The 50,241-nt window shown below is 31.6% G+C and carries 48 protein-coding genes, 1 tRNA gene, 5 pseudogenes and 1 CRISPR repeat array; of the genes and pseudogenes, 21 read left to right on the top strand and 33 right to left on the bottom strand.

Translation table 11 applies throughout. The features are described from left to right. The 7 genes and pseudogenes from HDR40_RS08645 to HDR40_RS08615 form a co-directional block, all read left to right on the top strand. Positions 1-403, top strand: a pseudogene (locus HDR40_RS08645) (alpha/beta hydrolase); the annotation flags it as partial. A 732-nt stretch (positions 404-1,135) separates the two neighbouring features. Then, positions 1,136-1,912: a GHKL domain-containing protein gene (locus tag HDR40_RS08640; RefSeq protein WP_290625349.1), complete on the top strand. Its 777-nt coding sequence runs from the start codon at positions 1,136-1,138 to the stop codon at positions 1,910-1,912. A 12-nt stretch (positions 1,913-1,924) separates the two neighbouring features. Further along, a complete protein-coding gene (locus tag HDR40_RS08635; protein ID WP_290625347.1) occupies positions 1,925-2,674 on the top strand; it encodes a response regulator transcription factor in 750 nt (249 codons plus the stop codon). A 237-nt stretch (positions 2,675-2,911) separates the two neighbouring features. Further along, positions 2,912-3,763: a hypothetical protein gene (locus HDR40_RS08630; RefSeq protein ID WP_290625345.1), complete on the top strand. Its 852-nt coding sequence runs from the start codon at positions 2,912-2,914 to the stop codon at positions 3,761-3,763. Beyond that, positions 3,750-4,319 (top strand): hypothetical protein, encoded by a 570-nt coding sequence (locus HDR40_RS08625; protein ID WP_290625343.1) that lies wholly within the window; start codon positions 3,750-3,752, stop codon positions 4,317-4,319. Before HDR40_RS08630 ends, HDR40_RS08625 begins: the two co-directional genes overlap by 14 nt. A 14-nt stretch (positions 4,320-4,333) precedes the next feature. Further along, the gene (locus HDR40_RS08620) at positions 4,334-4,933 is read left to right on the top strand and encodes an ATP-binding cassette domain-containing protein (RefSeq protein WP_290625341.1); all 600 of its coding nucleotides are present in this window, start codon (positions 4,334-4,336) and stop codon (positions 4,931-4,933) included. Next, the gene (locus HDR40_RS08615) at positions 4,923-5,408 is read left to right on the top strand and encodes a hypothetical protein (RefSeq protein ID WP_290625339.1); all 486 of its coding nucleotides are present in this window, start codon (positions 4,923-4,925) and stop codon (positions 5,406-5,408) included. Before HDR40_RS08620 ends, HDR40_RS08615 begins: the two co-directional genes overlap by 11 nt. Before the next feature lie 92 nt (positions 5,409-5,500). Here HDR40_RS08615 and HDR40_RS08610 read toward each other — a convergent pair whose 3' ends face one another. Further along, the gene (locus tag HDR40_RS08610) at positions 5,501-6,145 is read right to left on the bottom strand and encodes a DsbA family oxidoreductase (RefSeq protein WP_290625337.1); all 645 of its coding nucleotides are present in this window, start codon (positions 6,143-6,145) and stop codon (positions 5,501-5,503) included. A 102-nt stretch (positions 6,146-6,247) separates the two neighbouring features. Continuing rightward, complete coding sequence (locus HDR40_RS08605; RefSeq protein WP_290625335.1) at positions 6,248-6,892, bottom strand: DUF4767 domain-containing protein; 645 nt, start codon at positions 6,890-6,892, stop codon at positions 6,248-6,250. Positions 6,893-7,087: 195 nt separating this feature from the next. Here HDR40_RS08605 and HDR40_RS08600 point away from each other — a divergent pair, with 195 nt between their 5' ends. Next, on the top strand, positions 7,088-7,981 hold the full coding sequence (locus tag HDR40_RS08600; RefSeq protein WP_290625333.1) for a zinc ABC transporter substrate-binding protein: 894 nt from the start codon (positions 7,088-7,090) through the stop codon (positions 7,979-7,981). Between the two features lie 86 nt (positions 7,982-8,067). Here HDR40_RS08600 and pyrR read toward each other — a convergent pair whose 3' ends face one another. Both pyrR and HDR40_RS08590 read right to left on the bottom strand, forming a co-directional pair. After that, positions 8,068-8,607, bottom strand: a complete 540-nt coding sequence (gene pyrR, locus HDR40_RS08595) for a bifunctional pyr operon transcriptional regulator/uracil phosphoribosyltransferase PyrR (RefSeq protein ID WP_290625331.1) — start codon at positions 8,605-8,607, stop codon at positions 8,068-8,070. A 16-nt stretch (positions 8,608-8,623) separates the two neighbouring features. Continuing rightward, positions 8,624-9,235 (bottom strand): DUF4767 domain-containing protein, encoded by a 612-nt coding sequence (locus HDR40_RS08590; protein ID WP_290625329.1) that lies wholly within the window; start codon positions 9,233-9,235, stop codon positions 8,624-8,626. A 191-nt stretch (positions 9,236-9,426) separates the two neighbouring features. On the opposite strand from HDR40_RS08590, the gene HDR40_RS08585 reads away from it, so the two are divergent. From HDR40_RS08585 to HDR40_RS08575, 3 genes are read left to right on the top strand one after another with little or no spacing between them, the layout of a single operon-like run. Continuing rightward, complete coding sequence (locus HDR40_RS08585; protein WP_290625327.1) at positions 9,427-9,993, top strand: ECF-type riboflavin transporter substrate-binding protein; 567 nt, start codon at positions 9,427-9,429, stop codon at positions 9,991-9,993. 1 nt (position 9,994) lies between these two features. Then, complete coding sequence (locus HDR40_RS08580; protein WP_290625325.1) at positions 9,995-11,689, top strand: ABC transporter ATP-binding protein; 1,695 nt, start codon at positions 9,995-9,997, stop codon at positions 11,687-11,689. Between the two features lie 19 nt (positions 11,690-11,708). Further along, a complete protein-coding gene (locus HDR40_RS08575) occupies positions 11,709-12,539 on the top strand; it encodes an energy-coupling factor transporter transmembrane component T (protein WP_290625323.1) in 831 nt (276 codons plus the stop codon). Between the two features lie 428 nt (positions 12,540-12,967). Here the strand turns inward: HDR40_RS08575 and HDR40_RS08570 are convergent, their stop codons facing one another. Beyond that, positions 12,968-14,881, bottom strand: a complete 1,914-nt coding sequence (locus HDR40_RS08570; protein WP_290625321.1) for a YSIRK-type signal peptide-containing protein — start codon at positions 14,879-14,881, stop codon at positions 12,968-12,970. 324 nt (positions 14,882-15,205) lie between these two features. Between HDR40_RS08570 and HDR40_RS08565 the strand changes: the two genes are divergently transcribed. Continuing rightward, positions 15,206-16,801, top strand: a complete 1,596-nt coding sequence (locus tag HDR40_RS08565) for an Mbeg1-like protein (protein ID WP_290625319.1) — start codon at positions 15,206-15,208, stop codon at positions 16,799-16,801. 160 nt (positions 16,802-16,961) lie between these two features. Beyond that, entirely contained in the window at positions 16,962-17,690 is a 729-nt protein-coding gene (locus HDR40_RS08560) for a DUF975 family protein (RefSeq protein WP_290625317.1), read from the top strand. Positions 17,691-17,770: 80 nt separating this feature from the next. On the opposite strand, the gene HDR40_RS08555 is transcribed toward HDR40_RS08560, so the two are convergent. Together HDR40_RS08555 and HDR40_RS08550 are read right to left on the bottom strand one after the other, a co-directional pair. Further along, positions 17,771-17,858 (bottom strand) — tRNA-Ser (locus tag HDR40_RS08555). A gap of 224 nt (positions 17,859-18,082) precedes the next feature. After that, positions 18,083-18,400 (bottom strand): annotated as a pseudogene (locus HDR40_RS08550) (restriction endonuclease); the annotation flags it as partial. Between HDR40_RS08550 and HDR40_RS09955 the strand changes: the two are divergent. The 4 genes and pseudogenes from HDR40_RS09955 (at position 18,386) to HDR40_RS08540 (ending at position 20,224) form a co-directional block, all read left to right on the top strand. After that, a complete protein-coding gene (locus HDR40_RS09955) occupies positions 18,386-18,730 on the top strand; it encodes a restriction endonuclease subunit S (RefSeq protein ID WP_365936799.1) in 345 nt (114 codons plus the stop codon). The pseudogene HDR40_RS08550 and the gene HDR40_RS09955 sit on opposite strands and share 15 nt — an antisense overlap. Before the next feature lie 132 nt (positions 18,731-18,862). Next, a pseudogene (locus HDR40_RS09950) lies at positions 18,863-18,916 on the top strand (hypothetical protein); the annotation flags it as partial. A 580-nt stretch (positions 18,917-19,496) separates the two neighbouring features. Next, a pseudogene (locus tag HDR40_RS08545) lies at positions 19,497-19,893 on the top strand (type II toxin-antitoxin system HicB family antitoxin). A gap of 106 nt (positions 19,894-19,999) precedes the next feature. Next, a complete protein-coding gene (locus tag HDR40_RS08540) occupies positions 20,000-20,224 on the top strand; it encodes a hypothetical protein (RefSeq protein ID WP_290625315.1) in 225 nt (74 codons plus the stop codon). Positions 20,225-20,456: 232 nt separating this feature from the next. Here HDR40_RS08540 and HDR40_RS08535 read toward each other — a convergent pair whose 3' ends face one another. The 11 genes from HDR40_RS08535 to cas3 all read right to left on the bottom strand — a co-directional run bounded on the left by HDR40_RS08535 (position 20,457) and on the right by cas3 (position 32,030). After that, positions 20,457-20,693, bottom strand: coding sequence for a helix-turn-helix domain-containing protein (locus HDR40_RS08535; RefSeq protein WP_290628081.1), 237 nt, complete (start codon positions 20,691-20,693; stop codon positions 20,457-20,459). Positions 20,694-20,878: 185 nt separating this feature from the next. After that, positions 20,879-21,040 (bottom strand): hypothetical protein, encoded by a 162-nt coding sequence (locus tag HDR40_RS08530; RefSeq protein ID WP_290628079.1) that lies wholly within the window; start codon positions 21,038-21,040, stop codon positions 20,879-20,881. Positions 21,041-21,184: 144 nt separating this feature from the next. After that, the gene (locus HDR40_RS08525) at positions 21,185-21,385 is read right to left on the bottom strand and encodes a hypothetical protein (protein WP_290628225.1); all 201 of its coding nucleotides are present in this window, start codon (positions 21,383-21,385) and stop codon (positions 21,185-21,187) included. A gap of 593 nt (positions 21,386-21,978) precedes the next feature. After that, positions 21,979-22,305: direct repeats of the CRISPR family, unit length 22 nt; unit sequence CCCCACATTCGTGGGGAATACT. 28 nt (positions 22,306-22,333) lie between these two features. Further along, entirely contained in the window at positions 22,334-23,218 is an 885-nt protein-coding gene (gene cas2e / locus HDR40_RS08520; protein ID WP_290627509.1) for a type I-E CRISPR-associated endoribonuclease Cas2e, read from the bottom strand. Then, positions 23,215-24,162 carry a type I-E CRISPR-associated endonuclease Cas1e gene (gene cas1e, locus HDR40_RS08515; protein WP_290627508.1) on the bottom strand — a complete coding sequence of 316 codons (948 nt, stop codon included), beginning with the start codon at positions 24,160-24,162 and terminating at the stop codon, positions 23,215-23,217. Before cas1e ends, cas2e begins: the two co-directional genes overlap by 4 nt. Before the next feature lies 1 nt (position 24,163). Beyond that, the gene (cas6e, locus tag HDR40_RS08510) at positions 24,164-24,871 is read right to left on the bottom strand and encodes a type I-E CRISPR-associated protein Cas6/Cse3/CasE (RefSeq protein WP_290627506.1); all 708 of its coding nucleotides are present in this window, start codon (positions 24,869-24,871) and stop codon (positions 24,164-24,166) included. A 10-nt stretch (positions 24,872-24,881) separates the two neighbouring features. Then, entirely contained in the window at positions 24,882-25,604 is a 723-nt protein-coding gene (cas5e, locus tag HDR40_RS08505; RefSeq protein ID WP_290627504.1) for a type I-E CRISPR-associated protein Cas5/CasD, read from the bottom strand. After that, on the bottom strand, positions 25,585-26,694 hold the full coding sequence (cas7e, locus tag HDR40_RS08500; protein WP_290627502.1) for a type I-E CRISPR-associated protein Cas7/Cse4/CasC: 1,110 nt from the start codon (positions 26,692-26,694) through the stop codon (positions 25,585-25,587). Before cas7e ends, cas5e begins: the two co-directional genes overlap by 20 nt. 25 nt (positions 26,695-26,719) lie before the next feature. Continuing rightward, complete coding sequence (casB, locus tag HDR40_RS08495) at positions 26,720-27,373, bottom strand: type I-E CRISPR-associated protein Cse2/CasB (protein ID WP_290627500.1); 654 nt, start codon at positions 27,371-27,373, stop codon at positions 26,720-26,722. Positions 27,374-27,382: 9 nt separating this feature from the next. Further along, positions 27,383-29,074, bottom strand: a complete 1,692-nt coding sequence (locus tag HDR40_RS08490; protein WP_290627498.1) for a type I-E CRISPR-associated protein Cse1/CasA — start codon at positions 29,072-29,074, stop codon at positions 27,383-27,385. 202 nt (positions 29,075-29,276) lie between these two features. Next, positions 29,277-32,030 carry a CRISPR-associated helicase Cas3' gene (cas3, locus tag HDR40_RS08485; RefSeq protein ID WP_290627496.1) on the bottom strand — a complete coding sequence of 918 codons (2,754 nt, stop codon included), beginning with the start codon at positions 32,028-32,030 and terminating at the stop codon, positions 29,277-29,279. Between the two features lie 328 nt (positions 32,031-32,358). Between cas3 and HDR40_RS08480 the strand changes: the two genes are divergently transcribed. Further along, positions 32,359-33,237 (top strand): LysR family transcriptional regulator, encoded by an 879-nt coding sequence (locus HDR40_RS08480; RefSeq protein ID WP_290627494.1) that lies wholly within the window; start codon positions 32,359-32,361, stop codon positions 33,235-33,237. Positions 33,238-33,390: 153 nt separating this feature from the next. Further along, positions 33,391-33,873: a hypothetical protein gene (locus HDR40_RS08475; RefSeq protein ID WP_290627492.1), complete on the top strand. Its 483-nt coding sequence runs from the start codon at positions 33,391-33,393 to the stop codon at positions 33,871-33,873. 31 nt (positions 33,874-33,904) lie between these two features. Here HDR40_RS08475 and HDR40_RS08470 read toward each other — a convergent pair whose 3' ends face one another. Beyond that, complete coding sequence (locus HDR40_RS08470) at positions 33,905-34,906, bottom strand: asparaginase (protein WP_290627490.1); 1,002 nt, start codon at positions 34,904-34,906, stop codon at positions 33,905-33,907. A gap of 59 nt (positions 34,907-34,965) precedes the next feature. Here HDR40_RS08470 and HDR40_RS08465 point away from each other — a divergent pair, with 59 nt between their 5' ends. After that, on the top strand, positions 34,966-35,676 hold the full coding sequence (locus tag HDR40_RS08465; protein ID WP_290627488.1) for a C39 family peptidase: 711 nt from the start codon (positions 34,966-34,968) through the stop codon (positions 35,674-35,676). Between the two features lie 43 nt (positions 35,677-35,719). Here the strand turns inward: HDR40_RS08465 and HDR40_RS08460 are convergent, their stop codons facing one another. The 10 genes from HDR40_RS08460 to rpsO form a co-directional block, all read right to left on the bottom strand. Beyond that, a complete protein-coding gene (locus HDR40_RS08460; RefSeq protein ID WP_290627486.1) occupies positions 35,720-36,178 on the bottom strand; it encodes a low molecular weight protein-tyrosine-phosphatase in 459 nt (152 codons plus the stop codon). A 38-nt stretch (positions 36,179-36,216) separates the two neighbouring features. Next, complete coding sequence (locus HDR40_RS08455; RefSeq protein ID WP_290627485.1) at positions 36,217-36,975, bottom strand: hypothetical protein; 759 nt, start codon at positions 36,973-36,975, stop codon at positions 36,217-36,219. 15 nt (positions 36,976-36,990) lie between these two features. Beyond that, positions 36,991-37,509, bottom strand: coding sequence for a hypothetical protein (locus HDR40_RS08450; protein WP_290627483.1), 519 nt, complete (start codon positions 37,507-37,509; stop codon positions 36,991-36,993). A gap of 121 nt (positions 37,510-37,630) precedes the next feature. Then, a complete protein-coding gene (yihA, locus tag HDR40_RS08445) occupies positions 37,631-38,221 on the bottom strand; it encodes a ribosome biogenesis GTP-binding protein YihA/YsxC (protein WP_290627481.1) in 591 nt (196 codons plus the stop codon). Beyond that, positions 38,221-39,474: an ATP-dependent Clp protease ATP-binding subunit ClpX gene (clpX, locus tag HDR40_RS08440; protein WP_290627479.1), complete on the bottom strand. Its 1,254-nt coding sequence runs from the start codon at positions 39,472-39,474 to the stop codon at positions 38,221-38,223. Before clpX ends, yihA begins: the two co-directional genes overlap by 1 nt. Before the next feature lie 155 nt (positions 39,475-39,629). Then, positions 39,630-40,964: a trigger factor gene (gene tig / locus HDR40_RS08435; RefSeq protein WP_290627477.1), complete on the bottom strand. Its 1,335-nt coding sequence runs from the start codon at positions 40,962-40,964 to the stop codon at positions 39,630-39,632. Positions 40,965-41,132: 168 nt separating this feature from the next. Beyond that, a complete protein-coding gene (gene tuf, locus HDR40_RS08430; RefSeq protein WP_290627475.1) occupies positions 41,133-42,323 on the bottom strand; it encodes an elongation factor Tu in 1,191 nt (396 codons plus the stop codon). A gap of 188 nt (positions 42,324-42,511) precedes the next feature. After that, the gene (locus tag HDR40_RS08425) at positions 42,512-43,360 is read right to left on the bottom strand and encodes a hypothetical protein (RefSeq protein WP_290627472.1); all 849 of its coding nucleotides are present in this window, start codon (positions 43,358-43,360) and stop codon (positions 42,512-42,514) included. Continuing rightward, the gene (locus HDR40_RS08420; RefSeq protein WP_290627470.1) at positions 43,360-45,156 is read right to left on the bottom strand and encodes a ribonuclease J; all 1,797 of its coding nucleotides are present in this window, start codon (positions 45,154-45,156) and stop codon (positions 43,360-43,362) included. Before HDR40_RS08420 ends, HDR40_RS08425 begins: the two co-directional genes overlap by 1 nt. A 161-nt stretch (positions 45,157-45,317) precedes the next feature. Then, positions 45,318-45,587 carry a 30S ribosomal protein S15 gene (gene rpsO, locus HDR40_RS08415; protein ID WP_209686512.1) on the bottom strand — a complete coding sequence of 90 codons (270 nt, stop codon included), beginning with the start codon at positions 45,585-45,587 and terminating at the stop codon, positions 45,318-45,320. Positions 45,588-45,783: 196 nt separating this feature from the next. Between rpsO and rpsT the strand changes: the two genes are divergently transcribed. Beyond that, complete coding sequence (rpsT, locus tag HDR40_RS08410; protein WP_290627466.1) at positions 45,784-46,047, top strand: 30S ribosomal protein S20; 264 nt, start codon at positions 45,784-45,786, stop codon at positions 46,045-46,047. A gap of 61 nt (positions 46,048-46,108) precedes the next feature. Here rpsT and holA read toward each other — a convergent pair whose 3' ends face one another. The 4 genes and pseudogenes from holA to HDR40_RS08390 all read right to left on the bottom strand — a co-directional run. Next, positions 46,109-47,098, bottom strand: coding sequence for a DNA polymerase III subunit delta (holA, locus tag HDR40_RS08405; RefSeq protein ID WP_290627464.1), 990 nt, complete (start codon positions 47,096-47,098; stop codon positions 46,109-46,111). Beyond that, positions 47,098-49,104, bottom strand: coding sequence for a DNA internalization-related competence protein ComEC/Rec2 (locus tag HDR40_RS08400; RefSeq protein WP_290627462.1), 2,007 nt, complete (start codon positions 49,102-49,104; stop codon positions 47,098-47,100). The genes holA and HDR40_RS08400 overlap by 1 nt, the downstream gene beginning before the upstream one ends. A 238-nt stretch (positions 49,105-49,342) precedes the next feature. Then, complete coding sequence (locus HDR40_RS08395; protein ID WP_290627460.1) at positions 49,343-50,038, bottom strand: helix-hairpin-helix domain-containing protein; 696 nt, start codon at positions 50,036-50,038, stop codon at positions 49,343-49,345. Between the two features lie 65 nt (positions 50,039-50,103). Further along, positions 50,104-50,241, bottom strand: a pseudogene (locus HDR40_RS08390) (PDZ domain-containing protein); the annotation flags it as partial.

Genomic DNA, 50,241 nt, shown 5'->3' with positions numbered 1-50,241 from the left:
TGAAAGAAATCATAACTTTTCTAGTGAAGCCTATCAAAAAGCAAACAAACATTTTATGAGTCAGCATGTAATTAAAATGACCTCAAATCTGCCCGAACCCGTCTTACGAAAGAAAAAAGGTGGTACTATTGCTTATACTACTGCTTGGGGTCCCAACGAATATACTCCCGAAGGAAATTTATCCAACTATGAATATACCGATAAATTAAAAAATATTACACTCCCTACTTTGATTACTAATGGAACAGATGATTTATGTACCCCCTTAGTCGCAAAAACCATGAATGACCATCTAGCAAATAGTTCTTGGGAGTTATTTGCAGGTTGTGGTCATATGCCTTTTGTACAAGAACGTGATCATTATATTAGGCTACTAATTAAATGGTTAAATGAATACGACTAGCCAATTCACCATAGATTATAGTCTGTAGATTACAGTTCATAACTTTTTTCAAGTCAGGAGTACAAACTTGTTATAACTTGCACTTAATATTGAATATTAATCGTCTTTTTTGGTATTTCTATCTATGTTACACTAAAAAATATATTTTTTGGAGGTTTCAAGTAACAATGAATATTTTTGAATTATTATTTTTTAATCCGTTTGTTTCTTTTGTAGTTAAAAGGGGTAAAGGAAATCGGAGACATTTTATTAAATGGTAGATTTATCAACTAACGGACTAGAAGTGGGAGCCTATGAATTATGCGGTTTATTATTTGATTACATCATCTTCTATGCCTTAAACAATAAAAGAAAATTTTATCTTTCAGATATTATTTTCTTTTTTATTACTTTTCCCATTTTATTTATCTTACAAGATTTCGGGATGCCTATCACTCTGATTGTAACAATCCTTGAAATTTTTAGTTTCTGGATTTTTTACAAAAAAAATTTGGTCCTTTACAAACTCTAACAACAGTTGTATTAACCAATTTTCTTTCGCTAGCAGTCGACTCAACTTTAGGCGAACTAGAAGATTATAAAATCTTTTCCTTCCTCTACTTTTCAGTACTTTTTTATCTTCTAGTAATTTTTATACTAGCTTGGGTAACATACCACTTTAATTTCACCAAATTTCTCACTAAAAATAATGACTATTATTTACTTTCTTTAATTATTTTTTCTTTTGTTACTTTGCTTCTAGTAGAAAATTTTTCTAAATCTACTGTTTTAATTTTTATTCTTTTTCAATTTATCTTTTTAATCTTTTTACTGCGCTACTATCAAAAAAAGGAGGCAACTCAACAATTAGAAAGAGAAAACAAAAACTTAGATATTTACTTACAAACACTTAAAATCGAGCAAGATAAATTACGAGCTTTTAAACATGATTATCAAGATTTGCTTAAAGGGCTAGCACATGATATAGATTCTAATAACTTCAAAAATATTCTAAGTAAATTTGAAGTATACTCAGCTAACCAACTTTCGACAAATAGTTTAAATATTTCCGAGTTGAACAATGTTTCAAATCCTTATCTTAAAAGTTTAATCTTAGAAAAGTTCAATCAAATTTATAAGATGAAAATTCCATATACTTTTGAATGTGTTATTCCTATTAACTTTCCTAGTACTATTAATACATTTGATTTACTGAGAATAGTAGGAATTGGCTATAACAATGCAATTGAAGAAAGTCTAAACCTTAAAAGATTAGGTAAAAATTTTGAAATTAAAACAATGATTTATCAAGGTAATTCTGATGAAATTGAAATTACTATTAAAAATAGGGCTACTATGCAAAAAGATGTTTCTAAGCTTACTAAGCAGGGTATTACAACTAAAACAGGGCATACGGGCTTAGGATTAGCCAATGTGGTAGATATTGTCAAAAATAGCAATCATCTTTCTTTCCATTACAGCCTAAAAAATGGTTGGTTTACTTTTACACTTACAATTTTTAGCAGTTAGGAGGTTCCCTCAATGCAACAATTTAATATTTTTGTTTGCGATGATAATCCTGCTTATCTCAACGAAGTAACTGATGCTGTTAAACAATCTACAATTATCCTATCTGATGACCAACAAAACTTTAACATTTTTAATACTAAGACCAATTATTCTGAGTTGCTGAATTATATTTCTACACACAAAATTCAAAATAATATTTACTTTCTTGATATTGAACTTCAACAAGAAAAAAATGGTCTAGATTTAGCTGAGCAAATTCACTCGATTGACCAAAATGGGCAAATAATTTTTGTAACTTCTCATCAACATTTTGCATTTTTAACCTATCAACGCAGAATTAATGCTTTAGATTATATATTAAAGAATCTGCCTGCAACGAAATTTCAAGAGCGTATTACTGAAACTTTAACACAAGCTAAAGACAATCTCCTTCAATTTTCTCAAGTAGAAAAAGAAACTTTTACATATAACATTGGGAGCCACGTCTATAAAATTCCTCTTGATAATATTTATTATATTTCTACTATTCAAAACTCCCACAATTTAGCCTTAATTACTAAAAATGGTTCTTCTTATTTTAGAGAAAGTATTAAAAATATTGCGAGAATTTATCCTTCTCTGACAAAAGTTTCTCAATCTTATCTCATCAATTCTAAAAATATCTCCGATATAAATTTAAAACATAGAACAATTACCTTTCCTAATAAGAATATTGTTCCTTATTCCTTTCGCTATCAAAAAATTGTTAAAAACCTAATTTAAAAAATTAACGAATATGCCAAAAATATGGCAACTTGCGCCAATTTCTTTTTTAAAGATAAATTTGAGGTATCCTTGTTAGGTAAATAATTTTACTATTTTTGAAAGGAATTAAATGACAATGAAAATAAAAAATCATTTATATAACCAAACCTCACCCATGTAAAACTCCATTTTAGTGCAGATAATAAATAAAAGAAGGAATTTATTTCCTTCTTTATTACTTTAAAGGACAAAACTATGCTCAAAAATACTAAAAGAATTTTAGCCCTTCTTTTTTCTATTTATTTTATTACCCTTAATTTTTACCTATTCAGTTACTGGCAAGAAGAACATTCTTTATTAGTTCAAATTAGAAAACTAAATAGAACCAATCCTTTCCAAGGATTGAATTCATTTGTACACATCCAACTTTCACAAGATCCTCCTTTTACTACACCAGGCCTTATCTATACTATTGTAAGTTTCATAATTATCCCACTTTTTGGCTCACTCTTTTATATTTATCAAAAAGACAACGCCACATTTAATTTTTTACCCCAAAGAATATCCTATTCAAAATACTTAAAGAAAGGGCTTCTTTCTTCATTTCTAGGTGGATTTTTACTTTCCCTTTTTACCAGTATTTATGAAATTATTTTTGTTAACTTAACTCTTTCAGGAATTAACTATTCTGTTAATGGTTATTTTAAAGAAGTTGGTGCCCCTTCTTTTTCAAATAATACATTAATCGAAGTAGTTTCTCTTATCGCTTTAAACGCGTTAGGTTGGAGAATTTATTCAATGTTTATTTTTGCTCTGAACTTATATATTCCAAAGATAATTTTTTCTATTCCTAGTGGATTTCTCTTTTTCTTAATTATTACCTTATTAATTTCAGTTTTTGGAAATCGGAACTCTCTAGTTATGGTTATTAGTGGCACTCTCTTTCCAGAAGCATTAGTATCTCCCGGTTTTACCACCTTTTATGGTCTAGCATACCCAATAAATTATTATCTTCAATTCATCCTTTCGGCTGTATTTTATATTTGTTTAGCTCTTGTTCTAGCTGTTATCTGGAAAAAACGGAGACTTAAATATGGCAAAAATTAAAAGAACATTTATAACCTTTGCAGTATTTTCATTAATATTAGGAATTATTTTTGGACTTTTTATTTTTCTGACCAGAGCAAGTAATGATTTACCCTATCTATTTATTCATCAACATGGACTTTCAACTTATTATCAGACGTTCTTCCTACTTTTAGTTGCTTGGGAAATATTTTATTTCAAAAAAATTCGTTCCCTAATTATTGTTCGCAAAATGCAATCCTTATTCATCTATCAACTTTGCTTATCTGTAGGTACCAATTTAATTTTATTTATTCTCGGACTATTTTTACCGTTTATTCTTACTAATTCTCTTGCCTTTAAATATGGAAATCCAATTTATGGCAGCTTGATTATTATTCTTCATTTTATTATCTTGGCTATTTTAACTTGGGGGCTAATTTTAATTTATAATTCAAAATATCCAGTTATTTGGCTATTATTAATTCTCTTTATTAATATTTTCTATCATCAAACTCTTGAAACTAATTACTTAATTATTCACTATAGTAAGTATTTTGATCCTCTTTGGCGTGCTATGCACCATATTTATATTTAATAGAAAGGCTCTTTATGCAAATTTCAAATCTTCAAAAATCATTTAAAAATAAACAGGTTCTTAAAGATATTAATCTAACCACTAAGCCAGGACAGTTAATCCATATCGCCGGTCGTAATGGCTCGGGAAAATCTACCATTTTTAAAATTATTACAGGCTTGCTTAAAGCAGATAGTGGCAGTATAACGTTTGATAATAACACCTATATTGGGGCTTTAATTGAAAATCCTGGTTTTTTAGAATATGAAACAGGATTATCCAATCTTCAATTTTTAGCTAATCTACGACACAACTATAATGACAGTACAGTTCGACAACTTTTAGAATTTTTTTATTTAGATCCAGATGATCGACAAGCTATTCGAAAATATTCTATTGGTATGCGGCAAAAAATTGGTATTATCCAAGCCGTTATGGAAGATCAAAACCTTATTTTATTTGACGAACCTACTCGTGGACTAGATCCTGATAGCATTCATCAATTTGCTTCTCTACTTAAAAAATTAAAAAAAGAAAATAAAACTATTATTGTTGCTAGTCACGATGAAATTCATGAAATACCTTATACTCACTTTTATAAGTTAAGTGACGGAGTACTTGTAAATGAAAATTAATAAAGTTTATTTTTCTTTTACTCTTTTTTTGGCTATCTTTTTGATCGAAGTAAAAATAACTCAATCTCTTTCAAATAGAACTTTATTTTTAATAACTTATGGTTGGTATAACAAAACTCTTCTGTTAAGGTCTCTTAACGGCTTAATATTTATCTTTGACTGGTTAAGTATTTTGTTAGCAAGTACTACTTTCTCATCAGTAAACAATTTTATTATTTTTCGCACTCTAGCGTTTAAAAGCAAAATAACTAAACTTTCTCCTTACTTAGCCCAATATTTCCTTGGAATTCTCTTAATTCATTTAATAACTTTTACCTTAGCATTCGGAACCATTTCAACCTTTTTAATTCTTTTACTACTCTTCTCTACTTTTTGTCTGAGCTACTTTTCTTATAATCATCAAATTGCAAAAGGTATTTGCATTCCGATTCTTTTAGTAATTATTCGAAATCTTATGCCTATTTTAATAAGTTGATGTTCAATATTTATACTAAATAATTAAATAAATGCAACTAATAAAGAGCTACTGGTATTGTATCCATATACCATAGCTCTTTTAAATTTATATTATGCTTGTTTATAATAAGCACTATTAATAATTCTCTTTAAAGTTTCAGATTCCTGCACATCTTTAAATTCCTTACCATTTATTATCATAAAAGGTACTGAATTAATTCCTTTATCACTTAATATATTTTCTTGTTCAATAACTAAATCACGATATTCGTTAGTATTAAGAAATTTTTCAACTTCATCATGATCAAGTCCAACTTTTACTGCCCGATCAATTAATACTTCATGATTAGCTAATTCGCGATTTTCTGTAAAATAAGCTTTAAATAATAAGTTAGCCAGCTTGATTGCCTTTTCATTATCTTTTTTATCATGCTCAACCCATTGCACCAAACGGTGAGCATCCATAGTATTAGTATTAAGAGTATCAGCATACTTAATATCTAAATTAGCTGATTCACCAAGCTTTTTAATGGATTCAAATCTTTTATCTACTTCAGCTTTAGATAAATTTTCTTGCTTAGCTAATAAGTTACCAGTTGTATCTTCAGCACGTTGTGGTGCATCTTTATCAATTTGTGCAGCATGAAGATTAATCTTAATATTACTTAATTCTGAATCCTTAATTACTTCCTGTAAACGTGTAAAATCTACATAACAATATGGACAAGCATAATCTAACCAAAGTGTAATTTCCATAAAAACTACTTCTTTCTTAAAAGTAAAAACTACTTATCTTTTAATAATTCTTCTGACACGACTATCATAAGACCTTCAAGTGGTTAATTCAAGCAAATCTTATTAAACGTCACCATTCATAACATCCGTAAAGTTCTTATTTAAGTCTTTATCCGTACTCTTAGTTAAAGTGATATTACCGCTTTTAACAGCACTATCAACTAAAACAACAGGCTTTTTATCATGTAGACAGAATAAATAAGTCGCATGCTTACCACTGCCTAAGTCACGATTATAGATTGAAAGTACCTTGTAACTATAAGTATCCCCACCTTGAGGACTCCAACCAATACTGATCTTTTTACCATTTAAATAAAACTTATCTTTTTTGAAAGTATCCGGATAAATACGAGTATTTGCAACTTTTAGAGCATTTTTGCCATCATATTTAGTATAGGTTACCTTACGCTTTTTCCCCAACGCTCTCATTGCATCAGTTAAGTGTGCGTCCTTTTTTTCAGTCCACGTTACCTTAGCTTGTTCTTGTTCTTCTTTAGTTTGTTTTTCTTTGAGCTCTTTTTCTAACTTCTTCGATTGAGCAGCTGCTTGACTTTTTTCAGTAGACTTTTCACTACTCTTTTCAGTAGATTTTTTATCTTTACCAACAATAATATTATTTCCATCATTAGATACTTTAACTTGCCCACACCCTGCCATAGTAGCAGACAGAGCTAAAGCCATTGCACCTAATAAAATTACCTTTTTCATATTACTTTCTCCTAATTAAATTTTCTTTACATATTAATCCTATCATAATTATAATAAACTTTTATAAATCTACAAAAATTGTTCTCATTTATAATATGAAACAATTAATATTATTGACTAATATTAATATTTCATGTATTCTGATATGATTTAGATAATAGCTAAATCAAATTTTAAAGGAGATTTCATATATTTATGAATAAGAAAAAATTATTTAGTTTATTTTCAATTTTAGCGCTAGTTTTAGTTATCCTTACAGGCTGTGGTAATTCTAATTCCACCTCCTCAAAATCTTCAAAGGATAATAAAATCTCTATTGTAACTAGTACCAATATTTATGCGGATATTGCGAATAATATTGTTGGTAAATACGGTAATGCTCAAGCCATTGTTACAGGCGATGTAGATCCACATGATTTTGAGCCTAAAACTAGTGATGCTAAAAATATTCAAAATGCTGATATTATTGTAGCTAACGGTTTAGGCTATGATAGTTGGCTTGACAAATTAGCTGATGCGAGTGGTAAAAAAGTCATTAAAGTGGGGAATGATATCATGAAACTTAAAAGTAATGCTAATCCCCATATTTGGTATGATTTAAATATGCCTGTTCAATATACCAACTATTTAGTTGAACAACTTTCTAAATTAGATAAGAAACATGCTTCTTACTATAAAGAAAATGGCAAAAAATATATTGCTAAAATTCACAAAGTTCAAACTATTGCTAATAAAATCAATGGCAAAAACAGCAAGCCTGTTTTTGTAAGTGAACCTGTTTTTGATTATGCATTATCAGCTACTGGATTCAAAATTGGCGATAAAGATTTCGAAGATGCAATCGAAAAGGGGACAGATCCAACACCACAAGTCATCAACAAGATGAACAAAGATATTGCTGGTAAAAAGATTGCTTTCTTTGTGAATAATACTCAAGTAGAAAGTTCAACTGTTTCCAGTTTTATCAAAAAAGCTCAAGCTAAGAATATACCTATCCTTTCAGTTAGAGAAACCATGCCAAACGGCACTACTTATTTGAAGTGGATTACCCAAAATTACGAAAATTTAGCCAAAGTCGCTAAAAAATAAATTTAATTATAACTAAAAAAATCAGATTAGCACGTTTTATCAAAAATACCGCTCATCTGATTTTTTTATTAATAAATACTATTTATTCAATTCAATTTTTTTAATTCAATATTATCCTTACCATCAATTTCAGTCACTTGTACTGCTACTTGTTCATTAAGTGAGGTAGGAATATTTTTACCAACATAATCCGCTTTAATCGGAAGTTCACGATGTCCTCTATCAACAAGCACTGCGACACTAATTCTTTTAGGACGACCTTCATCCATTAATGCATCCATCGCTGCTCGTATTGTACGGCCAGTATACATAACATCATCGACTAAGACAACATTTTTATCATCAATTTCTACTCCAACTTTTTCAGATTTAACGACTGGATCTTGATGACGAGATGCATCATGACGATCATCACGATATAAAGTAATATCCAAGGTACCAACTGGAATTTCTACTCCTTCTAGTTCATAAATCCTCTTTGCAATTCTTTGAGCTAAATAGATTCCACGAGTCTTGATACCTACTAAAACTAAATTTTCTGTACCCTTATTTCTTTCAATAATTTCATACGTAATTCTTGTTAATGCACGCTTAATTGCAACTGAATCAAATAATTCTTTTGTCATAAATTCTGCCTCATTCTTATTTTTCATTTATAATTTTTGCAAATCCTTCATTCAAGTTTTCATCTGTATTAACAGTTAATGGGATAACTTCAACATTGGTAGTAGAGTCAACTAAGACTACTGGCTTTCCTTTATGTAGACAGAACAAATAGGTTGTATGCCAGCCATTACTCTTTACATTACGATTATAAATAGCTACTACATTATACTCATACTTATTTTTACCTTCCGGACTCCAACCAATATCAATTGATTGATGGTTATCAATTGAGAATTTCTTATGTCCAAAAGCTTCGGGATAAGTGACACCACCAACAGTTTTAATTGAACCATGACCCGTATATTCCCGATAAGTTTGATCAGCTGCAGAACTCCATTCTTTGACTACTTTTTGTAACTGCTTTGATTTTGATTTAGACCATAAAGTCTTTGACTTCGTAGAAGAAGTTGTAGAACTTGTTTTATTAGACTGCTTAGTTGGAGCCTGTGCTACTTTCTTAGTAGAAGTATTTGATTTTTTGGAACTTTGATTAGAAGTGGTTGAAGTAGATGACGAATTATTTTGACTACATCCTGTGAGACCAAAAGAAATTAAAATCGTGCTTGTAAAAAATATTAATTTTTTCATTGTATCACCTCTTCATAATTATAGTTTTAATCTTACCATGTTTTATGTCCTGAACGACTATTATAAACAAATTTTATCTATCTGATAACCTTTTTAGCCCAGTATCCGTTTACATTAATTAGACTCCTTGACGAATGAGAAAATTTTCTCTAAATTGAGTTTATCAATAGAATAACGAAAGAGATTTTAAAATGAATAAAACAAAAACCTCAACTTCAGTACGTAATGTTGTTGCCATTGGTATAGGAACTGCTATCTATGTTATTTTAGCTCGTTTTACTTCTATTCCAACAGGAATTCCTAATACAAATATTGAAATTGTTTACCCATTTTTAGTTCTACTAGCTACGATTTATGGGCCTAAAGTTGGTTTTAGCGTAGGTTTTATTGGTCACACCCTCTCTGATTTTCTAATGTACGGACAAACTTGGTGGAGCTGGGTATTAGCCACTGGTATGCTAGGTTTTGTAGTCGGAATTTATGGTAATAAATTTCTTGATTTAAAAAATGGTATTTTTTCTCCTAAACAAATAATTTTTTTCAATATTGTTCAAGTTTTTGCGAATGCCTTCAGTTGGCTAGTAATTGCACCAATTGGTGATATTTTAATTTATAGTGAACCCGCTAATAAAGTATTTTTGCAAGGAATTAGTGCTACAATAGTTAACTCAATTTCTACGTTAATTTTGGGAACTATTCTATTAAAAGCATACGCTGGTACTAAAATAAAAAAAGGAAGTTTAAAGAAAGAATATTAAAATGAATAAACCAATTATTGAATTTAAAGACTTTTCTTTTAAATATGTAAGTCAAGCTGAACCTACGCTTAAACATATTAATCTAGCTATTCAGCCTGGCGAAAAAATCTTAATTGCTGGTCCCTCTGGAAGTGGCAAATCCACAATTGGGAAATGTTTAAATGGCCTTATTCCAGAAATTGACGAGGGAGAAATAAAAGGAACTTGCACTATTAATGGTAAAAATATAACGCAAACATCAATTTTTGATCTTTCTTTTACTACCTCAACTATTTTACAAGATTCTGATAGCCAATTTATTGGTCTGACAGTTGGTGAAGATATTGCCTTTTCACTTGAAAATGATTGTAAAAATCAAGATAAGATGAAGGAAACTATTAAAAAATGGGCTAAAAAATTGAATATTACCAATCTTTTGCATCAATCTCCGCAAGCTCTCTCAGGCGGTCAAAAACAAATAGTTGCCCTCGCTGGGGTTTTAGTTGACGAATCTCCTATTCTTTTATTTGATGAACCTTTAGCTAATTTAGATCCTGCAGCTGGTGAAAAAACAATGGCAGTTATTAACTCAATCCAGCGGGAATTAAATGCTACCGTAATTATTATCGAACATCGCCTTGAAGAAGTTTTAACTCAGCCGGTCGATCGAATAGTACTAGTAGATGATGGGAAAATTATCTCTGATACTTCTCCTAACAAATTATTGCACACCAATAACCTAGAAAAAGCAGGAGTTCGACCTCCCCTATATCTTACTGCAATGGAAAAAGCAGGAGTAGACTTAAGGAAAATTGACAAACTAGATAATATTTTAGCATTACCTAAAAATCCTCAAATAAGTAGTAAATTACAAAACTGGGCTCATTCTAACTTTAAAAATACTACTCATAAAAAGAAAAATTCTTTACTTGTACTTAATCAAGTTGGTCACCGCTACAGTAAAACTCAATCTTATCCCTTACATGATATTTCCGCCACTATTAACCAAGGAGATTTCATCTCAATAGTTGGACAAAATGGGGCTGGAAAAACTACACTTTGTCGGACAATTTGTGGGTTTATTCCCTATTCAGGTAATATTACTTTTAAAGGTCAAAATCTTGCCAATCTTTCTATTAAAGAACGAGCAGAAAAAATTGGTTACGTAATGCAAGATCCCAATCAAATGATTTCACAAAAAATGATTTTTGATGAAGTAGCATTGGGGCTGCGCTTAAGAAACATAAGTGAAGATGAAATTAAAAAACGTGTCATTAGTACTTTAAAAGTATGTGGTCTTTATCCTTTTCGACATTGGCCAATTTCAGCTTTAAGTTTTGGTCAAAAAAAGCGAGTCACTATTGCCGCTATTTTAGTATTAGAACCTGACTTACTTATTCTTGATGAACCAACTGCTGGTCAAGATTGGAAAACCTACACAGAAATAATGAAATTCTTAAGAGAGCTTAATCAACAAGGTAAGACTATTATGATTATTACTCATGATATGCATTTAATGATGGAATACACTAATCGGTCTTTAGCATTTGCTAAGGGGGAATTAATTGCAGACACAACCCCACTTAATCTTTTAACAAATATTGAACTAGTACAGAAAGCTTCACTTAAACGCACAAGTCTATTTAATTTAGCTCAATATTATCAATTACCTGATCCAAATCAATTTGTCGAAGCTTATATTAAAAGCGAGTACTAAAATCTTTAGGAGGTTCACAATGCACGATGAACAAATTTTAGGTTATCAACCTGGAAACAGCTTTATTCATGGGCTTAATGCTACAACCAAATTGATTTTTCTACTATTAGTATCTATCTCTTGTATGATAACTTTTGACACAAGATTTTTATTAGTAATCTGTATCTTTTCATTAATTTTATTAAAAATTGCAAAAATTAAATGGTCTCAAATTTCTTTCATTATAAAATTCATTATGATTTTTGCTTTAATTAATATTATTGCTGTCTTTATCTTTCAACCCACTTATGGTCAAACTCTTTATCATTCTAAAACTGTACTAATCAGTGCCGGATACTTTACCTTAACCGCTCAAGAGTTGTTTTATTTACTAAATGTTATCTTAAAGTATATCTGTTCTATTCCATTAGTTCTTTTATTCTTACTCACAACTAATCCGAGCCAATTTGCGGCTAGCTTGAATAAAATTGGTGTTTCTTATAAAATTGCTTATTCTATATCTCTAGCTTTACGTTATATCCCTAATATTCAAAGTTCTTATTGGTCTATCTCAGCAGCTCAACAAGCTCGAGGTAATGAACTTTCTAAAAAAGCTCATCTTAGCCAAAGAATTCATGGTACTTTAAATATTGTAATGCCACTAATTTTTTCAAGTCTAGATAAAATTGATGTTATTAGTACTGCTATGCAGCTACGCCGTTTTGGCTCAAAGAAAAAACGAACCTGGTATGTGACACAATCCTTTAAATTAGCTGATTATTTAACAATTACATTAGCATTTATTCTTATTTTAATTGTTATCATTTTATTTAGAATTAATTCTGGTCGTTTTTATAACCCATTCAATTAAAAAAACCACCTACTTCAATTGAAGTAGGTGGTTTTTAATTAAAATAAAAAAGCTGTTTACCCTCTAGATAAATTCCAGCTTTCTTATATTTTATTATACAATTTAAAGTCGTTCTCTTCCCTGAACATGTCAGATTCAAGAAACTTCATTAGATTTGCAGCTATAGAAACTTACAAAAACTAATAAATTTTCGTGAAATTTTCCAAGATCGAAATTAAATGTATTTCTTATTGATAATTATATTGCTTTTTGTCGATAAAATTAACTTTTTTACGTAAATTTAATATCGAAAAATTCACCTCGAGCAATACCCTTCAAATATCGCCTTTTCGTATTAAAGCATAACTTTACTTTCATAAAACAAAATAACTATTTGGCTTATATTTTGATAAAAATATTAGTTTAGTTATGAACAATTTAATTAATAATTACTTTACAGGTACAAGGTACTTAGCATAAATGTAGCTACCATCACTTAGCTTCCAAGCACGTTGGCCATTAATAGTACCAACAGCTACAGCGTTAACCTTTTTACCATATGCAATGTTTTTAGTTTTTTTACCAGAAGCGTCCATTAAGTAAGCTTGAACGTTCTTGTAACCCACTTTCCAAGTTTCCTTGGATGCAGTCATCTTAGGTGACTTAGTTGTACTACTGGTTTTAGTAGTTGTTTTCTTAGTAGTAGTAGTTTCAGTTGAAGTGGTCTTTGAAGAAGTAGAACTAATAGTAGGCTTCTTGTGACCAGCAGTTGCACTAGCTACATCTTCAACTTTAATCCATTGATTAGTCTTGTAACGGTAAGCAACAACTTTACCATTTACTTTCTTAACATTAGTAGTATATACGTATGAAACATTTGAAAGTGTAGCAGTAACCTTACTTAACTTGTAATCATAAAGTGATACTTTCTTTTTCGCATCATCTTTAAGTACTACAGTTGCAGCATATGCAGGATAAGTAGTTTTAGTAGTAGAAGTAGTTGATGTCTTACCTGCAGCTACTTTTGCAATATCGCTAACTTTAATCCATTGGTTAGTCTTGTAACGGTAAGCAACAATCTTTCCATTTTCCATTCTTACCATTGTGGTATAGAATGTGGAACCGGATTTAGTAGTAGTAACTTTCTTCAAGTTATGGTCATAAAGTGAAACTTTAGTAATACCATCCTTGATAGTTACTGTGTTCTTAGCAGATTTATAAGTAACCTTAACAGTAGCAGCTGTCTTAGTAGCAGTAAATGTTACCCTAGAAGCTGGAATCCACATCTTATTAGAATCAATTCGGTAATAAGTCTTACCATTCATTATCTTCTTAGAAGTAGTCTTCCAACTACTATTTTTCTTTACAGTAGTTTTGGTAATTTTACCAGCTTCAGTATACAAACGAGTATTCGTCTTTACCTTAACAGTACCATTAACCTTAGTGGTTGTATCAGTAGTTATAACATCACTAGGTTGTAACCAAGTAAAACCACCTTGGGTAGTATTGAAAGTAACTCTGACATAGCCGTCATCGGAAACCTTAATAGTTGCTTTATCAGAAAGGCCACTGTTAGCATTTTCAAGGCTTTCAATTACTTGAGCTTTTTCTTCATCAGTTAAATTCTTAGCGTCTTTTACAACAACTTTTTCATCTGAAAGACGAACCGTAGTTGCAGAAGTGTTTAAACTACCAGTTCTGTTAAAAGTACTAATCCAACCTTCGTTTACTAAAGTCTTATTAGAAAGATTCTTAGTTGAACCATCAGTAAACTTAATAATTGCTTTAGTACCAGATTGAGTAACAGATTCAACATTAGAGTTCAAAGACTTGATCAATTTTTCTACTTGACTAAATTCGCTCGTAGTTAATGAAGTTAGACTTTTAACCTTAACAGGAACGAATAACTCATCACTAGTATTTGGAGTTACGAATTTAGTAGTAGTAGCAAGTGTACCTGCATTTACTAAGTATTCTGCAACTTTAATAGTTTTAACAGTAGTGCCATCTTTTTTAACGATAACTTCACCCTGTTCAGCTTCGGCAGTTACTTCATAACCAGGATTTGCAGTTTGAACTTGTTTTGCAAAATCAGTCACAATTTGAGCATTAGTGCTGTTTTCATTGAAAAAGCCATCATCATTAATTTTGGCAAATTCTGCATCAGTCATATGCACTGTCATATTCTCAATTTTAAGAGAATCTTGGCTTGAAGTAGTCGAAGTAGTTGCAGTAGTATCAGCAGCTTGAACTTCTTGGTTTTGACTAGCTACGCCAAGTAAGGTTGCACCGATAGCAACTGAAGCTGCACCAACAGCTAATTTTCTAATTGAAAATCTAAGTTTCTTTTCGTTTTTCTTCAATGTTGAATTCCTCCGAATATCGCAAAAAATTTATTCAACGCTTATATTATAGGCTATCAATTACTTAGATGGCAACAATAAAAAGTTTAAGAATTGTTAATTTTATATTTTTAAAAATTTTACAATTTTAGCAGATAATATTTAACTCTAAACATTAAAATAGATGATTCAATTATTCACACTTCACAATAATTAAATTTTGATTCATAACTAATCAACCCGAGTTTATGTGTACTTTAAATCAATTCATTTATAAACTAAAAGTAGCAGCTTACCCACCAGAAGCGGTAAAATAAAGATGAGAGTAAAGGATGGATAACAAATATGGACAATACAAATAATATTTTATCCTATATCAAATGGCGTGGAGATATTAGTCTTAATGCACTCCCATTTGGAGAAGTTGATGGGCTAGTATTTGCTGTTTTATCATATATAGATTTTAAAGGCATCGTTTCCAATAATAATAAAGAAATTACACTCAAAGATGCTGCACAAGAATATTTTAAAACTGGTCAACTTCGCAAGAATAGTCCAGGACAAAAAGAATTACTCAAACTAATGTCCCAGTCTAAGCGTTTCTCTGATGCTAAACTCTCTTTTTATATAGAGACTTTGACTCATGAAACTCAATTTAGCGCAATCAAAATTAGGCTTTCTGATAATACACATTATCTTGCTTTTCGTGGAACTGATGACACAATTGTCGGCTGGAAAGAAGATTTCGAGATTAGTTTTAAAACTACTGCAGCTCAAGCAGCTGCTTTATCATATGTACAAAAGATTATTTCTCACGATGATACATTATATACTTTAGTTGGACACTCTAAAGGTGGAAATTTGGCAGAATTTGCTGCATTAAACTTGCCTACAAATTTAAAAAATAAAATAGCAGCCGTTTATACCTATGATAGTCCAGGACTAAGTAAACGAGTCGATGAAGTACATACGAAAATCAAACGATATGTCCCTGAATTCAGTATTATTGGCCGCTTATTTGAGCCTGAAGAAGGCGAAGATGCTACTATTGTTGTTTCTAATCGAACACAATTAGCTCAACACGATCCATTAAGCTGGGAAGTAGAAAGTTCCAAATTTGTCACTAGTAAACATCGCAACCCACAATCCGTTATCTATAATCAAATGATTAATAAATGGATTGAAGAAGCTACACCAGAAGAACGCGAATCATTAACTAATGATTTATTTGGTGCTCTAGCTGCCAGCGGATCCGAAAAAATAACTGAATTAAATAAAAATGGCTTTGGTGGTTTTGGTGCTATACTCTTTTCCTTAACTGATTCTTCTCGTAGAACGCGATTTGTTTTAGGTAGTTTATGGCACACAATTTGGTCTAGCATTCGTGGTTTACATCTCGATCGACTCTTCATTACACGAGAATCGTTGATTGGTTGGGGGATGATTATTTTAGGGGTTATCAATCTAACTTTCCCTAACTATTCATATCGCTCATTTGGTTTTCTAGCTTCACTATTTGGAATTTTTTGGAGTGCTAGTCATATTTTAGATATTGCTACTTCAAAATTTAAAACTCAGCAAAAACGTTTTTTCATTATTTCATATTTGATAGTTTTTGCCTTATCGATTGGCATTATTTCTAATAATAAATTACTGGGCTTTTTAGCTCATTATGTCTTAGGCATTTTCCTTATTGGCTTTGCCTATATAAAATTACGTCAGGTTATTTTAAAAAGATCATCATTCATTTTCAAAAAGATTGTTGATACAATTGAAGGTTTGCTAGCTTTTGCGGCAGGAATTATGATTATCATCAGTCCCAACTCCTTTAATACAAAAACTATTGTACTCGTTGGTATCTTTTTAGTAGTCTATGGTTTATTTAAATTGATCTTAGAATTATTTTCACAACGCAAAAAAATGCCAAAAAGTCATCGATAATTTAACGTAATAAAACCCTCCTACAGTAAAATTTATGTAAGAGGGTTTTATTGTCTTATGTTAAAAAGCTACCTATCACCGTTTTTAGTATCTTCCATGCTAAAATTATTAGTAATTATAATTATGAAAGGTTATTTTATAAGCAATGGGAAATCAAAAAGTGTCTAATGATAAAAAGAAAGCCAAACAGTCGTTACATGGCAATTGGGATAAGATGATTATCTTAATGATCTTTATTTTATTATTTGGAGTTCTAATCAAGATTAGCAAAAAAATTGCCTTATTTTTGGCCCTCCCCTTAATGTTTCTATATCTAGTAATCAAAAATGCTATGCGTCTCGCAGTTTATCTTACAAAAGAAAATAAATTAACAAATGGTCATATAATTCCATGGGAAAAAATATTTAAGCTTAGCTCATATTCTTTAATTATTCGTATCTGCTTCTTAATACCTGCTTTAATAACTATTAGCATTCTTCTCTTTCAAACAAAACCAATATTTATATGGTTTTTACACCATCATACACTTTCTACCTTTGATTATCGTCTCATTATTAATCAATTTCTTACCAAGCCTATATTAATAATGCTTACACTATTGAGTATTATCCTTTGGTATCTAGGAGATGTAATGTATGAATCACTATTCTTTTCTATATTCTTATTAATTATTGATGAACCTAAACTAACAAGTTTTGAAGTACTTAGACGTAGTTTTCAAATATCTAAGCCATGGCTGAAAGAAAATATGCAGTTAATCATCAGCTTTTTGCCATGGAAATTATTAGCAGTAGTAACATTAAGTTTGTCACATGTCTATAGCCAACCTTACTACTACATGAGTTTAGCTGAACGCTATGAACAAATGAAAAATGAAGCCACATTTTAATGGCTAGTAAATTTTATTCTGTGGAAAGCAAAAAAGATGCCGCTAAGTCCTAGAGCTAAGCGACATCTTAATTTTATAAAAGGAGAGTACAGGATTTGAACCTGCGCGCCGGTATAAGCCGGTTCGCCGGATTTCGAGTCCGGTGCATTACCACTCTGCCAACTCTCCATAACTTTGTTAATTATACCATACTGTACTTATTTAGTGTAAACTATATTCAATAAAAAGCCTACTGAAATTCAGTAGGCCGTTTTTATTTGACTTAATTTAGTTCTCATACTCTAGATTAATCAGTTTATCCAGAAGCTATAACCCATCCCCATAGAGCTTAGTTATTAACTTCAATATAGCCCTACTAGTAATGGCTTAGTTTGCTGCTCTGATCACTAACTTTATTTAAAAAATGTTTTATCCAACTCGTATATAGTCTTAGGAGTAACAAATACTTGGTACTTTGCAGTTAAATCTAATAACTTTTCGCCATCAATTAAGGTTATAATTCTAGTTCCTGAACGGGCTGCTTTAACTGCTTCTCTAGTGAAAGAAGATGTAGTAATGAATACACCATATTCAGCCCTAAATTTATCCATTGATCCTCTAAATTTGTCAATTTCAGGGGATGAAATCATATTATTTATATTCCAACGTTTAGCCTGAATAGCAACACGTGTAGTTCTAAAGTCATCATTAGTTAAATAATCATAGCCCATCACCCGAAATCCGGTACTGTATATCGTGGAATTGAAGATGCTTTAGATTCTACTTTAAAAGCATATTTCCCTAAATACTCAAGTTCTTACTTATATCATTTTTTAAAAAGTAATCAAAATAAAATTTATTTTAATTTTCGCACTCCTAATATTCCGCATGTGGTTAAAGATTTTTCTACTAAATTTATGATTAAAATACCATCTAATAAAGAACAAAAAGTTATAGGCAATTTATTAGATAAAATAAATATATACCAAGAAAAAAATAAAAGTAGAAGAAATTCATTGAAAAAATTGAAACGATTCCTTCTTCAAAATATGTTTGTTTAAGTAGAGTAAAAATACAATGTATGTATATCGTAGTATAATAAAAGTAAATTTATAGAGACAGAAAGGATGTATTATTATGTCACATACATATAGTTACCGCGCTAACGAAAAAGATCATGATGAAGTGAAAAAATACTTGATGAATTAGGTCTAGATGTTTCAACAAGTATAAAAATCTACTTTAAGCAAATTATTAAACAAAAAGGTATTCCCTTTTCTCTTACCACTAATTCCGATACTCCTACTAAAGAAACTAAAAGAGCACTTCTTTTAGCTGAAGCTAAAGATATGGGCTTAATTGAAGATAATACTCCTGGTTTTACTAATAATAAAGATTTGATGAATTATATGAAAAATCGTGCAGAGGATCTTAAGTAATGTATGAAATTAAGTTAAAAATATTATTTATATTTTATGTATAAAAATTTTGTACTTTTCTTCATTAGATATAGCCTTTTCTGTATAATTTATACAGAAATCAAGGAAAGGAAATAAAAGAATGCGCTAACAAAACTAAAAATGGTTTATTATGCTTAAAAGATCAGTTTCTAAAAGTGATGGACATAAAAAACTTCTACATCCAGATTGCAAAAATTTTGATGTATGATGAAGAGTTAAGCAAACGTACGGAACAATAATCATTCAAGACGCTCAGTCAAAACTTAATAGGCATGACAAACTTGTCTTATAAATAAAGAAAGTGAATCATTTATAATTAAACGACTTTACAACTCGTTTGTTTGGCATATTCTTTTAAAATTATCTAATGAATGAAAAAAGTAAGGAACTTATCTATCCCGTCATTGTTACAGAATGCAATGATGAAACAGGACATTATTTCAGCGTTGTTTCGCCTAATATTAAAGGTATGGTGACCGATGGCACCAGTTTACAAGAAGCGATGATACATGCAGAAGATGCAATCGCCACCATGATTTTTGATACTGAATATCCAGAAGTACAAGACCCTAGAAAATGGAAGCTTGAAAAGGATGATTTCATTATGTGGGTCCCTGTGAATATGGATAAATGGTTAAATCAAAATAAAAACTGTCAGAAGAAATGTATCTATTCCAGAAAATTTAAATAATTGGGCTAAGAAAAACAAAATTAATGTTTCTAAAGTTGTGACTGATGCTTTACGTAATATGCAACAATCATAAGTAGTGGTAAATAAATTAATATATTAAAAGTTAATATCATTAAGTCAAGAACTTAACATGATATTAATTAAGGATCATCACTACTTAGAGTCATAACTTGATTTGTTTGGCTGAGGATTCAGGAAATTATTTTCATCGTTTATGTTATAGTTTAAATCTTTTAACTACTAACAATAGACCACCAGAAATTGGCTATTTTATAGATAAATATTCAAAAGCAGAACTCCAAAAAGAATTAAAAGAACGAGAAAAGTTTGCCAAAAAGCTTATTGAATGTAAAATATTACAACGTGAAGTAGATACTTACATAAAAGAAAGATGTGCTCAATAATATGTCCTAATTTTAGGGTTCATATCAGAATCACTCAGTTAGTCTTGATAATCTATATAGATTACAAATTACTCTAGGATGACCCCACTTGCGTTCGTAATCAAGGTATTATATAACCGTTGTAATCAACTGATACATCAACATTTATCGCTTTTGAACGTGCAACAAAAATAAAAAGTCTGCTGAAATTTAGCAGGCTTTTTATTATACTCCGTATATAACTTTTATTATATCACTTTTCTAGTTCAATTAATTCATCTAATACTTCACCCGGTGTCTTACCCAACGTTTTAGCAACTGCACTTATCACTTTCACTGTTTGTCCTGATAAAGGTTTAGTTGGTGCAACCGCATTATATAAAGTTGTTTGAGCGATCCCTGTAGCCTTATAAACTTGATATCTGGTTACATTATGTTGGTCCAAGTATTGTTGTAAAATATTTTTCATAATTATTTCTTTCTTTTTCATTATAGTATCTTCGAGATTATCCAACCCAAAATGCTTAGTTCAAGTATTAAAAAAATAAAAACTCGAGGACGTAAGTCTAAATCAAATTTAAACTTAATTCCATTAATTGTTTTTGTGAATTTGTAACGTTTCATATTTACTTATTGAAACAGGCTTGTTAAAATTGTGTATAACAAGTAGGGGATTTAACCTCCCCATCTTGCCATTACTTCCACTTGAAGTGGACTGTTAAAGTCGGTATCACGAAGAGAGTCAAATGCAACTCTATCTCTACTTCGACCGGCTTTTTTATTTTGGATTTTATCCAAGCCCAAAGTTTCAATATTTTCACCTCTTTTCCATTCCATAATTATTTACCTCCTTTCTCTTTCAACCTTCATTTATATAATGCCATATAAGGAAGTAAAATACAATAGATTATGCCAAAAAATATACATAAAAAAGACCACCAGGGAACTAGTCCCCTGATGGTCTCCCTTAATCCCTTAGAATTATAATTGTGTCTTACTACTCTTTAATCTTCCCTCTCTTTCAAGTACATATCTTTTTATATCTTCTAAATCATCTTTAGAAGCCATTTCCAAAATAAATTTCTTAGTTTTTGAACGATAATTATACAAAGTGTTCTTATCTTTATTCTTATCATTCCACTTTTTGTTTGCTTTTTTCTTTGCCTCAGTTATTTTAGCCATTAAAACCACACTTTCCAAACTATAAAGCCAACCAAAGCTAAAATAGTGATTACCCAAAACCGAACAGGATAGAACCACAATTTAGCTTCGGTTTTTGTTTCACTGTTTGAGTATTCAAATATTAATTTTTTCATCTTAATAATCCTTTCATGCTATAATTGTGTATGAAAAGGAAGGGAGCCTCAATCCCTCCCCTTTCATTTACCACCACTTTGTGATGGTTTGGTTTAATTCGAAGGTTACAATTACCAATTTTATTCTAATGTGAATGGTAATTGTAGCCTTTTTCTTTTTAGGCTTAGGTCTGTGCCAAAACACTTTTATCACCTCCAACCTATTCCTATTTTTCCTCCTTTCACTTACTATAATGCACCTAGATAGATACTAAAATAGATAAATTTTATAAGTTAGCAACAAAAAATAAGTTACTCTAAAATTTTATGAATCTCCTAGGGTGACTACTTTTGTACCATATATTTTATTAATTAAATTACTACTGAAAAAAGATTTAAAAACAAAAAAGACTAACTAAAGGAATGAATGCCTCGGTTAGTCTTTATAATCTATGTAGATTATAAATTACTCTAGAATGACCCCACATTCGTGGGGAATACTGTTTGGACTTGTAAATTAATTGTTATTGCTTGGGATCATCCCCACATTCGTGGGGAATACTTTTTCCAGCCTGCTTTGTCGGTATAAACAATGGGATCACCCCCACATTCGTGGGGAATACTTTCAGTATCTAAGCCCACGCATAGCTTTATTGGGATCACCCCCACATTCGTGGGGAATACTATTATATTGCGGTGCAGTCTTACCTACTAATGGGATCACCCCCACATTCGTGGGGAATACTTTTGTTTTCACTAAAAATAATCTGCTTTCCGGGGATCACCCCCACATTCGTGGGGAATACAGTAATTAAAGCCCGTTGTTATAACCTTCCTAAATGTTGATTCTACCCTTTTCAATTAGTTTTTTCAATAAGTCTAATACAGCACGTGCATCAAACAACGCATGATGAGGATGCTGATTAGTTATATTATATTCTCTTAACACTGTACTTAATTTATAATTATCTAAAAATATATTTGATTTTTTAACTATCGGCAATAAATCTTTTAGCTCATTCATAAAAATTTTTCGATGCAACTTTTTATATTCACGAACCAAAAAATTATAGTCAAAAGATAGATTATATCCTATTACTAACTTATCTCCAATAAATTTTCTCAAATCAGTTAAAGCATCCCCTATCCCAACTCCTTCACTAACTAATAGTGCTTGAGTTAATCCAGTTAGTTTAGAAATTTCATTAGGAATCTTACAATTTGATTTTATTATTCGATAAAATTTTTTATAATCTTTATTCTTCTGACTATACTTAACTGCACCAATAGATAGTATGGCATCTTTTGAAAAATCTAATCCCGTAGTTTCTATATCAATTGATACTACCGAAGAAAAAATATTATCTATTCTTACATTTTTTCTATATTTTCTAGCTTGATGATACTGAGACACTTTACTAAAACCGTATTCATGAGCAATCGGCTGCATTTTTAGTTGCTTCAACAAAGGTATACCATCAAAATCAATGATCTCTTTATCTTTTCGTGTAGTTTTAAAGGTATATCCTAATTCATTATTAGTACTATAAATTAAAGTAGCCTCACCTTTACCTATGTTAGATAGGATTCTCTCCCACAATAAATCGCGAATTCGTGCATTGAAGTTTCCAACATAGACCCCACTCTGAACTTCTTGACACCATTTTGTCAAATCTCCACGCAAAGATTTTGGAACTTTAGTAAGGGTAATAACTATCATGACTCTACCTCATGATACTGAACGCCGAACTTCTGCAACCCTTCTCTATCATCCCATAAGCTCATAGAAACTTGAACTACTTCACTATCTTTAGCAGCATCCCCTAATAAAATACTTTTTAAATCTTTAACCATCTGAGTAAGTAATTTACCACTACGAAATGCATCTCTCATCGCAATTCTAGTGTGAGTCGCAATATCATGGTCTCCATATTTAGCGGTCGTCTTAAAAGCAATTGGAATTGAATAATCTGCTTTGTATAAATCCGCAAAATCATACACAAAGGATAAATCATGACCTGTATGAATAAATCCTAATCCTGGCGAAACACCCAAAGCAGCAATTACACTATAACTTAATCCATAAAGTGCCTGATGAGCTGCTGTTAGTGCTTTATTAATAGCTGTACCATCTTCAAAATTATCAACCTTATATTCTCGCTTTGTCCAGGCTACACCTGTCAATTTAGATTGCTCTCGATAAATCTTTCTAACCCGCGAACCTTCTTTACCTCGAAGCTGTTGCATAGTTAAATGAGTAAAATCCTCACCTGGAAAACGTATTTCATACATTTTTCTTGCCACAGCTAAGCGGCTTCTACGATTAGAAACTAGCTTTGCCTGCACTTCGAGTAATTGTGAAGAATGATTAAGCGCACAACCATGTGCATACTGACGAACCCCCCATTCTCCTACCCACACAACTGCAAGCCCAGAATCTCCCATCAATTCCATAGCTCGATGGGTAACATCTACACCTGGCCCTAACAACAAAACACTTAACAGCGCTACCGGAATATTAACAATTCCCTGACTATCAGAAACTTGAATCGCACTATCTTGCCTATTAATTCGAGCGTGTTCTAAATACAAAAAACTTATTCTATCAGAAACTCTACCTAGCTCTTGTAGCTCTGGTTTTTTCGCTCCAAAATTTTTCTCCATTTTAATCTTCCAATGGAATTACTGTTAATAATCCCATGCCATATGCTTTCTCTCTACCGATACCATTAATAAGAGCCTCTTTAAACTTTTCTAAGTCAGTAATCTCTAAAACTCCTTCAAAGGTTACGCGGCTCAGTTTCATTCCTCGACTATTTCCTTTTCGACGAAGTAATGGCCAATCACGTGAAGTAACATCTAATTTATAGATGTATTCTTTTTGATCTAATACTTCTCTGTTTTTAATTATTTGATAAGGATGTAGATTCTTATACTTAACTACTTCAAAGCCATGCTTATCCATCCGGTCTAAAAGCCAGTTTATTTGTTGCAAAATCGTGATGTGTGGTACCACCCTTGACTTACCCGTTGTAGCATTAGTAATGCGGTGCGTAGGATTGGCAGTTAGTCTAAAGCGATATCTTTTTCCTTCAATCAAATTATTAAGAAATTGATCATAATCTTTAGTTGCAGCAGTGCCTTCAACGCCATACTTTTCTAATTTATCTAAATCAGGCTTTTCTTTACTTAATACTAAAAGGTAGTTTTTATTACCAACTGAGTCAATTCTCCATAAATGACGTAATCTTTCTTTATTTTTAATTTCATCAGGAAAACTTTGCTCAATCCAATTATGATAAGCGCCCAAATGAGATAAATCACTTATTTTTTGACGATTCTTAGTATCAATTTTAACTCTCGATAGATACATAATTATCCTCCTAAATAGCTGACCAATAATCTAAATCACTACGAAAATGTTTTTCTTGCTCATATTCAAGGTTTTCAAGTTGAACTTTCTTTTCTGTTATTGCGCGATATTTATGATATCTATCTTTTTGATTAAACGAACCTACCTTATCCTTGGTAAAAATCACTTTACCATCAGGAATAAGGACAGCATCTGCGATTATTTTAGCTGTGAATTCTTTTTTAGGGAATTTTTTCTGGTACCATTTAGAAGCTTGCCAAGGTAAATCTTCTAAAACTTGGATTGGATTTTTATCTTGAAAATCATCAACTTTCAGCGGTCCTGCAGGTGGATTAGATCTTCTTCCTAAATAAAGTTGAAATTTAGGATGTTTCAAAGCGTTAATTAATTGATCAATTGCTTGATTATCATTACTGCCAATTGCTACCACAAAAACAGCATCTTGCAAAAACTGACGATAAGTTAACTTACGAGCAGTTTTAGTTGAACTTTTATGATATTCTACCGTTTGAAATTCAGTCATCATTTTACTCGGTTGTTCAATCCGAACGGCTACTAGTAATTTATTTAATTCTTCAATTCTAGAATTATCCCTTTGATAACCCAATGCTGCAGCAACCATACCAATAATTGCACTCTTTGTTGGATAATAATTCGTCGTTCTCTGATTAAAATCAGCCTGATTTCCGTACGACTGCAAGGGCGCAGTTAATCTAATCGTTGCTGTCTTCATCTTTTAACTCCTGACCAATAAACTCAGTAGTTTGATTAATCAAATCATCAATATTTTGGGCTTCATTATCAATCTTAGATTCTTTACTTGTTAAAGCAATACTAAATATTGGCTGATCAACAAATTTTAAGCTATTCTTATTTTCCGCTTCTAATCGCTTAATTGAAGCATTTACATATCCTCCATTTGAGTTAACCGGCGTTTCAAAAGCAGATACTAAGTTAACTGGTGTATCATCACGTACATTAATCAGCACGTATTGTGGCAAAGTCTTGTTAGCATAGCTATTTTCCTTACCCGTTGGCATTGTCATGATGAAATCTTTGATAAATAACTTCAAACCTTCTAAAGTTAAGTCCTTACTACCTAAATTATGCATTAAGTCTCTAACATTCACATTTGCATATCTATACAAAGTTGAAGAATTATATTCAAGTGTTCCCAACATAGCTGACCCAGATTCATTATCTTCTTTAACATCATCTACTGCAGTATAAAAATCAAATTCTGGTGTAACTTCATGAGTAGAAACAGCATGAGCTACTTGACTAGACGCATCAACATTCAATTCGGGATTATCAGCCACCATTCTACCAAAAAGAGCTAAGTCTAATGATTGATTACCCATTAAAATATTTTTGATTTCTTTTGCTGCATCTTTATCTAATTTATCAATCTCTAAAGTAAATTTAGCAATTTTTTCCAACTGACCGTCACTAACCAAGAGCAATGCTTTAGTTGAATACTCTCCCGTATCTTTATTCTTATCAAGACCCTTTATTCCAGCAGCTTTAAAAATTTTCTCTGCTTTCTCATTTGCATCTTTATCACTTAATTCATTATCAAGTTTTTGTAATTTTTTAGCCAAAATAGTTGGTGCTTTCAATGTACGATAGCTCTCCAGCCACTCTGCATCCTTAGTTTCTTCCTCAAATGCTAACCGCATTGCTCTCTTCCAACTTTGAGATGAAACTCTTGAACGAGGCACACCACCGTAAATTGCAGTTTTAGGGGAACCAGTATCATCACGGTTAATATTTGAGGATGGCACAGTTTGTAATAAATTAATATCTAAATACATATTCTTCATTTTATTCTTTCTCCTTGAATCATGATTAATTTTCTTCATTTTGATTTTTTAGTGCATAGGTATTCCAGTAATAATCTCTTCCCCACTTTAAAGCAATTTCTCTAGCTGTCTTGGGGCTAATCTGAAACACATTTAAGTCACTGGCTAATTGGGCAAAATCAATTTTGAATCCTAGTTTTTTGCCTTTAAGCATACTTACCAAATGAGTGATTGATTTAATAGCACTATTTATGTTTGTTGTCGCTAACAGTACTGTTACTCGTCTATCTAAAGCTTCTGCAACTTTAGAATCACTATTTTTCACCATTCTTAAGGCGCTAAAAAGCGTAAGACCTTTTTCTTCGGACCCTTCTTCATCTTTTCTAGTAGTGGAAGCAGCGTATACACATGTTTGGTCAATTCCTTGTTGAAACATTGCATAACAATGTAATGCCGTATAAATAGCATTTTCCTGTCTAGTAGGATTACCATTTGTACTCAAAATATTAATCTGCGCATTTTTATTATCAGTTGCTATATTATCAAAAATAAATGGCCAAACTTTTTCAGCTCCTTTATCAGCCATAGAAGTAGTTCTTCTTAATGTAGCCAAAACGCCTTTATTAATTTCTCCATTATTATATAGTTGATAAATTATTCGTGCTGTTATAGAACGAATAGTATTCTTTTTGTTACTCATACTATCCCCTTACTTTGATTTGAAATATACATGTATATTTCTTCTTAATTTATTATAGATAGTAAAGACATTCTGCTTATCTCTACCAATTATTTCCTGTGAAGCTGATAATGTAAAGATTTCTCTAGCTTGCTGAGTAACGATTTGGGTTAAAATTTTTCGCCATTCTTTGACTTTAACCTCACGATCGTCATCATTCGTTAAACTCGAAAGCCATGCATAAAACGGTATATTCAACTGATCATAAAACCGTGCTGTTGCTTTATTGGCCCAGCTATTATCTTTTATGCCTCGAAGTTCAGAAAATTCTTTTGCAAACCAGTAGAAATAACTTGCAATTTTTTGCGTATCTATAACTACAGATTCAATTTTTACAGGCCATCTTTTAGCAAATTCATGATCATCGTCAAATAATACCCCAGCTTCAGCTTCCATATTATTGACTACTTCTGCATATGGAGATTGCGAGGTATTTCCATCACTAATCATCGCTACAGAAACTAAGTTTATACTTCTAAGTTTAGGAATAAACCCCTTATTTTTAAGATTCCGAATCCAATTTACCATTATTGGAGTACGTGGGTCATCATCATTTTTTTTCACAGCAACTGGTACATATTGACCAAAATTACGCCACATAGCAATATTTAAATTATTTCTATTCTTAGTCGCTGGACTTTCTACACCTTTTTTATCTTTACGCCAGGTAGTCATTGGTTCTAAAAAGATTCCATCACTATCAACTTTTGGTAATCCAGCAGTAAAAATAGTTGGTTTATCCTCATCCCACTCAATATGGAGCATCCTACTCCAGAGTGTATATAATTCTGCCAAATTGTCAGGAAACTTCGCAGTCAATCGACGCTGAATATATTCATTAATATCTTCATATTCCCAAACTGGTTTTTGCTTAAGTACTCTTAGGTCTTCATCTTTATCATTTATCAATGTTAAATTGAACATTAATGTTTCAAATAAGTCATTGCCCTTAACAAAAACAGGAGAAATCGAATATAGCCATCCCTTGGATACTGAAAATTTTTCTTTTGAGGATACCTTAGTTTTATCAGTAACTCCAGAAAAATTCTGATAGGTAATCAACCATCTCGTTAATTCAGCAAAGTTCGTTTTATTTTTCTCCTCTTCGGATTTAGGAGAGAATATAGACGGTGTGTTATTGCTTTCAGAGATTCTGCGATTTATCTGCTTAACGGCTACTGTACCTTTTCCTTTAGAAACTTGCTTTTTAGCATCAACATTTTGATCATATACTTCTCTAGTAACCTGATAAAAGGGAGTATCGCCAAATAAATCAAATTTATTCTTGTACTTATTTAAATACTCTACTACTTTATCAGTGAAACCCTGCTGTTTATAAATTTGCTTCCAAGTTTTCAATAATATCTTATTCAACTTATCGATATCATCATCTATCTCAACCACTCGCCATTTATCATCTAATTTTAACCACTCATACTGTTCATCATCAGCATCAAAACGAGTATAGACAGTTAAAAGTATCGATAATAAAAAACGCAGTATCGCTAAATCTTGAGCGCGGGTATCACCAGTAAGTTGATAATATTTACCAATATTTTGAAATAATTCAGTTAGGGAGATCTCTTTTTCAGCATAATCATCTTTACTGATTACTTTGATCCATGGATCTGTTACCAAATTAAAACGCAATTTACTATTCACTCATTATCACTCCTTTTTATAGATATATATCTAACATTTATATTTAAAAAATACATCTTAACAAAGTCATTTACAAGTGTTTTATAAAAAATAAAAAGGCAACATCACTTAATTGATATCGCCGCCTCATAAAATGAGGATTACTCTTTAGAAATATAACTAACAGGATCACCCTCACCTACATGAGGATCACCCTTACATTTTACACTTTTTCATAACTTAATCCAAAATCAGAAGAATACTTAACTTTATAATTTCCAAATTCAACTTCATTATTTTCATCTAATACTAAAGCTATTGCTCCACGAAGCCATACACTATCTTTCCATCCTGGAAAATTAGTTTGGGTAATACTTTCTAAAGTTTCGATGGACTTCTCTATATCCATTGTCAATGCATGTGGCAAACGAATTATTTGTTGCGCCACAATATCATCAGACACATCTTTGATATTTTCTCCGCTCAGCAAGTAATAATCATTATCTTTCTTACGAAGTAAAATAACTTCAATACTTTCTTGGGTATCTCTCACTGCAGCTTCAGCTTTAATGTCACTAAGTTCAGAAGCCTTGTTTGAATTATCTAGCCAACCATGCAAAGTTTCGTCATCCTCAGGTGGCATAATTTGATATCCTCTAGCTTTCCTTTTAGCTTCATGTTGATCAACATCTAATTTTGCCTTAGCTTCTGCAATATTTTCAACCTCAGAATCAGTATCCTCAGAATATACGTCTTGAACCAGTGGAGAAATATCGCTAGGTAAATCAATTTCATCTTTCAAAAAGTAATCTGTCTTCATTAAAAGATACTGTTCATAAATAGCTTCAGTTCCTTCATCGTAGTCCCCCAAACTCTTAATACCCATTACATAAAGCCGTGGATTTTCTAAACCTTGTGGTCTATCAATTTGGTGACGATGTAGACGGCCTGCTCTTTGTAAAATCAAGTCTATTGGTGCAATATCTGTAAACATTACATCAAAGTCAATATCTAGAGATTGTTCTAAAACTTGAGTACCAATAACAATTAATTTTTGAGGTCTTTGTTTTCCCTTGCCAATTAAGTCTTGAAGATCATCTTCGCGTTTACTTCTATCTGTAGCTAAAAACGCTGAATGTAAGAGTAAAACTTGTGTATCATTATCTACTTTTTCTTTCGCAATTTGTGCTAACATCTGCGCTCTCTTAACAGTATTGACAATAACACCAGCTACCCCACCATTTTTTATCTTATTATTGACTTGCTTAATTACTTTATCATCTTCAACATTTAAGCGAGTTACTGCGACATGAGTTGGTGTCTTAGGTGCTTCAAATTCTGTTGTTTGTATTAATTTTCGCCCATCTAACATGCTAAGTAATGGATATGCTTGACATGATTGCCAACTATCATCCTTAGTTTTAAATTTTTTACTACCGTATTTTCCCTTAGCATATGCTTTTAACAAACTATTTCTTTTAGCTACAGGCAAAGTAGCAGATAAAGCAATCACAGAAACATTATACGCTCCCAACCATTCAATTGCTTTTTCTAAATAGGAATCCATATAAGTATCATAAGCGTGGACTTCATCAATAACTACAACTTTGCCACTTAGTCCCAAATGTCGCAAAGCTAAATGTTTCTGCTTTAATCCCATTAAAAGTAATTGATCAATAGTTCCAATTACAAAGTCAGTTAAAATTGACTTTTTTCCATTGAACCACTCATTAACTACAACTGAGCCTTCATCTGATTCAATGTTCTCTGCCTTAGGAATTTTGCGATATTTTTTATTAAATTGAGCTTTCCCATGCATTAATTTAATTGGGATTTTAATATCTTCCTCTTCTGCAATTTCATTAAGCCATTTATCAACTCTTTCAAACATAGCATTCGAAGTTGCTTGAGTAGGCAAGCCAAAGAAAAGACCATTTCTCCCAGTTTTAGCAGCTAGTTGCTCTACAGCCATTAAAGCAATTTCTGTTTTACCAATACCCATTGGTGCTTCAATGATTATCATTCCCGGATCAACGCTGTCACCTATTATTTTAGACATTTCTTGTTGTACAGCTCTGGGATTAAAATTCCAACGTTTCTGATATTGCTTTTCAGGTTGAAGGATTGGTTGAGGAGTCCATGAATCTGTATTAAGCCAATTCATAATCCCTTGATGGTATCTTTGAGTTTCATCAATATCTGTAAAACCTTGATCAACAGAAATTAATGGAAATAGAGGTATTTTTTGTTCATCTTTTATAATAAACTCACTTGAAGCCAACCAGTCAGCCATAATGACTAAGCCTTCCAAGATAACCGCCTGTGGTTGAGTTATTTCTGGAATATCTTCAAGACTATTTAAATTACATAATGATAATCCGTAATTAATTAACTCATTTTGTACTCTTTCCCATTTTTCACGGGTAGGATTTTCTTTATACATATCAGACTGATAATAATTAGCAGTGTAATTATCTAATTGATCTTCATAATCAAAATATTCTTCTTGAGGTTTACCATGGTGTCCACCAATAATGGCGCCGACACTTTCACATAAACCTGCATTTTCTAAAATTGTCTCCCCTGCTACAGCATGAAGTGACTTACGTGGCTCCTGTAAATTTAAGTCATCTAATCCAGTAAAACCGTTCCTTATAAGTTTTTCTAATAACTCTTGGTCTAAATCTTTATTATGTACAAAGGATTCCTTAGTTTGAAAAGCTGGGGTAGCCTTTCCAATATCATGAATATAGCCTAAAAATGCAACCAGATTTTGAATATCATCACTATTATCAAAAATTTTGTTCAAAATATTTCTTTGTCCAGTATCAAGCCAGTGATTGTATAACCAGCCAATAACATTCTTGGTATCAACTAAGTGCGCAACTAATGGCAACCATTGTTTTTCGTTATTATGATTAACTTTTTTCTTACCCCATAAAGATAATGCTTGTTTAGATAAGGTTATTTGTTCCATCCTAATTCTCCTTATACACTTATAACAAAATTATTTAGAAATTAGTATTTTCAAGTATCTATTAATATTTACGCTTTTATTCTATAATTTTTTGATAAATAAAAAGCCATAGTACAGATACTGTACAACCACACTAATATCTTACTGTTACAATATTTTTTACCAACATTTTCTTTCTACTTTTTATTTTTCCTCTATTCTGTAGTATATCTATAAGCTTACCACACGATCACTTTAGTTCCATAATTGTGCTGACGAACTAATTTAATGTAAAATACTTATATCAATTTATTTTTAATGCTTAACTTGTATAAGTAGAGGTATTTTTATGGAAACTCGAGTACTCAAATATTTTATTACTGTGGCAAACTTAGGCAACGTTACTAAAGCCGCCGAACAACTTCACATTACCCAACCCACCTTATCTCGTCAAATAAATGAATTAGAAAAAGAAATAGGCGTTGATCTTTTTGATCGCACTAACCATCGGTTAATTCTAACCAAAGCTGGTGCCTTATTTCAACAACGCGCACAGATGATTCTTAATTTTATGTCACAAACTCAATCTGAATTACAAAATCAAACTAATGATTTATCTGGAACAATTCGACTAGGATGTGTTGAAAGCTCAGTATCTTACTTTGCCATGAAAATGGTAAAAAAGATGCAAGAAAAATATCTCAATGTAAAATTTGATATTTATACTGGTAATGGAAATGATTTAAAAGAAAAACTTGATCAAGGTTTCTTAGATTTAATTATTCTCATTGAACCAATTGAAACGGCTAAATATCATCATCTTCAACTTTCTATTAAAGACCAGTGGGGATTAATCGTTAAAACCAACAGTTACCTCGCTAAAAAAGATTATGTTACTGCCGATGATCTTTACCGCATACCACTTGCTATTTCTAAACGTAATATTGTGCGTAATGAATTAATTGATGTATTAAAACTCGATGCTAACAAATTAGACTTACGATCAACTCATAACTTAGCAGGAAATACTCTATTGCTAGTAAAAGATGGAATTTTTTCAATGATAAGTATTAAAGGGATATTAGATATCTACAATACTCACGATTTAACTTTTATTCCTTTCAAGCCCTTCACTCAAGCAGGACATATTGCAGCATGGAAAAAGAATACATATCTTTCACCAGCAGCTCAAAAATTTATACAACTTTTATTTAAAAAAGTTAACTAAAATCGCATGAAATTGTTATAAATATATGTTAGACTTGATATACTAATTATTAAAAGTTTTCGCGTATAATGGTTCAGCAAAACACCCATATTTTGCTGAGCCATTTTTGTTTGCTAAAAATTAAGGAGAAAGATATACCTTATGGATTTTTATATGAAATTACCCCGAAATTTAAAAGAAAAATTACTTTTTATGCTAATCGTATCTTTAATCTCGGTTAATATTATCGGTCCTATTATTTCTATGTGTGAGATAGGCTTCAGCTGGAATAATTACTTAAGTGTGTTACCAGTCTTACCTTTTATTTGGGTGGCAGTAGTTATCACCGTTTTAATTGCAGAAAAACCAGCAACTTATTTGCAAGAAAAAATTACCGATAAAAATGATAGTTTTAATACTCAAATTACTATTAATATTCTCTGTAATGTAATTATTATTTCTGCTTTAATGACTATTCTTGGTAGCTGGATTGGTCAAAAACACTTACCTGTAGAAACTCTACATAAATTTTTCATCATTTGGCCACGAAATTTTGGGATAGCTTTAGTAATTGAAACATTAATTGCTCAACCAATTGCTAGAAAAATTTTATTCTTAATTCATACTAAAATTGATAAAAAAACAACAAAAAATTAATAAAAACAGGATTCCAACTGGAATCCTGTTTTTATTCTAAAGTAACTTCACCAACAATATTAGTATCAAAAAATTTAGTAATTTGACGAATATCCATCCCCTGACCTAACCCCCACATTAACTTAGTAATTGCACTTTCTGAAGTCATATCACGGGCACTAATAGCACCTTCAAGTAAGGCTCTCCGTCCTACTTCATACTTTGTCAAATCACTTCTTTCATATAGACATTGACTGCTAGCAATTACGGGAATACCACGCTTGATCAATTCTCCTACCGCTGCAACCATGTTCCTTCTAATATTTGTCATACCTCCTAAACCATAAGCCTCAATTACAATACCCTTACATCCACTATCAGCTAATGCAAATAACAACTTAGTATCAAAACCAGGAAATAATTTAACCAACGAAACGTTAGTATTAATATCTGTATTTAATTTACATGCTAAATTACTTTGCGGAATATATGATAAATCTTTATTAAAAACTAGCCCATCAGAGGTTACGGTTGCAACAGGTGGAACATTTACACTTTCAAAAGCATTAAAATTAATAGTCCGTACCTTCACACTTCGACAGCCAAGCATTACTTTTCTATCAAAAGCTAAATAAACACCTGGCTTACAACGAATTGAAGCTGCTAAAGCTAAACGTAAATTATCTGGTGCATCACTCCACATAACATTGATAGGAACCTGACTCCCAGTTAAAACTACTGGTAAATTCAAATCTTGAATCATAAAAGACAACATTGAAGCTGTGTAAGCCATTGTATCGGTTCCATGAGATAACACAATTCCATCATAGTCATTGCGATATTTATAAATATTTTTAGCAATAATTTGCCATTCCTCTGGTTGAATATTTGATGAATCTAACTGTAAAATATCTTTTACATCAATATCATAAGGTAAATCACCAAGTAACTGAATTAATTCTTCCCCTGATTGTTTAGGAACTAAACCATCCTCAGAAACTACTGAAGCAATTGTACCACCAGTAGATAATAAAAGTATCTTTTTTCTACTCATAATCATTCTCCAATTTATGTTTTTTCTCAATTATACAAAAATATGGTTAAATATTAACTATGGAAAATAAAAAACAATTTTTAAAAAAACATCTGATTGAAAGTTTATTAATATTATTAATTTTTATTATCTTAGCATTCTTTAGTATTCAAAAATTAGCAAGTAACTGGGATTGGTTAACTTTAAGACCACAGCAAGAATTAAATGTTCCACTCGAAAATCAATACCCTGACCTTCCAAATGGCTGTGAAGTCACGTCTCTTTCTATGCTTCTTAATTATTATGGTTATAAGACCAATAAGGACAAACTTGCTAGTGAAATTGCACATGTTGATTCATTTACTAATAATGGAAAATATCGTGGTAATCCTAATGAAGGTTTTGTAGGATATATGAATATTGCTAATGCTGGCTGGTGTGTTTATAACAAACCATTATACAATGTCGCTAGAAAATATACTAAGAAAGTTAGAAATTATACAGGACATAGCTTCTTACAAGTAATGAAATTAGTTTCAAAGGGGCATCCGGTTTTAATTATTACAACTACTAAATTTAATAAAGTATCTGATATGCAGACTTGGCAGACAAATGAAGGTAAAGTTAACGTAACTCCTTCTTCACATGCTTGTGTAATCACTGGTTATAATAAGAAAAAGAAACTTGTATATGTTAACGATCCCTTTGGCACAAAAAACAAAAAAATTAGCTGGAATAATCTAGAGGCGAGCTATAATCAGCAAGGAAAACAATCTATATACATACAATAAAAAAGCATCCCTTTACTGGGATGCTTTTTTAAATCAATTAAACCTACTGTTTTTCAATCTTTTCAAATAATGCTTGGCATCCTCGATAAATATCTTGATATGCTTTCTCAAAATCACCAGTATACCATGGATCATCTACATCATCATAAGATCCAGCAAAATTAAGTAACTTATATTCCTTATGTTCTAAATCCCCACCACAAATACGATTAATATCAAAAAAGTTTTCTTCATCTAGCGCAATTAAATAATCATATTTTTGATAATCTTCACGGGTAAGTTGCCGAGCAAAGTGATTAGAAAAAGGAATATTATGCTCATTAAGGACACGTTGTGCACGAGAATCAATATTATGCCCAATTGCATCCTGAGTTGCAGCAGCAGAGTCAATTTTATATTGGTCTCCCTTAGCAGCCTTATTTACAATATCCTTCATAATAAATTCTGCCATTGGCGACCGACAAATATTTCCATGACAGACAAAAATAATATTTTTAGTCATTATTTACCTCTAAACTTTCTATCTATAATTAGTTACCCTTAGGCAGCATGCTTATATTTCTTCTTAGATGATGGTTGAATCTTAGTCTTTTTCTTTTTACCAATTTTTGCTAAAAATAACCATAAAATAGAAATAATAATTGCAATAGTTATACTAGTTATAAATTCTCCACCTAAAGTGATTTTGATGCCAGAATAAATTGATTGGTGCAAAATATCCATTGCTTGTATAGAACCAGATTGTAGTAACTCATAGGAACCTACAGATGCAATTAGCAAGGGAATAATGGCTCCACGACTATTAGTTAAAATTAGAATAATAGTAACAATATACAGCAGTAAAATAGCATAATAAGCCATTCGATAGTATTGAGCATATTGACTTATTTGTTTTTTATTCTGGGCTAATTGATTATTAATTAACTTTATCAATAAATCATTAATCGTTTTTTCTTGGTCAGTATTATTTTTTAACCCTAAGTCACTAGTCTCAATCTGCCCCGTTTGTTGAAAAGATTTTGTAGTATCATTAAAACTACTCAAGGAAGTCTTTATTTCAATTTTCTTTGGTAATTGGTTTAAGACAGCATTATCTAAACCAAGTGCTTGAAATAATTGTACACCAGTTTCAACATTACTATTTCCCGACTGTGCAGCAGCTTTATTTAAAACCGAATTTACTAGACCAGATGTAGAAGAGGACATAGTAACTGTTCCGTTAATAGTTAATAAACCGGCAATCAGTACACCAACTACAGCAATTACTTTGATAACCCAACTATTTAATTTTCTTAACATTTAATTTACTCGCCCCTAAATTGCATGAATATGTTTTTTTAATAAAATTAATCCAATCCAAGCAGATATAAATGAAGGCAGGACTATCACCACAAACAAATTTGGATCTAAAAAATTTCCCACAGTAATATAGTGCGCCACCTTGGTTATCTTCTTAATATTGGAAAAAATTGCTTGATAGACTGTAACATAAATTAAAGTCCACTGAATATAATATTCAATCAATGTTAAAGTAGTTGTGGAAAGTGGGAAAAAGTGATTAAAGGCCTTCAATCCCCAATAAAGCAAAATTCCCGAAATAACTACTAAAATTCCTAATAAAATAAATAAATTTCCTAACTGCAAACTCTTATCTGTATGAATAAATAAAAATGCTAATACAAAGAAAATCAGAAAATTTATTGTACTCATAATTAATAAACCCGCAAATAAAATTAGGGCTTTTATAAAATAAAAATGATTTTTATCCTTAAACAAGGTAATAATACCTAAAATAATTAGTAAGCCTAAAAATATCGGCCATACTTGCGTCATATACTCCCTCTTTTCTACCTATTTTTAATTATACTTGGTTTTATTATATTTCTTAAGAGCAAACAAAAAAATACTGCATAATCTTAGATGAATAAATCTAAAGTTAAACAGTATTTTTCTGCTAATCCTTTTCGTGAGTTTCTACCCACTCCCAGAATTTATCTACATTAAGTTTATCTACACTAGAAAATGGTAAAAATGAGACATTTTCTTTTTCTAAATCTAAGCTCTTACCAATTTTTTGTTTAATTTGACTTGCTTCCATCTTTTTAAGCTTATCCATCTTAGTTGCAACAACTAAGATTGGAATATCTAAATATTGAGCATACTCAAACATGCTAATATCATCTTTAGTCGGATCATGACGAGCATCCACTAAAAGAACTAATCCTTTAAGATCTGCGCGTAATTCAAGATAATCTTGAATCATTTCACCAAATTTTTCACGTTGCTTTTTAGAAACTTTAGCATAGCCATAACCTGGAACATCAACCAAATAAAGTTCATTGTTTACTTTATAAAAATTCAAAGTTTGTGTTTTACCAGGCTGTTGTGAAGTTCTAGCAAGCTTTCTACGATTAACAATAGTATTAATTAAGCTTGATTTACCTACATTCGAGCGACCAGCTAATGCAAACTCTGGTAAATCATCATCTGGATACTGCTTCTCAGAAACTGCGCTAATAATAAATTCACTATCTGTAACTTTCATTATTTTGCCGCCTGTTCTTCAAGATCTTTTTTATAGGTAACTTTGGGTTCCGCGTGATCAAGGATTACATCTTTAGTAATGATTACTGTATCAATTGTATCATCACTAGGAGCCTTATACATGATATCCATCATTGAATTTTCGATAATTGATCGTAAGCCCCTTGCTCCCATATGACGACTTAAAGCTAAATCTGCAATAGCTTCTAAAGCATCTTCAGTGAATTCTAAATTAACACCATCCAAGCCCATCAAACGCTTATATTGCTTAATCAATGCATTTTTTGGTTCAGTCAAAATTCTTATCAAAGATTCTGAATCAAGTTTATCCAAAGTAGAGATAATAGGAATACGTCCAATAAATTCAGGAATTAATCCAAATTTAACTAAATCTCCAGTAGTGAGATATTTTTGCCATTCACTAGAATCAACTTGATTCATTTCATTTTCAGCACCAAAACCAATAGTCTTTTTACCCAAGCGATTCTTAACTATATTTTCAATACCATCAAAGGCCCCACCAACAATAAATAAAATATTAGAAGTATCCATTCTAATCATTTGTTGTTGCGGATGTTTTCTCCCACCTTGTGGAGGAACTGATGCAATAGTACCTTCTAAGATTTTTAAAAGTGATTGTTGAACACCTTCACCTGATACATCACGTGTAATTGAGACATTCTCTGCCTTCTTTGAAATTTTATCAATTTCATCAATATAGATAATCCCTCTTTGAGCACGTTCAAGGTCGTAATCTGCATTTTGCAACAATTTAAGCAAAATATTTTCTACATCTTCACCAACATAACCCGCTTCGGTTAAAGTGGTTGCATCAGCAATTGCAAATGGTACATTTAAAATACGTGCCAAAGTCTGCGCAAGATATGTTTTACCAGATCCAGTAGGTCCAATTAAAGCAATATTAGACTTTTGTAATTCAGTTCCATCATCGATATCCATTTGGCTAATTCGTTTATAGTGATTATAAACAGCAACTGATAACACACGCTTAGCCCGGTCTTGCCCAATTACATATTCATCCAATTTTTCCTTAATTTCCATTGGCTTAGGAAGAGCTTTAGTTTCTTTTAAAGAATCCGCACGTAATTCATCATCAATAATTTTTTGAGAAACTTCAATACATTCATTACAAATATATACTCCATTTCCCGCTACAATTTTTCTTACTTGTGATTGTGATTTACCGCAAAAAGAACATCTTACTTCTTCCGGTTGAGTGACATCATTAGTCAAATTATATGACCCCTTTCTTACTCAACTAACTAAAAGATAGTTTATCATTTTTTCACAATAAGGTAAAAAAATAGACTTCAAGCTTTAATTTTTCATTATAAAAGGGCGACTATTGAGCCGCCCTTTTATTTAACTTCGATTCTTCGAAGAATTAATTATTTATCTTCTTTCTTAGTTGAAGCCTTTTTAGTTGAAGTCTTTCTCTTCTTAGGAACTTGCTTAGCTTTATCAGTAACTAAATCAATTGCCTTTCTTACAGCTATATCATGCTTAAGCATATCATCAGTTAAAGTACGACGTACAACTTTTTCATCCATGTTATAGTCATGTGCTAAATCCTTAATTTCTTGTTCAATTTCTTCTTCAGTTGCATCAAGTTTTTCTGCAGCAACGATAGCTTCCAAAACAAGGTTAGTCTTAACACGTTCAGCTGCATCTTTAGCTAATTGTTCACGCAATTGAGCTTCAGTAGTACCAGTTAATTTGAAGTAAGTTTGTGGATCAATACCTTGACGTTGCATATTACCTAAGTATTGATTCATTTGAGTATTAATGTCATCTTGAATCATTGCATCTGGAATTTCTTCAATTTCAGCGTTTGCAACTGCACCGCGAATAGCAGCATCTTGAATTGCGTCCTTAGCGCTGTCTTCCTTTTGCTTCTTCAAGTCTTTCTTAATCTTATCCTTTAATTCGTCAAGTGATTCAACAGTATCATCAACATCCTTAGCGAATTCATCATCTAGCTTAGGTAATTCCTTTGACTTAACTTCGTGAATCTTAGTAGCAAAGTGAGCTTCCTTACCAGCTAAATCTTCAGCACCGTAATCTTTTGGGAAGGTTACAACAACGTCAACATCATCGCCAGCCTTGTGACCAATAAGTTGGTCTTCAAAACCAGGAATGAAAGTACCAGAACCTAATTCTAAGGAGTAGTTTTGTGCACTACCACCATCAAATGGCTTATCATCAATAGTACCCTTGTAATCAATGGTTACAGTATCACCCTTAGCAGACTTACTGTCCTTCAAAACTAACTCAGCGTTTTGTTGGCGACGTTTGTCTAATTCAGCATCAACGTCCTTTACTAAGACACGAGTACTTTGTTTAGGAACTTCAACGCCCTTGTAATCACCTAATTTAACTTCAGGCTTAACGCTAACAGTAGCTTTCATAACCCAATCTTTACCTGCATCCATGGATTCAGGAACAATTTGTGGTTGACCAACTGGATCAATACCAGTTTCCTTAACAGCTGCACTATAAGCTTCTGGTAAAACAATGTTTAATGCATCTTCATAAAGGGCTTCTTCACCATAGTATTGATCAAAAATAATACGTGACACATGACCCTTACGGAATCCAGGAACACGTAAATTCTTCTTTACACGTTTAAAAGCTTGGTCTAAAGCTTTTTTTACTTGATCTTGTGAAATTTCAAAAGTTAATTCGCCGGTTGTTTTTCCGGTCTTTTTCCATTTTGCAGACATTAATATACCTCCGATGTCAAATTTGGGTTGCTCTTGCACACTCAACTATCTTACCTTAAACGCCGCCAAAACACAAATTTACAGTAAATTTTTATAAAAATTTCCAAAAATAAATACAAATAAAAAAAGACATGTCATACAACATGTCTTTTTTAATCCAAATAAGGATTAGTCAAGAATTTCAGTTACTTGACCAGCACCAACAGTTTTACCACCTTCACGGATAGTAAACTTAGTACCCTTTTCAATGGCAACTGGCTTAATCAATTCAACAGTGAATTCAACATTATCACCAGGCATAACCATTTCAGTACCTTCTGGCAATTCAATCTTACCAGTTACGTCAGTAGTGTGGAAGTAGAATTGTGGACGGTAATCTGAGAAGAATGGAGTGTGACGACCACCTTCATCTTTGTTCAAGATATATACTTGACCCTTGAAGTTCTTGTGGGTTTGAATTGAACCAGGTGCAGCTAAAACTTGACCACGTTCAACTTGGTCACGATCGATACCACGAAGCAATACACCAACGTTATCGCCGGCTTCACCCAAGTCAAGAGTCTTGTGGAACATTTCCAAACCAGTAACAGTTGACTTTTCAACTTTATCAGTTAAACCAACGATTTCAACTTCGTCACCAACTTTAACAGTACCACGGTCGATACGACCAGAAGCAACAGTACCACGACCAGTGATAGTAAATACGTCTTCAACTGGCATTAAGAATGGCTTATCAGTATCACGTTCTGGAGTTGGAATGTATTCGTCAACAGTTTCCATTAACTTTCTGATAACGTCTTGTTGTTCCTTGTCACCTTCAAGTGCCTTCAAAGCTGAACCACGGATAACTGGTACATCATCACCAGGGTAATCGTATTCAGATAACAAGTCACGAACTTCCATTTCAACTAAGTCGATCAATTCTGGATCGTCAACTAAGTCAACCTTGTTTAAGAATACAACGATGTATTCAACACCAACTTGACGAGCAAGCAAGATGTGTTCACGAGTTTGTGGCATAGGACCATCAGTTGCAGCAACAACTAAGATAGCACCATCCATTTGAGCAGCACCAGTAATCATGTTCTTGATGTAGTCTGCGTGTCCTGGAGCATCCATGTGTGCGTAGTGACGGTTTGGAGTTTCGTATTCAACGTGGGCAGTGTTGATAGTGATACCACGTTCTTTTTCTTCTGGAGCTGCATCGATTTGTGAGTAATCTTCAGCTTGTGCTAAACCATCTTCTGCCAAAACAGTAGTGATAGCTGCAGTTAAAGTGGTCTTACCATGGTCAACGTGGCCGATAGTACCAATGTTAACGTGCGGCTTAGTTCTTTCGTAATGTTCTTTTTCTGCCATTTAAAATGACCCTCCTGTAAATATTTGCAAGAAGTCCGTTGAGTAAGTAACGGATAATTCTCTGTTGATTATTATACTACTTTCAAAGGCAAATGCATAGCCTGTACCCCTTTGAAAATATCCTTTATTGATTATACTAAATACGCCAAAAAAGTAAACCTTTTTTACTCAAAACTTGATTAAAACTATTAATTTATCGCTTTTTCATAAGCTAAATATTCATAAATTTTATTGAGTAATTTTTGATTTACGCCACCTTGCTTACTCTCAAGATATCGTCGAAAATCATGGGTAAACTGGTCTGGATCAGAAATATAATCATGAAGCTTAGGATAAAGCATCCCCAGGCAAACATTAAGTTCGCCAACCATTATCGGTAATTTGCTAGGTTCACGTCTCAAATAGTCTGCTAAACTTATACAACATTCCCGATAAATTGGATCTTTTTGTAAAAGCATAGTTTCTTTGGGAATGAATGTCTTATTTTCACCCATAACTGAAACTATTACACTATTATCATACCCCAATTTTATTAAATCTTCACATAAAGACAACCGTAATGCAAATCCCAATGTTGGATCAATTAATAAACTTTGGGATAGCTGAATAAAGTTAGGCTTACTAAGCTGATATAACTTTAAATAATCATTTTCACTAACCGATTTTAAAGTTTTAAAATTTCGCATTAATTCTTGTTGCTTTTGTTCACTAATCGGAGAAATAGCTAAATCTATTTTTTGATTACTTAAATAACTTAGCTCTAGAGCTTCAATATTGAAATTTAAATCTTTTAAAATTTTTAAATATAAATCATAAATTTTTTTATCTGAAAATAAATCTGGTTCTTCTTTAATTAAAGTATAGGCCTTATACGGTTTGTTCTGCTTCAAAAAAAGTTCGCATAATTTATAAACAATCTCGGTAGTGTGTCCCAATCTCAAAGCTTCTAGTAAATGTTGAACAGCTTCATCTAATTTTTCATTTTCTACCGCTTGTTCAGCCAAATTCAACAAATTACGTTGACTCTTATTCACCATTAAGCATTGGCCTTCTTTGCACTCATCTTATTAGCGTCTTTTCTATTTGACGGTTTCTTTTTGTTATGCTGGTCTTTTGTTTGCGCAGTATTTTCTTTAGCAGCATTTCTTTTTACCATAGCACGATGTCTATTTTGATTTACTTCCATTACTACTGGCAAAACTACTGGCCGCCGACCTGTTTCTTTATATAAGTATTTTTCAACAGCATTGCGAACATCTTGCTTTAACTCAGTCCAATCAAAGCGTTTATTTTCAAAATTATTATTAATGGCCTCTTTGATGACCTCTACTGATCCATCCATTAAAGCATGGTTAGCCTTGATATATACAAAGCCCCGTGTAGAAACTAAAGGTTTAGCAACAATTTTTTTCTTTTTACGGTCAATTGTAACAGCCGCAATAAAAATACCGTCGTCAGATAATACTTCACGATCACGCAAAACAATATTACCAACGTCTCCCACACCAGATCCATCAATCATAATATCTTCGCCTGGAACTGGGTCACTTAAATAAAAGCGCCCCTTTTCTAAAGACAATGTATCACCATTTTTGGTGATAAAAATATCATGACGATTCATGCCAGCCTGAATTGCTAAATTTTCTTGTATCTCAAGAAGACGATATTCGCCAATTACCGGTACTAAAAATTTAGGCTTCAAAGTATCTATTAAAAGCTGTAAATCTCGACCTGTTGCATGACCGCTAGTATGACGATCAATTCCTAATTGCTTAACCGTGCCTCCAGCACGATAAATCATATCACTAGTTTGAGCAACCATTGTTTCAACAGAGTGCGATGGAGTTGTAGCTATAAAGACTAAGTCACCTTTTTTAATTTTAACCATACGATGACGGTTAGTTGACATTTTTTGGAGTGATTTAAGAGGTTCACCCATTCTACCAGTTTCTAGAATTACTAATTCATTAGCAGGTATCTTCTTCAAATCCTTACCATGAACTAATAAATTTTTAGGAACATCTAAATATCCTAATTTCATAGCGGTGTAAACAATTTTACCTACATCACGACCAGTTAAGAATACTTTACGACCAGTTTTATGAGCAGCTGTAAAAATTTCTTGCACACGATTAATATTAGATGCTTTCGAGGCAACAATAATTCGCCCATCATGATTTTGAAAGGTTTCTAAAATGTACTTTTCAATGGATGTTTGTTGATCATTCGGAAATACTGCCTCAGCATTAGTCGAATCTGCTAATAAAGCTAATACACCCTTTTTTGAAATCTCAGATAACCTCACAAAGTCAGTCTGATAACCCTCTTTAGCTGAAGGATCAAATTTAAAATCACCAGTATAAACAATTTCTCCTTCTTGAGTAGAAATATCAATTCCCAAAGAATCAGGAACTGAGTGAGTAGTAGGGAAAAATGATACTGTCGCATTTTTAAAGTCAATTTCTGTATCAGCATCAATTACATGAAATAAATTATTTTTACGGTGCTTATTTTCACGTTGAACGGCAATTTTAGCTAATTCAATAGTTAACTTTGAACCAAATACTGGAATATCATAATCGCGCAGAATATATGGCAATGCACCAATAGAATCAGCATGACCATGCGTTAAAAAAATACCTGCAATACGATCACCATATTCTTTAAAGAACTCTAAATCAGGAATAACTACATCGATTCCAAGCAAGGAACTATCAGGATACTTTAATCCGGCATCCATGATAAAAATTTCATCATCAACTTGAACGGCGTACATATTCTTTCCATTTTCACGTACTCCGCTCAAAATCATTAATTTTATTTTTTGTGACATAAATTTTCTTCTTTCTAAATTAAATATTCATTTTTATTAGGATCAGAATGATCAAAACGGAAGTTTATCTAATTAATTTTATCATATTACGTAAAACATTTGAAATAAACAAAAAAAGCCAGTTCAACTGAACTGACTTAGTGTGTGCAAAAGTAATAATATTAACGACGTAAACCTAATTCCTTGATTAGTTCACGGTAACGAGTAATATCCTTGTTCTTTAAGTAACGAAGTAAGTTACGACGGTGACCAATCTTCTTAAGCAAACCAACGTATGAGTGGTGGTCTTGCTTGTGAGCCTTTAAGTGGGCGTTCAAGTTGTTAATATCATCAGTAAGCAAAGCAATTTGTACTTCTGGTGAACCAGTATCGCCATCGTGGCGTGCAAACTTCTTAATTAATTCATCTTTCTTTTCTTTTGTAATAGCCATTCGAAAAAAACCTTTCTTTCTTTAAATTGCCATTAACAACGTTAACCGTCGGCAGCGAGGAAACAGCGTTAATGGTTCTGACAAGAATATATATTACCTGGATTTTTTTGAAAAAGCAAGCGTAATTTCACTTGCACCTTTACCTTCTATTAAGTATAATTAACAGGTAAATCTGATTTTATCGAGGTGAATTTTGATGCCACAAATTAAACAAGCAATTAAGCGTGTTAAGACCAATGCAGTTGCTAACAAGCGTAATGCTTCCGAATTAAGTAAATTGAGAACCGCTGTAAGAAAGTTCAACGAAGCTGTTGAAGCTGACGCAAAAGATGTCCTCGATTTAGAAGTTAAAGCTGCTCGTGCTTTAGATAAGGCTGCAAGTAAGCACCTTATTTCTAAGAACAAGGCTAATCGCGACAAGTCACGTATGGCTAAGAAAACTGCTGCTAAAAAGAACTAATTCAGCAAAATATTAACCTAAAAAGACAAGAAACAGTTTAGTTTCTTGTCTTTTTTGCTACTTATATATTTAATAAAAATAATTTTAAAAATTCATCACCATGATAATTTCCCATTTTATAGTTAAAATCCAACTCAATAATTTGCGTCATCAATTTTTTAAGCTTGCTTAACGATACCCTATTTTGCATAGCAAATTTTACCCGATAAGGATTAGCACCTAATTCTTTTGTAATTTGATCCTTACTCCATTTTCTATTTTCCAGAGTTTTTACACATAGTAAAAATTCTATTTGACTTTCAAAAATTGCTATTAATTGTACTACGTTATTTCCCTCAAGTAAGTGATCATTTAAGCGTTGGATTGCTTGAGCAATATTTCCTTTAAACGCCGTCGATAAAATTTCAAAAATATTTTCTGATAAAGACCGATCAATATTTTGCTCAACTAAAGTTTCAGTAATACGATGATCAGTATCACAAATATTTTTTAATTTAATATAATTACTTAAAACCGAGTCTAATACTTGATCACTACGTTGCAATAAAATTTGTAGAGCCCGATTAGTGAATTGAAAACCCTCTTCTTTCGAAATAGCCTTTATCACCCCACTTATTTCGTAAGGTTTTAGTGCTGTATTTATTACATTAACCTGATTAATAAGACACTTAGTAATTTTTTTGCGTCGATCTAATTTATCATAATTAGCAACAAATATTATAATGTCATCTAATTCATTTAAATGATCAATAATTTTTTCTAACTGTTTAATTTTTTTCTTAAACTTAGCTGCAACCTTCGGAGTTAGAAAAAAAGGATTTTTTACCACTACTAACTTACGTTCACCAAACAATGAAGATTCTGTCAAGGTAGCTATTAATTCATCAATTCCGTCTTCATTACAATCTACTGTAATAAATTCAAAATCCTTAAACTGTAGTTGCTGAGCATAATTTTGTGCTAAATAATTATTAAAAAATGCATCCCCACCCTCAATTAAGATATTTTTTGTTTGAGGATGAGTTTGTTTAAAAAGCTTTAAAAGAGTCATTATTTTTCCTTTTTTAAAAAAGTATAAATCCTTTGATTGCCAAAAATGGAATAAGTCCAAGTTATTGTACCACTATCTTGCGTGTTTAAATATGGAAGATGCAACTTTTTTAAAGTAGTTAAAGTTTCAATATGAGGATGTCCAAATCTATTTTGGCGACCAGAAGAAATAAATACCATTTTAGGTTCAATAGCATGTAAAAAATCTATATTCGAAGATGTTCTACTCCCATGATGTCCTAACTTAAAATAATCAACTTTTAAAGAAGGGTAGTGTTCAAAAATTTTTTGTTCACCTGCTTGATCTAAGTCACCAGTCATCAACCATTTTTGATGAGCTAATTCAAAAAATAAGGATAATGAATCTTCATTTTTACCTAATCCTCGTTCAAATGGATATACCACATGAAAAGTTATTCCTGAAGCTTTAACTTTATCTCCTGCCAATAGAGGTATTAACTTTGTACAGTTTACTTTATCTTTAATTCGTTTTTGAAAACTAATATTATTTGTTAACCCCTCCGCAAAATATAACTTATCTACTTTAATTTGTTCTAGTAACGGGGCTAAATCACCAATATGATCAGCATCTTGATGTGACAAAAAGACACCATCAATTTTTTCTATTCCTTGTGCTTGTAAAAAAGGAATAGTAATTTGGTTAAGTTGTGGCTCACTATGCTTATAATTTCCAAATTTCAATTTTCCACCTGTATCAATTAAATATACTTTGCGATTTATGGGTGTTGTAATTAAAATACTATCCCCTTGTCCCACATCAATAAACGAAACTTGCCCGTATAAAGGAAAATGAATTAAAACAAAAAATATTACATAAGAAAAGCCTAATATACCAAATGTCCAACGCTTAATTTTCTTATTTTTTATATATATTAAAAAAACACAAGTAACCACAATACCTAATAAAGTTTGCCACCAATTTATTTGCCCAAAAATAATTTTTCCTAAGCCAGTTTGAGCTAACCAATCAATAAAATTCATAATAATTTGAAAAATAACTTCAATCACATCTACTATTTTAGGTAAAAATGGAAAAATAATTACTGCAAAAAAGGTACATGGTAATAAAACAAAATTAAAAATCGGTACAATCACGAAATTAAAAAATGGAGTTAAAATATTTACTTTATAGAAATAATGTAACAGCAGAGGTAGAATTAGTAAATTTAAAAGCAACCCCTGCTTTAATCGCGAAGTATTTTTTGTTAACTCTAATCCAGTTACTAATAAATAGCTTAAAATAGCTCCAGGTGATAAAAATAAAGTAGGATTAATAAATAAATGAGTCAATCCTACCATTCCTAATTTATCGGCATTAGTAATCGGAATTTTTTTCTGATTAAAAAATTTACCATAAGCATAACTTAAACTAGCCCTCACAAACCCAGGCTGAAATTTTGAAAGAAATATCTCTAATATTAAGAATATTAAACAATATATAATAATCTCTTTTTGAGTACGCTTACAATAAGTAGCCATTAACCCAATTGCAGTTGTGTACAATGATACGTGTAATCCTGAAATACTTAATAAATGAATAACTCCTAAATCTCGATAATTATTTATAATTGTTTTATTCTCTTGATCAGGATTTTCTGCCAAAATCATTTCACTTGCTAAAAATGAAGTTAACTTCGGCATTGACCTTAAATATTTTTGAATTTGAAATCGCCAAAAATGAAGCTTATCTAAAATAGTCTGCTTTTTTAAAAATACTTGATATTCACTAATCTTCAAACGGTACTTTATTCTCCGACCCCTATAGTAATTGGCAAAATCAAATTGGCCTGGGTTAGTAGCTCTTTCAATTTCCTCGGCCTCAGTTTTTATTTTAATTAGATAAAAACTTCTACCATTTTGAATTAAATCTTCAATTCTTTTGTCAGCCTTCATTGAAAGTAATACTTTTTGTTTTCCTAAAGTAGCTTCTCCTGATAAAAAAGAATTATTTATTTTTACTTGATCACAATTTATTTTTAATGGCATATTTAAATTGATTTTTAGTACTGTATTTTTATGGTGATAGGAAATAAGTCCAAATAAAGCTATTACTACAAGTATTTCTAGCCTCAATTTAGAAAATTTATAAAAAAGTAAACTTACTAAATAAATAAAAATTGTTATTCCAATTATGTAATGTCCAAATTCTTGTGCTTGAAAAAGCAAAAAAGATAATACTGTACAAGCAATAGCAAGTAAAAAAATAAAACCCGGTTGAACATAATTATAATTCCAATTGATCTTTAAGCTTTTCAAGAGTTTTTTCCCCAATTCCAGATATCTTAGTTAAATCTTCAATAGATTTAAAATTTCCATTTTGTTCTCGATAACTAATAATCTGTTCAGCACGCTTTTCTCCAATTCCAGAAAGTTTTTGTAAATCTTGAACTGATGCAGTATTAATATTTACTTTTTCTTCAGAAGAACTTGTAGCTGATGAGGATGATGCAGTAGGTGAATCAACTGAAGATCCAGTCGATGAGCTTGTAATAGCAGGAACCTTTTCTCCCTTATGAGGGACGTATATTTGATCTTGATCTTTTAGCAACAATGCTCGATTGATATTTTTCAAATTTGCCTGCTTAATTATTCCTCCAGCTGCTGATAATAAATCATTTAATCTTGCACCATTTTTTAAGGTATATACACCAGGATGTTTTACAGCCCCAGAAATATCACATGTTACTGTATCTTGTTGAGATTGTTGCATACTACGAGAATGAGCGGTGCTACTTTTTTCACTACTAGAAGTTTGACTTTCGTATTTTTGATCAACTTGTTCAGTTACTAAGTCTGAATTGTCAACCCTACTTTCTGTTTTGTTTTGAAAATACATAACTCCACCAATGCATAGTAAAATAGCTACGCCTATGTATAATTTTTTCTCAATTAAAAATTCTTTTAATTTTTTAAAATCCATATTAATCACCTCACATTCTTTATACGTAAAAACACGATGATATTTTTTAATCATCGTGTTTTTTCTTATTTTAAATTTTCTAAATATCTCAATGCATCATCAAAAGTAGCAACAGGTACTATCTTCATTTTAGTGTGAATCCTCTTAGCAGTTTTAACCGCTTCGGCATAGTTTGTTTCACTTTTTTTGACACCAGCAGGTTG

This window comes from Lactobacillus sp., assembly GCF_014803895.1.
This window is presented reverse-complemented; position numbering and strand designations above follow the sequence as displayed.

Excerpts from the sequence above, each read along its gene's own strand:
- HDR40_RS08635 (WP_290625347.1), top strand. The coding sequence starts at position 1,925 with ATGCAACAATTTAATATTTTTGTTTGCGATGATAATCCTGCTTATCTC.
- HDR40_RS08630 (WP_290625345.1), top strand. The coding sequence starts at position 2,912 with ATGCTCAAAAATACTAAAAGAATTTTAGCCCTTCTTTTTTCTATTTAT.
- HDR40_RS08625 (WP_290625343.1), top strand. The coding sequence starts at position 3,750 with ATGGCAAAAATTAAAAGAACATTTATAACCTTTGCAGTATTTTCATTA.
- HDR40_RS08620 (WP_290625341.1), top strand. The coding sequence starts at position 4,334 with ATGCAAATTTCAAATCTTCAAAAATCATTTAAAAATAAACAGGTTCTT.
- HDR40_RS08615 (WP_290625339.1), top strand. The coding sequence starts at position 4,923 with ATGAAAATTAATAAAGTTTATTTTTCTTTTACTCTTTTTTTGGCTATC.
- HDR40_RS08610 (WP_290625337.1), bottom strand. The coding sequence starts at position 6,145 with ATGGAAATTACACTTTGGTTAGATTATGCTTGTCCATATTGTTATGTA.
- HDR40_RS08605 (WP_290625335.1), bottom strand. The coding sequence starts at position 6,892 with ATGAAAAAGGTAATTTTATTAGGTGCAATGGCTTTAGCTCTGTCTGCT.
- HDR40_RS08600 (WP_290625333.1), top strand. The coding sequence starts at position 7,088 with ATGAATAAGAAAAAATTATTTAGTTTATTTTCAATTTTAGCGCTAGTT.
- pyrR (WP_290625331.1), bottom strand. The coding sequence starts at position 8,607 with ATGACAAAAGAATTATTTGATTCAGTTGCAATTAAGCGTGCATTAACA.
- HDR40_RS08590 (WP_290625329.1), bottom strand. The coding sequence starts at position 9,235 with ATGAAAAAATTAATATTTTTTACAAGCACGATTTTAATTTCTTTTGGT.
- HDR40_RS08585 (WP_290625327.1), top strand. The coding sequence starts at position 9,427 with ATGAATAAAACAAAAACCTCAACTTCAGTACGTAATGTTGTTGCCATT.
- HDR40_RS08580 (WP_290625325.1), top strand. The coding sequence starts at position 9,995 with ATGAATAAACCAATTATTGAATTTAAAGACTTTTCTTTTAAATATGTA.
- HDR40_RS08575 (WP_290625323.1), top strand. The coding sequence starts at position 11,709 with ATGCACGATGAACAAATTTTAGGTTATCAACCTGGAAACAGCTTTATT.
- HDR40_RS08565 (WP_290625319.1), top strand. The coding sequence starts at position 15,206 with ATGGACAATACAAATAATATTTTATCCTATATCAAATGGCGTGGAGAT.
- HDR40_RS08535 (WP_290628081.1), bottom strand. The coding sequence starts at position 20,693 with ATGAAAAAGAAAGAAATAATTATGAAAAATATTTTACAACAATACTTG.
- HDR40_RS08530 (WP_290628079.1), bottom strand. The coding sequence starts at position 21,040 with ATGGAATGGAAAAGAGGTGAAAATATTGAAACTTTGGGCTTGGATAAA.
- HDR40_RS08525 (WP_290628225.1), bottom strand. The coding sequence starts at position 21,385 with ATGGCTAAAATAACTGAGGCAAAGAAAAAAGCAAACAAAAAGTGGAAT.
- cas2e (WP_290627509.1), bottom strand. The coding sequence starts at position 23,218 with ATGATAGTTATTACCCTTACTAAAGTTCCAAAATCTTTGCGTGGAGAT.
- cas1e (WP_290627508.1), bottom strand. The coding sequence starts at position 24,162 with ATGGAGAAAAATTTTGGAGCGAAAAAACCAGAGCTACAAGAGCTAGGT.
- cas6e (WP_290627506.1), bottom strand. The coding sequence starts at position 24,871 with ATGTATCTATCGAGAGTTAAAATTGATACTAAGAATCGTCAAAAAATA.
- cas5e (WP_290627504.1), bottom strand. The coding sequence starts at position 25,604 with ATGAAGACAGCAACGATTAGATTAACTGCGCCCTTGCAGTCGTACGGA.
- cas7e (WP_290627502.1), bottom strand. The coding sequence starts at position 26,694 with ATGAAGAATATGTATTTAGATATTAATTTATTACAAACTGTGCCATCC.
- casB (WP_290627500.1), bottom strand. The coding sequence starts at position 27,373 with ATGAGTAACAAAAAGAATACTATTCGTTCTATAACAGCACGAATAATT.
- cas3 (WP_290627496.1), bottom strand. The coding sequence starts at position 32,030 with ATGGAACAAATAACCTTATCTAAACAAGCATTATCTTTATGGGGTAAG.
- HDR40_RS08480 (WP_290627494.1), top strand. The coding sequence starts at position 32,359 with ATGGAAACTCGAGTACTCAAATATTTTATTACTGTGGCAAACTTAGGC.
- HDR40_RS08475 (WP_290627492.1), top strand. The coding sequence starts at position 33,391 with ATGAAATTACCCCGAAATTTAAAAGAAAAATTACTTTTTATGCTAATC.
- HDR40_RS08470 (WP_290627490.1), bottom strand. The coding sequence starts at position 34,906 with ATGAGTAGAAAAAAGATACTTTTATTATCTACTGGTGGTACAATTGCT.
- HDR40_RS08465 (WP_290627488.1), top strand. The coding sequence starts at position 34,966 with ATGGAAAATAAAAAACAATTTTTAAAAAAACATCTGATTGAAAGTTTA.
- HDR40_RS08460 (WP_290627486.1), bottom strand. The coding sequence starts at position 36,178 with ATGACTAAAAATATTATTTTTGTCTGTCATGGAAATATTTGTCGGTCG.
- HDR40_RS08455 (WP_290627485.1), bottom strand. The coding sequence starts at position 36,975 with ATGTTAAGAAAATTAAATAGTTGGGTTATCAAAGTAATTGCTGTAGTT.
- HDR40_RS08450 (WP_290627483.1), bottom strand. The coding sequence starts at position 37,509 with ATGACGCAAGTATGGCCGATATTTTTAGGCTTACTAATTATTTTAGGT.
- yihA (WP_290627481.1), bottom strand. The coding sequence starts at position 38,221 with ATGAAAGTTACAGATAGTGAATTTATTATTAGCGCAGTTTCTGAGAAG.
- tig (WP_290627477.1), bottom strand. The coding sequence starts at position 40,964 with ATGTCTGCAAAATGGAAAAAGACCGGAAAAACAACCGGCGAATTAACT.
- tuf (WP_290627475.1), bottom strand. The coding sequence starts at position 42,323 with ATGGCAGAAAAAGAACATTACGAAAGAACTAAGCCGCACGTTAACATT.
- HDR40_RS08425 (WP_290627472.1), bottom strand. The coding sequence starts at position 43,360 with ATGGTGAATAAGAGTCAACGTAATTTGTTGAATTTGGCTGAACAAGCG.
- HDR40_RS08420 (WP_290627470.1), bottom strand. The coding sequence starts at position 45,156 with ATGTCACAAAAAATAAAATTAATGATTTTGAGCGGAGTACGTGAAAAT.
- rpsO (WP_209686512.1), bottom strand. The coding sequence starts at position 45,587 with ATGGCTATTACAAAAGAAAAGAAAGATGAATTAATTAAGAAGTTTGCA.
- rpsT (WP_290627466.1), top strand. The coding sequence starts at position 45,784 with ATGCCACAAATTAAACAAGCAATTAAGCGTGTTAAGACCAATGCAGTT.
- holA (WP_290627464.1), bottom strand. The coding sequence starts at position 47,098 with ATGACTCTTTTAAAGCTTTTTAAACAAACTCATCCTCAAACAAAAAAT.
- HDR40_RS08400 (WP_290627462.1), bottom strand. The coding sequence starts at position 49,104 with ATGCCATTAAAAATAAATTGTGATCAAGTAAAAATAAATAATTCTTTT.
- HDR40_RS08395 (WP_290627460.1), bottom strand. The coding sequence starts at position 50,038 with ATGGATTTTAAAAAATTAAAAGAATTTTTAATTGAGAAAAAATTATAC.